At 54.0% G+C, this 50,392-nt stretch carries 45 protein-coding genes and 1 tRNA gene; 29 read left to right on the forward strand and 17 right to left on the reverse strand.

Features of this window, described 5'->3' with window-relative positions; all coding sequences use genetic code 11:
- The first annotated feature begins 217 nt into the window (after positions 1 to 217).
- Both PN477_RS18850 and PN477_RS18855 read left to right on the forward strand, forming a co-directional pair.
- Positions 218 to 727 (forward strand): CYTH domain-containing protein, encoded by a 510-nt coding sequence (locus PN477_RS18850; protein ID WP_272118463.1) that lies wholly within the window; start codon positions 218 to 220, stop codon positions 725 to 727.
- A 64-nt stretch (positions 728 to 791) separates the two neighbouring features.
- Positions 792 to 2,408, forward strand: a complete 1,617-nt coding sequence (locus PN477_RS18855; protein ID WP_272118464.1) for a mechanosensitive ion channel — start codon at positions 792 to 794, stop codon at positions 2,406 to 2,408.
- Between the two features lie 125 nt (positions 2,409 to 2,533).
- Here PN477_RS18855 and PN477_RS18860 read toward each other — a convergent pair whose 3' ends face one another.
- Positions 2,534 to 3,538 (reverse strand): Sll0314/Alr1548 family TPR repeat-containing protein, encoded by a 1,005-nt coding sequence (locus tag PN477_RS18860; protein ID WP_272118465.1) that lies wholly within the window; start codon positions 3,536 to 3,538, stop codon positions 2,534 to 2,536.
- Between the two features lie 155 nt (positions 3,539 to 3,693).
- On the opposite strand from PN477_RS18860, the gene PN477_RS18865 reads away from it, so the two are divergent.
- The 3 genes from PN477_RS18865 to PN477_RS18875 are packed head-to-tail and all read left to right on the forward strand — an operon-like array spanning position 3,694 to position 8,395.
- Entirely contained in the window at positions 3,694 to 4,341 is a 648-nt protein-coding gene (locus PN477_RS18865) for an ABC transporter ATP-binding protein (protein WP_272118466.1), read from the forward strand.
- On the forward strand, positions 4,341 to 5,228 hold the full coding sequence (gene rsmH / locus PN477_RS18870) for a 16S rRNA (cytosine(1402)-N(4))-methyltransferase RsmH (protein ID WP_272118467.1): 888 nt from the start codon (positions 4,341 to 4,343) through the stop codon (positions 5,226 to 5,228). The genes PN477_RS18865 and rsmH overlap by 1 nt, the downstream gene beginning before the upstream one ends.
- Before the next feature lie 26 nt (positions 5,229 to 5,254).
- On the forward strand, positions 5,255 to 8,395 hold the full coding sequence (locus PN477_RS18875) for a PAS domain-containing protein (protein ID WP_272118468.1): 3,141 nt from the start codon (positions 5,255 to 5,257) through the stop codon (positions 8,393 to 8,395).
- On the opposite strand, the gene PN477_RS18880 is transcribed toward PN477_RS18875, so the two are convergent.
- Both PN477_RS18880 and PN477_RS18885 read right to left on the reverse strand, forming a co-directional pair.
- Positions 8,392 to 9,654, reverse strand: a complete 1,263-nt coding sequence (locus tag PN477_RS18880) for a M16 family metallopeptidase (RefSeq protein ID WP_272118469.1) — start codon at positions 9,652 to 9,654, stop codon at positions 8,392 to 8,394. The two genes, PN477_RS18875 and PN477_RS18880, sit on opposite strands and share 4 nt — an antisense overlap.
- Before the next feature lie 42 nt (positions 9,655 to 9,696).
- Positions 9,697 to 10,971: a M16 family metallopeptidase gene (locus PN477_RS18885; protein ID WP_417158859.1), complete on the reverse strand. Its 1,275-nt coding sequence runs from the start codon at positions 10,969 to 10,971 to the stop codon at positions 9,697 to 9,699.
- 266 nt (positions 10,972 to 11,237) lie between these two features.
- On the opposite strand from PN477_RS18885, the gene PN477_RS18890 reads away from it, so the two are divergent.
- Both PN477_RS18890 and PN477_RS18895 read left to right on the forward strand, forming a co-directional pair.
- Positions 11,238 to 11,660 (forward strand): gamma-glutamylcyclotransferase family protein, encoded by a 423-nt coding sequence (locus PN477_RS18890; RefSeq protein WP_272118530.1) that lies wholly within the window; start codon positions 11,238 to 11,240, stop codon positions 11,658 to 11,660.
- 206 nt (positions 11,661 to 11,866) lie between these two features.
- Positions 11,867 to 12,595 (forward strand): amino acid ABC transporter ATP-binding protein, encoded by a 729-nt coding sequence (locus PN477_RS18895; RefSeq protein WP_072622804.1) that lies wholly within the window; start codon positions 11,867 to 11,869, stop codon positions 12,593 to 12,595.
- 72 nt (positions 12,596 to 12,667) lie between these two features.
- On the opposite strand, the gene PN477_RS18900 is transcribed toward PN477_RS18895, so the two are convergent.
- A complete protein-coding gene (locus PN477_RS18900; protein ID WP_272118471.1) occupies positions 12,668 to 13,597 on the reverse strand; it encodes an RluA family pseudouridine synthase in 930 nt (309 codons plus the stop codon).
- 72 nt (positions 13,598 to 13,669) lie between these two features.
- On the opposite strand from PN477_RS18900, the gene PN477_RS18905 reads away from it, so the two are divergent.
- From PN477_RS18905 to PN477_RS18945, 9 genes are all read left to right on the forward strand, one after another.
- Positions 13,670 to 14,020, forward strand: coding sequence for a hypothetical protein (locus PN477_RS18905; RefSeq protein WP_272118472.1), 351 nt, complete (start codon positions 13,670 to 13,672; stop codon positions 14,018 to 14,020).
- A gap of 56 nt (positions 14,021 to 14,076) precedes the next feature.
- A complete protein-coding gene (locus PN477_RS18910; RefSeq protein ID WP_272118473.1) occupies positions 14,077 to 14,751 on the forward strand; it encodes a Fe2+-dependent dioxygenase in 675 nt (224 codons plus the stop codon).
- Between the two features lie 35 nt (positions 14,752 to 14,786).
- Positions 14,787 to 15,326, forward strand: a complete 540-nt coding sequence (locus PN477_RS18915; protein ID WP_272147549.1) for a hypothetical protein — start codon at positions 14,787 to 14,789, stop codon at positions 15,324 to 15,326.
- 73 nt (positions 15,327 to 15,399) lie between these two features.
- Positions 15,400 to 16,629: an adenylate/guanylate cyclase domain-containing protein gene (locus tag PN477_RS18920; protein WP_272118475.1), complete on the forward strand. Its 1,230-nt coding sequence runs from the start codon at positions 15,400 to 15,402 to the stop codon at positions 16,627 to 16,629.
- A gap of 40 nt (positions 16,630 to 16,669) precedes the next feature.
- Positions 16,670 to 16,930 carry a hypothetical protein gene (locus PN477_RS18925; protein ID WP_272118476.1) on the forward strand — a complete coding sequence of 87 codons (261 nt, stop codon included), beginning with the start codon at positions 16,670 to 16,672 and terminating at the stop codon, positions 16,928 to 16,930.
- 187 nt (positions 16,931 to 17,117) lie between these two features.
- Positions 17,118 to 17,189: transfer RNA gene (locus PN477_RS18930), tRNA-Lys, on the forward strand.
- Positions 17,190 to 17,338: 149 nt separating this feature from the next.
- Positions 17,339 to 18,418 carry a class II fructose-bisphosphate aldolase gene (fba, locus tag PN477_RS18935; protein ID WP_272118477.1) on the forward strand — a complete coding sequence of 360 codons (1,080 nt, stop codon included), beginning with the start codon at positions 17,339 to 17,341 and terminating at the stop codon, positions 18,416 to 18,418.
- Positions 18,419 to 18,633: 215 nt separating this feature from the next.
- Entirely contained in the window at positions 18,634 to 19,965 is a 1,332-nt protein-coding gene (locus PN477_RS18940; RefSeq protein WP_272118478.1) for a histidine phosphatase family protein, read from the forward strand.
- An 80-nt stretch (positions 19,966 to 20,045) separates the two neighbouring features.
- The gene (locus PN477_RS18945) at positions 20,046 to 20,894 is read left to right on the forward strand and encodes a YaaW family protein (RefSeq protein WP_272118480.1); all 849 of its coding nucleotides are present in this window, start codon (positions 20,046 to 20,048) and stop codon (positions 20,892 to 20,894) included.
- Between the two features lie 20 nt (positions 20,895 to 20,914).
- Here PN477_RS18945 and PN477_RS18950 read toward each other — a convergent pair whose 3' ends face one another.
- Positions 20,915 to 24,148: a protein kinase domain-containing protein gene (locus tag PN477_RS18950; protein ID WP_272118482.1), complete on the reverse strand. Its 3,234-nt coding sequence runs from the start codon at positions 24,146 to 24,148 to the stop codon at positions 20,915 to 20,917.
- Positions 24,149 to 24,701: 553 nt separating this feature from the next.
- Here PN477_RS18950 and PN477_RS18955 point away from each other — a divergent pair.
- The 3 genes from PN477_RS18955 to hpsO all read left to right on the forward strand — a co-directional run bounded on the left by PN477_RS18955 (position 24,702) and on the right by hpsO (position 27,830).
- Positions 24,702 to 25,568 (forward strand): alpha/beta hydrolase, encoded by an 867-nt coding sequence (locus PN477_RS18955; protein WP_272147551.1) that lies wholly within the window; start codon positions 24,702 to 24,704, stop codon positions 25,566 to 25,568.
- 39 nt (positions 25,569 to 25,607) lie between these two features.
- Complete coding sequence (gene hpsN, locus PN477_RS18960) at positions 25,608 to 26,591, forward strand: hormogonium polysaccharide biosynthesis glycosyltransferase HpsN (RefSeq protein ID WP_272118486.1); 984 nt, start codon at positions 25,608 to 25,610, stop codon at positions 26,589 to 26,591.
- A gap of 66 nt (positions 26,592 to 26,657) precedes the next feature.
- Entirely contained in the window at positions 26,658 to 27,830 is a 1,173-nt protein-coding gene (gene hpsO, locus PN477_RS18965; protein ID WP_272118488.1) for a hormogonium polysaccharide biosynthesis glycosyltransferase HpsO, read from the forward strand.
- On the opposite strand, the gene PN477_RS18970 is transcribed toward hpsO, so the two are convergent.
- Positions 27,809 to 28,324, reverse strand: coding sequence for a GNAT family N-acetyltransferase (locus PN477_RS18970; protein ID WP_272118489.1), 516 nt, complete (start codon positions 28,322 to 28,324; stop codon positions 27,809 to 27,811). The genes hpsO and PN477_RS18970 overlap by 22 nt on opposite strands.
- 139 nt (positions 28,325 to 28,463) lie before the next feature.
- Between PN477_RS18970 and PN477_RS18975 the strand changes: the two genes are divergently transcribed.
- The 4 genes from PN477_RS18975 (at position 28,464) to PN477_RS18990 (ending at position 33,351) form a co-directional block, all read left to right on the forward strand.
- On the forward strand, positions 28,464 to 29,771 hold the full coding sequence (locus PN477_RS18975; RefSeq protein WP_272118491.1) for a Tudor-knot domain-containing protein: 1,308 nt from the start codon (positions 28,464 to 28,466) through the stop codon (positions 29,769 to 29,771).
- 305 nt (positions 29,772 to 30,076) lie between these two features.
- Positions 30,077 to 30,322, forward strand: coding sequence for an RNA recognition motif domain-containing protein (locus PN477_RS18980; RefSeq protein WP_272118492.1), 246 nt, complete (start codon positions 30,077 to 30,079; stop codon positions 30,320 to 30,322).
- 216 nt (positions 30,323 to 30,538) lie between these two features.
- Positions 30,539 to 32,560, forward strand: coding sequence for an acylase (locus PN477_RS18985; RefSeq protein ID WP_272118494.1), 2,022 nt, complete (start codon positions 30,539 to 30,541; stop codon positions 32,558 to 32,560).
- Positions 32,560 to 33,351 (forward strand): YdcF family protein, encoded by a 792-nt coding sequence (locus PN477_RS18990; protein WP_272118495.1) that lies wholly within the window; start codon positions 32,560 to 32,562, stop codon positions 33,349 to 33,351. The genes PN477_RS18985 and PN477_RS18990 overlap by 1 nt, the downstream gene beginning before the upstream one ends.
- 20 nt (positions 33,352 to 33,371) lie before the next feature.
- Here PN477_RS18990 and PN477_RS18995 read toward each other — a convergent pair whose 3' ends face one another.
- On the reverse strand, positions 33,372 to 35,042 hold the full coding sequence (locus PN477_RS18995; protein WP_417158858.1) for a transglutaminase domain-containing protein: 1,671 nt from the start codon (positions 35,040 to 35,042) through the stop codon (positions 33,372 to 33,374).
- Between the two features lie 313 nt (positions 35,043 to 35,355).
- Between PN477_RS18995 and PN477_RS19000 the strand changes: the two genes are divergently transcribed.
- Positions 35,356 to 36,195, forward strand: coding sequence for a DUF928 domain-containing protein (locus PN477_RS19000; protein ID WP_272147553.1), 840 nt, complete (start codon positions 35,356 to 35,358; stop codon positions 36,193 to 36,195).
- Between the two features lie 602 nt (positions 36,196 to 36,797).
- On the opposite strand, the gene PN477_RS19005 is transcribed toward PN477_RS19000, so the two are convergent.
- The 3 genes from PN477_RS19005 to PN477_RS19015 form a co-directional block, all read right to left on the reverse strand.
- Positions 36,798 to 38,027 carry an S-layer homology domain-containing protein gene (locus PN477_RS19005; protein WP_272147555.1) on the reverse strand — a complete coding sequence of 410 codons (1,230 nt, stop codon included), beginning with the start codon at positions 38,025 to 38,027 and terminating at the stop codon, positions 36,798 to 36,800.
- Entirely contained in the window at positions 38,011 to 38,580 is a 570-nt protein-coding gene (locus tag PN477_RS19010; RefSeq protein ID WP_272118504.1) for a hypothetical protein, read from the reverse strand. The genes PN477_RS19005 and PN477_RS19010 overlap by 17 nt, the downstream gene beginning before the upstream one ends.
- Before the next feature lie 385 nt (positions 38,581 to 38,965).
- Positions 38,966 to 39,292 (reverse strand): DUF3155 domain-containing protein, encoded by a 327-nt coding sequence (locus tag PN477_RS19015; protein WP_072619690.1) that lies wholly within the window; start codon positions 39,290 to 39,292, stop codon positions 38,966 to 38,968.
- A 322-nt stretch (positions 39,293 to 39,614) separates the two neighbouring features.
- On the opposite strand from PN477_RS19015, the gene PN477_RS19020 reads away from it, so the two are divergent.
- The 3 genes from PN477_RS19020 (at position 39,615) to gifA (PN477_RS19030) (ending at position 41,589) form a co-directional block, all read left to right on the forward strand.
- Positions 39,615 to 40,922, forward strand: coding sequence for a sensor histidine kinase (locus PN477_RS19020; protein WP_272118508.1), 1,308 nt, complete (start codon positions 39,615 to 39,617; stop codon positions 40,920 to 40,922).
- 173 nt (positions 40,923 to 41,095) lie between these two features.
- Entirely contained in the window at positions 41,096 to 41,296 is a 201-nt protein-coding gene (gifA, locus tag PN477_RS19025) for a glutamine synthetase inactivation factor IF7A (protein ID WP_072619688.1), read from the forward strand.
- 92 nt (positions 41,297 to 41,388) lie between these two features.
- A complete protein-coding gene (gene gifA, locus PN477_RS19030) occupies positions 41,389 to 41,589 on the forward strand; it encodes a glutamine synthetase inactivation factor IF7A (RefSeq protein ID WP_272118511.1) in 201 nt (66 codons plus the stop codon).
- A 181-nt stretch (positions 41,590 to 41,770) separates the two neighbouring features.
- Here gifA (PN477_RS19030) and PN477_RS19035 read toward each other — a convergent pair whose 3' ends face one another.
- The 3 genes from PN477_RS19035 to PN477_RS19045 all read right to left on the reverse strand — a co-directional run bounded on the left by PN477_RS19035 (position 41,771) and on the right by PN477_RS19045 (position 45,222).
- Positions 41,771 to 42,622 carry a pentapeptide repeat-containing protein gene (locus PN477_RS19035; protein ID WP_272118513.1) on the reverse strand — a complete coding sequence of 284 codons (852 nt, stop codon included), beginning with the start codon at positions 42,620 to 42,622 and terminating at the stop codon, positions 41,771 to 41,773.
- Positions 42,623 to 42,885: 263 nt separating this feature from the next.
- The gene (locus PN477_RS19040) at positions 42,886 to 44,172 is read right to left on the reverse strand and encodes an L-lactate MFS transporter (RefSeq protein WP_272118515.1); all 1,287 of its coding nucleotides are present in this window, start codon (positions 44,170 to 44,172) and stop codon (positions 42,886 to 42,888) included.
- 192 nt (positions 44,173 to 44,364) lie between these two features.
- Positions 44,365 to 45,222: an NAD(P)-dependent oxidoreductase gene (locus PN477_RS19045; protein ID WP_272118519.1), complete on the reverse strand. Its 858-nt coding sequence runs from the start codon at positions 45,220 to 45,222 to the stop codon at positions 44,365 to 44,367.
- Between the two features lie 319 nt (positions 45,223 to 45,541).
- Between PN477_RS19045 and PN477_RS19050 the strand changes: the two genes are divergently transcribed.
- A complete protein-coding gene (locus PN477_RS19050; protein WP_072619681.1) occupies positions 45,542 to 45,958 on the forward strand; it encodes a bacteriohemerythrin in 417 nt (138 codons plus the stop codon).
- Between the two features lie 484 nt (positions 45,959 to 46,442).
- Here PN477_RS19050 and cysH read toward each other — a convergent pair whose 3' ends face one another.
- The 4 genes from cysH to PN477_RS19070 all read right to left on the reverse strand — a co-directional run bounded on the left by cysH (position 46,443) and on the right by PN477_RS19070 (position 49,712).
- A complete protein-coding gene (cysH, locus tag PN477_RS19055; protein WP_272118521.1) occupies positions 46,443 to 47,198 on the reverse strand; it encodes a phosphoadenosine phosphosulfate reductase in 756 nt (251 codons plus the stop codon).
- 41 nt (positions 47,199 to 47,239) lie between these two features.
- The gene (locus tag PN477_RS19060; RefSeq protein ID WP_272118523.1) at positions 47,240 to 47,398 is read right to left on the reverse strand and encodes a hypothetical protein; all 159 of its coding nucleotides are present in this window, start codon (positions 47,396 to 47,398) and stop codon (positions 47,240 to 47,242) included.
- An 89-nt stretch (positions 47,399 to 47,487) separates the two neighbouring features.
- Positions 47,488 to 48,624 carry a citrate synthase gene (locus PN477_RS19065; RefSeq protein ID WP_272118525.1) on the reverse strand — a complete coding sequence of 379 codons (1,137 nt, stop codon included), beginning with the start codon at positions 48,622 to 48,624 and terminating at the stop codon, positions 47,488 to 47,490.
- A gap of 479 nt (positions 48,625 to 49,103) precedes the next feature.
- The gene (locus PN477_RS19070; RefSeq protein WP_272118526.1) at positions 49,104 to 49,712 is read right to left on the reverse strand and encodes a hypothetical protein; all 609 of its coding nucleotides are present in this window, start codon (positions 49,710 to 49,712) and stop codon (positions 49,104 to 49,106) included.
- Between the two features lie 164 nt (positions 49,713 to 49,876).
- On the opposite strand from PN477_RS19070, the gene PN477_RS19075 reads away from it, so the two are divergent.
- The gene (locus PN477_RS19075; protein ID WP_272118528.1) at positions 49,877 to 50,188 is read left to right on the forward strand and encodes an urease subunit beta; all 312 of its coding nucleotides are present in this window, start codon (positions 49,877 to 49,879) and stop codon (positions 50,186 to 50,188) included.
- The last annotated feature ends 204 nt before the right edge of the window (positions 50,189 to 50,392 follow it).

A 50,392-nucleotide genomic window follows, 5' to 3' on the forward strand; every position in this document is an offset into this window, starting at 1 on the left:
GCCTCGTCTGCGTTTGATCCCCCTAAATCCCCCTTAAAAAGGGGGACTTTTTTGCGTTCCCCCCTTTTTAAGGGGGGCTAGGGGGGATCGAGAGAAGGTGAACATCGTTAAGAGCAGTTTGTGTATAAGCAGTAGCCCCTTGGGAGAGGGGTTTGAGGTGAGGGGAATGAGTGAACACGCTGTAAAATACTCATTCTGTTTTTGAGAGTTTCGGCCCATGGCTACAGAAATTGAGCGCAAGTTTTTAGTCAGCACGGACGCATGGCGAGAAGGAGCCACAGGGCAACGGTATTGCCAGGGGTATATTTGTCGCGGCGATCGCACCGTCCGCGTCCGGATTGCCGGAGATCAGGCTTATCTCACCATCAAAGGCGGCTCAGTGGGGATCAGTCGTCTGGAATATGAATATCCGATTCCCCGCGCAGATGCCGAAGAACTACTCGCGCAACTGTGCGATCGCCCCTTGATCACCAAAATTCGCTACAAAATCCCCGACGCGGGCCTCATCTGGGAAGTGGATGAATTTCTCGGCGACAATCAAGGCTTAATTTTGGCGGAAGTCGAACTCGACACCCCAGAGCAAGCGATCGCCCTGCCGGCGTGGATTGGCCCAGAGGTATCAGAAGATCGACGCTATTACAACGCCTATTTGGTAGATCATCCCTATACCCAATGGGAGACGGATTCAACCAAAACCGGCGAAAACATGAGCAAATATCAACAATAGCTGCATTCCACCGGAATCAATGATGTAATGGCATCAGACTGACGCTTGAGTAAAAATATTGACTATGAAATCAATTCCGATTCACGACATCGCTCCATGGACGGCGATGCCGGCCCAAACGCCCATCGTCCTGCCCAACTGGGCGGATCAAATGTTTGCTGCCGTCGGAGAAAATATAGGAACATCTGTGCTGAACCTGGTGCGAGCGGTTCTGATTCTCCTCATTGGCTGGATCATCGCTGTTGCGTTGCGATCGCTGACCAAAAAACTCCTGGATAACACCCGAATTGATAACCAAATCGCGGCCTGGATTACCGGGCAAACCGACGGCGAAGGCCCCCCGATTGAAAAATGGGTCTCCGAAGCGGTTTACTGGATTGTGATTCTCTTTGCTGTTATTGCGGCCTTAGAAACGCTGGAATTGCAACAAGTGTCTCAACCGCTGCAATCCCTCCTCGAAGAAGTGACCCGCTTCTTACCTCAAGTGGGCGGCGCAGCAATTCTACTGTCAGCAGCCTGGATTTTGGCAACATTAGTCCGGTTGCTTGTGTTGCGAGCGTTGCGGACAGTGCAACTGGATGAGCGCCTTGGACAACAAACCGGCGCAGACAGTGAGTTTTCACTAGCAGAAACCATTGGCAATACGCTGTATTGGTTCATCTTCTTGCTCTTCTTGCCCTCGGTGCTCAGCACGTTGCAACTCGAAGGAACCCTCGTTCCGATCCAGGACATGCTGAATCAACTGCTGGCCATCTTGCCTAACGTATTTGCGGCGGTGTTGATTGCCTTTGTGGGCTGGTTGATTGCCCAAGTGGTGCGCCGTGTGGTGACGAATTTACTGGCCGCCACGGGAACCGATCGCCTCGGCAACAAGTTCGGCTTAGATGGTGACGAAGATTCGCGCAAATTGTCTTGGATTCTCGGCACGGTGGTGTATGTGTTGGTGCTCTTGCCGGTGACGATTTCGGCGTTGAATGCGTTGCAAATTAGTGCCATCTCTGAGCCTGCGATCGCCATGCTCGAAGACATCCTCGGCACATTGCCGCAAATCTTCACGGCGGCGGTGGTGTTGACCCTCGCCTATATTGGCGGCAGCTATATTTCTGAACTGGTCACCAGCTTGTTAACCGGCATGGGCTTTAACAACGTGATGGAATGGCTGGGGTTTGCCGCCACCTCTGCCCCTCCTGTCCAAGATGGAGCCGGAACCGAAGCCGAAGGGGTGAAAACACCCGTTCGCACGCCGTCGGAATTAATCGGCACGGTGGTCTTAATTGCGGTGATGTTGATCGCCACACTAACGGCGGTGGATATTCTCGCCATTGATGCCTTGACTGAGTTGGTGGGCGGTGTGATGTTAATTGCGGGCAAAGTGTTGGTGGGCGTTGTGGTCTTCGCCATTGGTTTGTATTTGTCCAACTTTGCCTTCACCTTGATTACCAGTTCCGGCGATCGCCAAGCGCGGATTGCGGGTCACGCAGCGCGGATTGCGATCATTATCTTTGTGTCGGCGATGGCGTTGCGGCAGATGGGGATTGCGCCGGATATTGTGAATTTGGCCTTTGGGTTGTTAGGGGGTGCGATCGCCGTGGCGGTTGCCCTCGCCTTCGGTCTCGGTGGCCGCGATATTGCCGCCGAACAAACCCGCAACTGGTTAGAAGATTTCAAACGTCATGACTAATCAATCATCCTGAATCACCATGAATGTGCAGTCCTCGCATTCCCTATAAAACCCCCCCGATCATGCGATCGGGGGGGTTTTAGCGTGAAATCCGCCGTAACCCACCGATTCCGATGTGCCGTGACTTAATTGCTGTAACTATTCAGCCAGGTTTGGGCAATGTTGCGCTCGCGCTCGATTTGACCCGGCAAACTTACCGGCAATTGTGCCCGTGCGGCGAGGGCTTGGTTGAAGAGATCTAAGGCCTCTTCGACCTGAGCCACATCACTAGGGGTGGGGTCTTGTTTGGCCACGCCCTGATTGACTTTGCCCAGTTCGTGGAGGATTTGGGCTTTGAGGTAAAGGAGTTCGGGGTTACCGGGGGTTGCGTTAAGGCTATTGTTGACATGATTGAGGGCTTGGCGGTAGGCGGTGCGGGCCTTGGTGGCATCTTCGGCTTTCCCGGCCTTGTAGCCAATGTCACGATAGGCGATCGCAATCCCCCGATCCACTAAATAACGCGGTCGAGCACTGGCCTCGAATTGCGCGATCGCATTTTCCGGGCTGGACATCGGCAAATTCACCGACAGCAGCAACTCAATATAGCCCTTGACCAAGTTCAACTCCGGATCATTCAAGTCCGCCTCGTCATCAATGCGTTCCGCTGCATTGATATAGCGAAAAACTTCCTGCACCGTCAACGCTGCCGAGACATAGTCCTTGTCGTTCTCCCAGGTATAGACCCCGTTGAGGAACGTCCCCGCTGCGAGGTAAAGATTGCCCCGAATTTGATCTTGGGGGGAGGCATTGGGGCGATCGAGAAGCGCTTGGGCCGCCGTCTTCGTTGCTTCGGCGTACTGTTGCATCGTTTCCAAATCACTATCCAAGTTATAGGCTAGCGAGGCACGAATCGCCGGAGCGAGGGGATCGCTCCCTTCCGTCCGCAAGGCCATTTGGATGTGGTGGAGGGCGGCGCGATAGTCTCCCTCGGCGAAAATTGCTTCAAACGCTGCTTCGGTATGATCGCCAATATTGCTAGGGTTGCGATCGCCCCGAAACGGATCACCCGCCCAAGCCGCCGTACTGCCTAAGCTCACCAGTAAAATTGAGGATGAAACTATTGCCAAACCACGTTGGCGTAAACGGTTCATGATCATCGGATTCCGTCCTAAATTGAATGAAGAAGTGTGGTGAAGTCAACAGCCCCTAGGGATCACAAAGCTGTTTGGGTTGGGTTCCCTGACGGTCGCCTGATCCGACAAGTTCCGAAAGTGATACCGTAGAACTGTGCCTTATCCTCGCCACCATGCTGCATTTGCGCGATTTGTCCTACCATCCCCCCGCTTCACCGAATCCGATTCTGCATCAGATTAATTTAGAACTGCCGCCCCAAAAATTAGGGCTGGTGGTGGGGCCGAGTGGGTCGGGAAAATCCACCTTGCTCGAAATTTTAGCCGGCCTGGCGGAACATACCAGCGGGGTGGTGCAATGGGGAACCCAAGTTCTTGATAGCTATGAATTGCAATATTTAGCGGGTCTAGTGTTCCAGTTTCCGGAGCGGCATTTTTGCGGCAACACCTTGTTTGAAGAGTTGCGCTTGGGTCATCCGGAGTTGATTAGTGAGCAGATTCACGCCGCCTTGCAGGAAGTGGGGCTAGACCATCTCTCCCTCAGCACCTCCCCCAACAACCTCAGCGGCGGGCAACAGCGGCGCTTGGCTTTGGCGGTGCAACTCATTCGCCAACCGAATATTTTGCTCTTGGATGAGCCGACGGCGGGGCTAGATTGGTCGATGCGGCAACAATTGGTGCGGTTGTTGCAGAAGTTAAAGGCCCATTGGACGCTGTTGGTGGTGACCCATGATGCGGGGGATATGGCGGCGATCGCAGACCACAGTTGGCACATTGCCCAGGGTCGCCTCGAACCGATTACCCTCGCGCCGGCGGCAGTGTAATGACGGACGATCGCAACGAGTTACCGGATCTCGCCTTTCACCATATCTCGGTTTTAAGTCGGGAGGTGCTCGCGGGGCTGAATGTGCGTCCTGGGGGGCATTATTTGGATGCGACGGTGGGCGGTGGGGGCCATAGTGGGCTGATTTTGGCGGCGGCGGCTGAGGTGCAATTGACGGCGATTGATCGGGATGAGGCTGCGATCGCCGCCGCCCAAGCCCACCTCCCCGCATCGGTGCAGTTTTGGCAGGGCAATTTTGCCGACTACCCCGGCCAGCCTGGGCAATTTGACGGCATTTTGGCGGATTTGGGGGTGAGTTCGCCGCAATTGGATCGCCCAGAACGGGGCTTTAGTTTCCAGCACGCGGCCCCCTTGGATATGCGCATGGATCAACGCCAAACCCTGACCGCAGCGGAGATCATTAACCATCGCTCGGAAGTGGAGTTAGTGCGGATTTTTTCTGAATATGGCGAAGAGCGATTTTCTAAACGGATTGCGCGGGCGATCGTGGCCCGTCGTCCCCTGCAAACCACCACAGATCTAGTGGACGTGATTATGAATGCGATTCCGCCTCAATGTCGCCATGGTCGCATCCATCCCGCTACCCGTGTTTTTCAAGCGCTGCGGATTGCGGTGAATACCGAATTAGACTCCCTCGCGCTGTTTTTAGATCGGGCAACCCATTGGTTAAAACCGGAGGGACGAATCGCGATCATCAGTTTTCATAGCCTCGAAGATCGGATCGTCAAATATGCGTTTCGGGGGTCAGAACTGTTGCAAATTGTGACCAAAAAGCCGATCGTGGCCCAAGCCGATGAAAAACAGGAAAACCGGCGATCGCGCTCCGCCAAGTTACGTTTAGCCCAACGGGTAATCACGTTAAAATAAAGGCCACCTCCGCTATCCTCAATCGTATGTCTCCAGACGTTCACAGCGATGCCCAACGCATCGCTGCCCTTGAAGCCGAAAACGCCGCCCTCCGCGAGCAACTCGCCACCCAAACCCAAGCCCTTGCCTGGCAACGACTCACCGAAGACCTCCGATCGACGATTGAAGAGCGCACCCGCGAGCTAGAAGCCAGCCAGTTACAACTTCAACGAGTAGCGGCGAATTTACCGGGGGTCATCTATCAATTTCGGATGGATGCCGACGGAACCTATCGTTTCCCCTACGTTTCCGAAGGGTGTCGGGATCTGTATGAACTCGAACCTGAATCCTTTATCACGGCGTTTAGTTATGTCCATCCTGACGATTTACCAGGGTTACAAACGCTGATTGCCACCACCGCCCAAACCCTAGAACGGGCCCAATATGAACACCGGATCATCACCCCTTCGGGGCAACTCAAATGGGTTGAACTCCTCTCCAAACCGGATCGCACCGCCGAGGGTGCGATCGTTTGGGATGGCTTAATTGTGGAAATCACAGCCCGTAAACAGGCCGAAATCGCCCTCGCGGACAGTGAACAGCGGTTTCAAAACGTCTGTGAACAGACGGGACAACTGATCTATGACTACAACATTGCCACCGGGAACATTCGTTGGATGGGAGCGATGGAGGCGATGACGGGTCATCCGCCCGATGCGTTTAACACCTTTAATGCTCAGGATTGGGCGCAGTGGATTCACCCCGACGATCGCGAAAAAACCCTCAGCCTGTTGGATGACTGTATGGCGGCGGGTCGTCCCTACAATATGGATTATCGGCTGCGGCGGCGGGATGGCAGTTATATCTATGTGGAAGATCGGGGGATTTTCTTCAGGGATGAAACGGGTCAAGCCCATCGGATGTTGGGAACGATGGCCGATATTGACGATCGCAAAGTCGCAGAAGAAGAACTGCGAGCATCCCGCGCTGAATTGCTGGCGTTGTTTAGCGCGATTCAAGATGTGATCATCGTTATGGATCGGGACGGTCGCCACCTCAAAATTGCCCCTAGTAGTGCGCCGCTGCTGTATCAACCGGCTGAGACCTCCCTTGGTAAAACCCTCCATGAGATTTTTCCGGTGGATCTGGCGGACTTCTTCTTGGCGTATATCCAACAAGCGGTTGATACGCAAGCATTGGTGCGCATGGATTATAGTTTGCCGTTGGGCGATCGCATCGTCTATTTTGACTCGATCATTGCCCCCCAGCAAGAAAATACAGTGGTCATTGTGGCGCGGGACATCACCAGCCTCAAGGAAGTGGAAGCCGCCCTCCGTGAAAAAGACGCTCTCCTGCAAACCACCCTGGAAGCCGGAAAACTTGGCTGTTGGCGCTGGAACCGCTACACCAACGATGTATTTTGGTCGAGTGCCGTTGAGAGTGTCTTTGGCCTAGAGGTGGGACTCTTGGGCCGCACCTTTGAAGACTATGTTGCCCTCATCCATCCCGACGATCTGGACGCAACCCTCATAGCGGTGGAGCAAGCCCTCGCCACAGAAACCGACTACAGCATTGAGCATCGCGTCCTCACACCGACGGGAGGGGTCGAATGGATTCGCGCCAACGGGAGTATCTGGCGAGATGCAGAGGGCCACGGCATCGGCCTGTTGGGGTCGATCTTGAATATCACTGAGATGAAAAACGCCGAGATCGCGCTCCGGGAATCCGCCGCCCAGATTCAACAACAGGCTTACCGTGAACAACTCCTGAACCAACTCACTCAACAAATTCGCCACTCGTTAACCCTCAATCTTGATCACATTCTGAACACTACCGTTCAGGAAATCCAGGCATTTCTCAACATCGATCGTTGTCATTTTGCTTGGTATCTGGAAATTGACGAGGGTCACTATTGGGAGGTGGTGACTGAAGTGGTGATACCGGGCTTACCGAGTTTGGTGGGGCGGCATCCTGTGGCGGCGTTTGGCAGTCTTTCGGATTTGATTTTGCAGCGGCGCATTGTTCGGTTAGATGATACGAGCGCTGTTGATGATCCGAGGGTGCGGTCGATGTTGCAGGGCTTGGGAAATCGTTCGATGTTGGTTTTGCCGGTGTGGGATGAGGTGGGCGATCGCTACGGGGTGTTTGCCTGTACCCAGAGTCAAGCGGTGCGACCGTGGCTAGATGATGAGGTGGAATTACTCGAAGCGGTGGTGGGACAGCTAGCGATCGCCCTCACCCAAGCCAGCCTCCTCGCCCAAAGCCAAACCAAAGCCGCCGAAGCCGCCGCCGCCCTCGCAGAATTGCAACGGACTCAACTGCGGCTCGTGCAAAGTGAAAAAATGTCGAGCCTGGGGCAACTGGTGGCCGGGGTCGCCCACGAAATCAACAATCCGGTTAACTTTATCCATGGCAACCTAGCCCATGCGGATGAATACAGCGCCGGCCTGATTCAACTGGTCAATGCTTATCAGCATCACTATCCCGATCCCCAGCCTGAGATTGCCGACTTGATCGACGACCTGGATCTGGAGTTTCTGAAAACGGATTTTCAAAACCTGCTCCAATCGATGCGGGTGGGAACCGAGCGCATCCGTGCCATTGTCCAATCCTTGCGCACCTTTTCCCGGTTGGATGAGTCGGAAATTAAGGATGTCAATATTCACGACGGCATTGATAGCACCTTGATGATTTTGCAAACTCGACTGCGAGCAAGTGAGGCCCGACCCGCGATCGCCGTCATCAAAGACTACGGCGCATTGCCCCTGATTAACTGCTACGCCGGCCAGTTAAATCAGGTCTTTATGAACCTGCTCGTCAATGCCATAGATGCCCTTGAGGAACGCGATCAGGGCCGTTCCTATGCCGCCATTCAAGCCGACCCTAGCGAGATTCGCATCGTCACCCGCCCCGAAGCGGACGGCATCACGATCGCCATCATCGACAACGGTTCCGGCATCACCCCCGAAGCCCAAGACCGTCTCTTTGACCCCTTCTTTACCACCAAGGCGATCGGCAAAGGGACAGGGTTAGGATTATCGATCAGCTACCAAATCATCACCGAAAATCATCAAGGTCAATTGACCTGCACCAGCCAACCGGGTCAAACCTGTTTTTGGATTAAACTGCCCCTCCGACAATCCCCCCCGCAGCCCGGTAATCCCTCAACAGGATTCGGCAGCGCTTAGAAAATAACGGTGCTGACGTGGGTTGCCGGGCCGAGAATCGACAGATAGGGCGTGGTGAAATAGCGTTGGGCAATGGTTTGCAAGTCCTCTAGGGTGACGGCATTGACGGCATCTTGAAACTGTTGGTCAAAGTCCACGCCGAGATCAATGATTTGATACCAGCCGAAAAGCTGGGCAATTTCGGCGTTGGTTTGTTTGCCGAGGGCGTATTGACCCAGGAGTTTATTTTTCGAGGCTTGGAGGTCTTCGGGATCGAGCACCACCTCGCAGAGGCGTTTCAGTTCTCGGTGGAGGCAATCAACGGCGATTTGGGTGTTTTCGGGGGCCGTGCCCATGTAGGCGACAAATTGGGATTGGTGGTAGCGGGTGGGGTAAAAAGCAGAAACATCGTAGGCGAGGCCTTGCTTTTCCCGCAGTTCCACAAAGAGACGACTGGATAAGCCGCTGCCGAGATAGGTGTTGATTACCTTGAGGGGCACGTAGTCGGTGGTGTTGTGGACGGAAGGGGCAGCATAGCCGAGCATGACGATGGATTGCTGGGTGTCTTGGGGGATGATGTGGCAGCCGGGTTGGGGGGTGAGGGTGGGAATGGGGGGGAGGGGAAGGGCAGCGGCTGGGGCTGTCCAATCGCCAAAGATTGCGTCTACGAGGGCGATCGCATCCTGCCGCACGATCCGCCCACAGAGGCTAATCACCAGATTGTCCGGGCGGAAATAGGTGTGATGGTAGGCGTGAAGATCGGCAGGGGTGAGGGCTTGGATGGTTTCCGGTGTGCCGAGCATGGAGCCGCCGTAGGGATGACCGGCATACATGGCGGTGCGCAGTTGTTGAAAGGCGAGGCTAAAGGGGCGTTCCTGTTGGGCGCGGATGTTTTGGAGCGTCAGTTGGCGTTCCAGTTGGACTTCGGCGGTGGGGAAACTGGGCGATCGCAACAAGTCCGCCGCCAACCGCAGCAGGTTGGGAAAGTCCGCCGTCACGGTCTTCAAGCTGAGGACAAAATAATCCGCTGACACATCCGTCCCCATATTGGCCCCGGTGGACTCCACCTGGTCGGCAATATCCGCCGAAGAGAAGGTGGTGGTTCCCTTCGTCATCACCGCCGAGAGAAGATGGGAAATCCCCCGTTGTCCCGGAGTTTCCCACCGTCCCCCCGCCCGTAAAAAACACCGCGCTGCGACAATATCCGCCGCATTATTTTCCACTGCGATTACGGTAATCCCGTTGGCTAAACGGGTTTGAGTTAAGGGTTGGGCCGACATAGGGAACTAAAAGCGTGGGGTAGGATCACCAACTGGGGACGTTTAGAGCGATCGCATCACCGTCACCGCATAGCAATCCGGCTTGAGATAGTCTTGGGCGATCTGCTGGAGAATGTCCGGGGTCATCCGTTGGATTCTTTCAGCATAGGTTACTGCGAGTTCCGCTTGGGCGATCGTGTTGTAGTAGCCATAGAGGCCCGCCAGTTGGGCCGGTGTTTCCGTCGAAAAGGCATAGTCATTACAGAGCAACCGTTTAATCCGGTTCAATTCTGCCCGGCTCATCGGTGTGGTTTGGAGGTGATGGAGGTGGTCTTGGATCATCGCTTCAACGTCCGGCAACTGTGCATCATCGAGCCAGGCATTAATCGTCAAGATACTCGCATTCTTTTGCAGGGAAAATTCACTCCCCACATCCCACACACATTGCGCCTCCTCGCGCAGATCCCGAACGAGGCGCGACGATCGCCCCCCCGCCAACAGCACCGACAACATATCCAAGCCAATCCCCACATCCATCAAGTCCACCCCCGGAGCCGTCCAAGCAAGCAGGAGGCGGGCCTGTTCGAGGCGCGGTAATCGGAGTTCGGTGCGGGTAATTTTTTCGAGATGGGGCAGCGGCTGGGTGGTTAAAGGGGGACATTCCGATCGCACCGCAAAGGAACCAAAGGCCTCGCTGATCAGGGCGATCGCAGTTTCCCGTTCTACCCCACCGACGATCACCACCGTCATGTTTTCCGGTTGGTAATGGGTGCGGTGAAAACAGCGCATTTGCTGGGGCGATCGCTCCCGCACCTGGGCTTCCGTGCCTAAAATCGAACGGCCATAGGGGGAATCCCCGTACACCGTTTCACAGAGGGCTTGAAACCCCAGCCAATCCGGATCATCCTGGCAGCCCCGGATCTCCTCAATCACCACATCCATTTCGCGCCCAAATTCCGTATCGTCAATCACCGCGTGGAGGAGGATATCCGCAAAATAGGGCAGGGTTTGGGGGAGGTATTGCGCCGCCGTGGTGATGAAAAAATGGGCATAATCGTGGCTCGTGGCGGCATTGGTGGCCCCACCGCTGGCTTCAATGATCCAGTCAAATTCCCCCGGCGCAACCTGATCACTGCCTTTGAACACCATATGCTCTAGAAAGTGGGCCATCCCATGCCAGGAGTCCGGCTCGGTGGTGGCCCCGGCTTTGACCCAAACATCCACCGCCACGACTGGGGTAGCGGGCAAGTGCTGATGAATAATGGTCAGACCATTGGGCAGCCGAATCACGTCGGCGGGAAACGCGGAATGGGTTTGCGGTGCAGAGAGTTGTTGCAAAAGAGTCAATAACTAAAAAATAGCCACACTTTAACGCCGTATTAACCTCACTATCTTAACCGGGGTGCTGTGGTGGATTTGATGAATCTGATACAAAATCTAGAATTATCCAACTTTTCCCACGTCGCCCTACAGAACAAGGGGCTTTAAGCCCCTTGCCGTCCCCTAGTATTACTGAGGATTTAGGTCAATATTATGGATCAGCAGTCGGTCACTGTGGGAGAGATACGTCTCTAAATTGTGAAACTTGTTCAATTGAGGTGGCAATGATTCAAGTCTTTGTCTACGGCACACTGAAGCCCGGCGAGGCCAATTATCGGGACTATTGTGGCGATCGCCCCCACCGGGCCCAACCCGCCTACACCTGGGGGCGGCTCTATCACCTCCCGGCCTATGGCTATCCCGCCATGACCCACGGCATAGAGCGGATTATGGGGGTGTTGTTAACATTTGAGGCGGCTGATATTTTGGCGATTTTAGATCCCTTGGAGACCTATGAGGAGGGGCGATCGCCGGAGCACAACGAATACGATCGCCAACAGATTGAAGTGTTCACCCCTGGGGGCCAGTCCCTCGGCCGGGTGTGGGGCTATGTGATGCGCCCCGCCCTAGTGGAGCAACACGGCGGTATCTGGGTGGCTTCGGGCCAATGGTCAGGGGTGGACTATCCTAAGGCAGGAGGATTTTAGAGCGTGGCCCACAACGCATTCGGGTGGATATTTGATGCGATCGCCCCCAGAATGTCAGCAATTATTCAGTTGTAATGTAAATTGTCAACTAAAATCCCCTTAAGCTGCCCAATGTTTCTACAGGAGATTCCATGACTGGCAACCCTTCGGTAAACCCAACCTCTGACACCGCCCCCGCTGCTGAACTGAAAAAACCTGCTGAGGCGATGATTGTCGCCACCGATGTGCAGAAATGGTACGCCAGCAATCAATTTCACGTCCTGCGCGGGGTGAGTTTGACCGTGCGTAAAGGTGAAGTGGTGGTGATTATGGGGCCATCGGGTTCCGGAAAATCCACCTTCATCCGCACCTTTAACGCCCTCGAACCCTATCAAAAAGGGACGATTATGGTGGATGGGATTGAACTGTCCCACGATTTAAAAAATATTGATGCGATTCGCCGTGAAGTGGGGATGGTGTTCCAACAGTTCAACCTGTTCCCCCATTTGAGCGTGTTGCAAAATGTCACCCTCGCGCCGATCTGGGTGCGTCGTCGCAAGAAAGTGGAAGCCGAAGCCCACGCCATGCAACTCCTGGAAAAGGTGGGAATTTTAGAACAGGCGCGAAAATATCCGGGGCAATTGTCCGGGGGTCAGCAGCAACGGGTGGCGATCGCTCGCGCCCTGGCGATGCAACCCCGGATCATGCTCTTTGATGAACCCACCTCCGCCCTTGACCCGGAAATGGTGCGGGAAGTGCTCGACACGATGCGATCGCTGGCTGACGACGGTATGACCATGGTTTGTGTGACCCACGAAGTCGGCTTTGCGCGGGAAGTGGCCGATCGCGTCGTCTTGATGGCTGATGGTGAACTCGTCGAGGAAGCTCCCCCCGATGTTTTCTTCAACAACCCTCAACACGATCGCACCAAGCAATTCCTCTCGCAAATCCTCTAGGCTCCCCAGTTTTGGGCATGGTGACCAAATCCCTACAGACCGATCCACTCGTAGGGGCATGGTCACCATGCCCTAAGCTCGCCGTCGGAGTACATTCAATAGGGTTTCAAACTGGGCGGGCCGAGGCGCGATCGCTTCAATCGGCTCCCCCGAAATGGGATGCACCAAGCCCAAGCGATAAGCGTGCAGAGCCTGTCCGGTTAAATTCACCCCCATGGCCCGCCCTGGCCCGTAGAGGGGATCGCCCAGGAGCGGATGACCGATGTGGGTAAGGTGAACGCGGATTTGGTGGGTGCGGCCCGTGGTGAGTTGAAACCTCAGCAGGGTATAGTTGCCCAACCGCTCCAACACTTGCCAATGGGTGACGGCCGATCGCCCCCGTTCGAGATCCGCGATCGCCATTTTTTTCAACCCCGCCGGATGCCGACCAATGGGCGCGTCTACCGTGCCATGCTCCGCTTGGGGTGCGCCGTAGACGATGCCGTGATAGAGGCGTTGGGCGGTTTTGGTTTTGATTTGCTGCTGAAGATGTTGGAGGGCGTGATCGGTTTTCGCCACGACGATCGCGCCGCTAGTGTCTTTATCCAACCGATGGACAATGCCCGGCCGTTCAATCCCGCCAATCCCGGCTAAGTCTTGGCAATGGTGGAGCAGGGCATGGACAAGCGTGCCGCGATCGTGGCCGGGGGCGGGATGCACCACCATCCCAGCGGGCTTGTTGATGATAATCAAGACCTCATCTTCGTAGAGGATGTCGAGGGGGATGGCTTCGGGGGTGAGGGTGAGGGGTTCGGTGGGGGGAATCGTGACGGTGAGGCGATCGCCCACATTGAGGGCCGTTTTTTTATTCAAACAGGGCTGGTCGTTGCAGGATACATGGCCCTGCTCGATCAGTTTTTGGAGGCGCGATCGCGACAGATCCGGAATCTGATCCGCCAGCCACCGATCCAGGCGGGGTGCGGGCTGGTCAACCGTGAGGCTCAGCGGGGGAGAGAGTGACATTAGCGACCTTTCCGAGTTCTTTACTTTTATCGGGCATCTTGAATCATAACGACCTAACAACCATTAATGACCATGAATCACCCAACCTCAAAAGCCGTTAGTCTCTTTTTGTCCCTCGGTTTGGCCACCAGCCTCGCCGCCTGTGGCACTACACCGCCCCCCGCCGAAGATGGTGGCGAAGAAGGCGGCGCATTGCCCCAAGAGTCGTCACCCCATGCCCTGGTTGAACCGACCCAAACGGCGACCTTGGTGGCGAACGAATCCACCACCCCTAGCCTCGATGCGGCGAAGGATGATGAAAAGGGCGAATCTGGCGAAGGCTACGAGTCCGATGATGATGACTACGATGATGAAGCGGGCGAAGGCTACGAGTCCGATGATGATGACTACGATGATGAAGCGGGCGAAGGCTACGAATCCTAAACCGGATGGGGCAGGGTCTGAATGGAATGTTTTGAGCTGGATGGTATTGATTGGTGATGATTTTAACGATTGAAAATGTTCTCACTCCGGATGAGTTGGAAACCGTGCAACGCACCTTAATGACGGCATCCTTTGTTGATGGGAAAATCACAGCGGGGCGCTATGCCAAGTTAGTGAAGACCAACGAACAAATCGACGGCAAAACAGACGAGGCGCAAACCTTGCGATCGCTCGTTAAACCCGCCATCCAACGCCATCCCCTCTTTCAAGCCGCCATTCGCCCCCACACGATCCGCCCGCTGCTGTTCAGCCGCTATGAACCGGGGATGAGTTACGGAACCCATACCGATAATGCCCTGATGGGGAAGGGGCGCGATCGCACCCGTTCTGATGTATCCCTCACCCTCTTTCTCAGCGACCCCGACAGCTATACCGGCGGCGAACTCTGCCTTGACACCGCCTTCGGTGAGCAGCAGATTAAACTTGCCGCCGGTTCGATGGTGGTGTATCCCTCCACGATGCTGCACCATGTCGCCGCCGTCACCACCGGGATACGCCTCGCCGCCGTCACTTGGGTCCAAAGTCTCGTCCGCGATCCCCAAGAGCGTGAAATCCTCTTTGAACTAGACACCGTGCGCCGCGCTACCTTTGAAAAATACGGCAAAACCGTTGAGTTTGACCTCCTCAGCAAAACCCTCTCGAATCTCCTCCGGAAATGGGTCGAACTTTAACCCCCCTGCCCCCTATTCCCTCACTGCAAAATCCGATGAACATTCGCAAATTCCACCGCACGATCGCCCCCATCTTTTTCCTTCCCCTCTTCGCCACCGCCCTGACTGGCGTGATCTATCGCGTTGGGCGGGCCTGGTTTAATCTGCCGCACCAAGACTGGCTCATGATCATTCACCAAGGGGAGTTTTTAGGCAAGCCCCTCGTGCCGGTCTATGTGCTGCTGCTGGGAGTGGGACTGCTGGGCTTGATTGTCACCGGGGGGATGATGGCGAAGCAACTGTGGGGACGACCGGCGAAACAGACCGATCGCCGCTGGCATCGGATCGTGGGTGCGATCGCCCTTCTCCCCCTGATCCTCAGCGCCACCACCGGCATCATCTACCGCCTCGCCCGCACCTGGTTCGGCCTGGACTATGAGCAAGTGGGCATTTTCCTCAGCATCCACGAAGGCCGCTACTTTGGGACGATTCTGCACCCGATCTATGTCCTGTTGGTGGGAGTGGGGTTAATCATTTTGTTAATCACAGGCATCCGGATGACGGGAATCCTTCGGCAGCGGCGACGTTCTACCTAAATTGTCCACTCGCTAAACTCACCCGATCAGGATGCAGCTACCGTGAAATGAGAAGCAATCCCCATCGGTAATCATGCGCAGGATCAACTCTCCAAAAATTCACGATCACCTCACGGTCAAGCTCGAAGGCACACGTTTTCAGGCTTTTATTCGTGAATTGCTCACCAATAGCGGCCATTTTTTGGTGCTCAAGGGGTTAGCGGAATTGATTGTCGATGGGTGGCGGGTGTACCTCACCCATCCGCCGGAATACCTGCTCATCTTCGCCGTATCGATTCAAGCGTGGTATTTGTCCCGACCGACGGCCCAGCGGTTTTGGGGAAATTTGATCGGGGTGGGGGTCTATACGGTGCTGGATGTGCCCCTGGATGGTTGGGGATTTTTTACGGATTTTAGTCATTTGGTGTTTTGGGGGGCTTCGTTGGCGATCGCCCTCTCCCAATATCTCCGCACCCAAGTCTGGCCCCAGTCTGATGGTCTGCTCATTCCCCTCGAAAGTGTGGTGCGGACGTTGATGATCCAGGCGTTTTATCTGGTCGTTCAGGTGGAGCCAGAGGGTCAGGTGACCTGGGACGATCTCCAGATGATGGTGAATAGCCATAGCCATCGCTATTTTCTGGGGAGTGTGGTGTTGATTGGGCTGTTTTTGGGGTTGCGAAATTTGCAGGTGAGTCGGCAGCAGCGACAGTTACGGGAAACAGCGCGATCACTCCAACAGTTTGCCGAATGGGGCATCGGAGCCTATGCCGTCAATCAAGCCGTGAACAATCCCGACGCTGTCGCCCTCACCCTCCAAAACCGCACAATTATTTTCATGGATATTCGCGGCTTTACCCGCTGGTGTGAACAGCACGAACCCGATGCGATCGCCCATGTCCTCAACGCCTACTACTACGCCGTTGAACCCGCCGCCGCTGCCCACGACCCGATCCGCGTCAGCTTCACCGGGGATGAAATCATGGCGATCTACGCCACCCCCGCCCAAGGTATCGCCGCCGCCCAAGCCATGCGCAATCAGTCCCACGCCTGCCTCGCGCCCCACGGTCTCGGCGCAGGCTGTGCTGTCCATTGTGGCCCGGTGATGGAGGGGTTTTTCGGCAGCCAAGATCTGCGCACCTATACCGTGATTGGCGACACTGTTAACACCGCCAAACGCCTCGAATCCGCCACCCCCGCCGGTCAGATCACCCTCTCCGATGCCGTCTATCACACCGCCCCCGATCTCGCCGTCCAGCCCCTGACCCCGATCACCGTCAAAGGCAAACAAGACCCCCTGACCATCTGGCAATTGATGGCAACCTAATGCCTACAATGGACGAGTAACGTTCATGTTTGCGATCGCCATGTCCCGAATCAATCCCTACACCCTCCAAATGCAGATCACCCGCATGTTTGAGCAAAATCAAGCCTTTTTCGTGGAAACCAAAGTCCACGACTGGCTCCGGGAACGCAAGGAAGACCCCGCCGACTATGATGTGATTTTCCATCAACACCCCGCCCCGCCCGGCTCCGACCAAGTGATCGCCGTGGAAATCGAACTGCGCCGCAAAGACGGCCAACCGACGGATGCATGGCTCCAAGACGAAGCCAACCGCCACGCCTAGCCCCTGCGCCTAACTTTAGGGTTCCAACCGTGATAAAGGTCAACTGACTGCCTCCAAGACCATCCCATAAACCCCTGATGCTTATGTCTCACCCCGCCATAAAATTTAGGCGGTAGGATTGACAGGCGAAAAACCCTTTGCTACGATAAGGAACCGTGCGCAAATAAAGAAATTATTCCAAGCACAGGGGTCGCTAGCTCAATGGTAGAGTACTCGGCTTTTAACCGATTTGTTCTGGGTTCGAGTCCCAGGCGACCCATAAACATCTGTGAATCGCAACTCAAATTAACAAAAGTTCTTAGGAGTCTGATAGACTAACTTAAGATTCTGATCACGATTGAACTGCGATCCATCCAAATGATGGTACGCGAACTGACAACATTAAAGAAAACGATAGGAGGATGATTTATGGCGCTCGTACCCATGCGGCTACTGTTGGATCACGCCGCTGAAAACGGCTATGGCATTCCTGCATACAACGTCAACAACATGGAACAGATCTTGTCGATCATGCAGGCTGCGGATGAGACCAACAGCCCGGTGATTCTTCAAGCGTCCCGTGGTGCTCGCTCCTACGCAGGCGAAAACTTCTTGCGTCACCTCGTCTTGGCTGCGGTCGAAACCTATCCTCATATTCCCGTGGTCATGCACCAAGACCATGGCAACAGCCCAGCCACTTGCTATTCAGCAATTCGCAACGGCTTCACCAGCGTCATGATGGATGGTTCTTTGGAAGCGGATGCGAAAACCCCCGCCAGCTTTGAATACAATGCCAGCGTCACCGCTGAAGTGGTGAAAGTGGCTCACTCCGTTGGGGCCAGTGTGGAAGGTGAACTCGGCTGCCTCGGTTCCTTGGAAACTGGAGCCGGTGAAGCGGAAGATGGTCATGGTTTTGAAGGAACCTTGAGCAAAGATCAGTTGCTGACTGATCCCGATGAAGCTGTGGCATTTGTGGAGCAAACCCAAGTGGATGCGCTCGCGGTGGCGATCGGCACCAGCCATGGGGCTTACAAGTTCACCCGCAAACCGACGGGCGAAGTGTTGGCCATTAGCCGCATTGAAGAAATTCACAACCGCCTGCCCAACACCCACTTGGTGATGCACGGATCGTCTTCCGTTCCCCAAGAATGGTTGGACATGATCAACCAGTACGGCGGTAACATTCCTGAAACCTATGGCGTTCCCGTTGAGGAAATCCAAAAGGGAATCAAGAGCGGTGTGCGCAAAGTGAACATCGATACCGATAACCGTTTGGCAATTACGGCGGCGATTCGTGAAGCGGCGATGAAAGATCCGTCCAACTTTGACCCCCGCCACTTCATGAAGCCCTCGATCAAGTACATGAAGCAAGTGTGCTCCGATCGCTACCAACAATTTGGTGCAGCGGGCAACGCCACCAAGATTAAGCAAATCCCCTTGGATGAATTTGCGAAGAAATACGCATCGGGTGAACTCAGTGCCAAAACCAAAGGCGCAGTGGCTGTTTAATTAGCTGTTTAATTAAACGTTAATTAAAATGCCTGGTGCGATCGCACCTTCTACCCCGAAGGGCGATCAATGCAACAAAGCGGAGACTCTGTGATCGAGTCTCCGCTTGTTTTTTGGAAAAAAATCGATTCTTTTCCCTCTCAAACCCGCAGAGGGACACGCCAGATTCTAAAATAGCGAAGGATACGATCGCAAAAGAATCAGGAGAAGGCGGCGTGACAACGCGAGTAATCATCGTGCGACATGGGCAAAGTACCTACAACGCCCAGAAACGCATTCAGGGCCGGTGTGATGAATCTGTTTTGACGGAGCGGGGGCAACAGGAAGCGGCGAAAGTTGCAGCGGCATTGCAAGGCATTCAATTAACAGCGGTTTACCATAGCCCCTTAAAACGGGCCACCCAAACGGCGCAAATCATCACCCAAACCCTTGAATTAGATAATCCACCGATCGCATCTTCCCAGTTGCTCGAAGTGGATTTGCCCCTCTGGGAAGGGATGAAGCGGGACGAGGTGCGCGAGCAATTCCCGACGGAATATCACCAATGGCATGAGCAGCCGGATCAATTTTCGATGCAAGTGGAGGGAAACACTCATTACCCGGTGCGATCGCTCTACCACCAAGCCCAAGAATTTTGGCAAAGTTTCCTCCCCCACCATGACGGTCAAACGGTGCTGATCGTCGCCCATAACGGCATTAACCGCTGTCTTTTGATGAGTGCGTTGGGCATGGATGCCAGCCGTTACCAATCCTTGCAGCAGTCCAATTGTTGTATCAACGTTTTAAACTTCACCGGGGGATGGGGTGATCCGGTGCAAGCTGAATCCCTCAATCAGGTGTCTCACATGGGGGTGGTGTTGCCCTCGCCGCGACCGCCCCATAATCAACTGCGGATGTTGTTGGTGCGCCATGGTGAGACCGATTGGAACCGGGAAGGGCGTTTCCAAGGGATTAAAGATATTCCCTTGAACGATCGCGGCCGGGAACAGGCCGGCAAAGCTGCCGCTTATTTACAATCCGTGCAGATTGACAAGGCGGTGAGCAGCCCAATGTTGCGCCCCAAAGAAACCGCTGAAATCATCCTCCAACACCATCCCCAGGTCACCCTCGAAACAAACCCGGAACTCTGCGAAATTGGTCACGGGCTGTGGGAAGGGAAGTTAGAGACGGAAATTGAGGCGGCCTATCCGGGGTTGCTGGCTCAGTGGAAAGTTGCGCCGGAGACGGTGCAAATGCCGGAAGGGGAAAACCTGCAACAGGTATGGGATCGGGCCGTGGCGGCCTGGGATGCGATCGCCACCCGCTTCAGCAGCGGTGAGCCGAAAACCGTCCTTGTGGTGGCCCATGATGCGGTGAACAAGGTGATTCTTTGTGCTCTGCTGGGTTTGGAACCTAAGGATATTTGGGCCATTAAGCAGGGAAATGGCGCGGTTACGGTGATTGACTATCCCCACGGGGCCGACAGTCAGCCCATCCTCCAAACTCTGAACCTGACCACCTATTTAAGTGCGGGGATTTTGGATCAAACGGCGGCCGGAGCCTTGTAGCACCATGGCAGGGCTAGAACGGGAGCGAAAGCGTTACATTGAGGGGAAAGATTGGAGCTTCAGTGACGGAGGATAACGGTTTGGATGAACTGCGTGCGGCCCTGGATCTCGCGACGGATGAGGAATTAGGGCAACTGACCCATATTTTGTTTTGTCGGCGGTTTAATCCTCTGGACTATTTTCAGACCCCGGCGGTGGCTGAGGTGCAGCAATGCGATCGCACCACCCAACTGGCATTACTGCAACAGCGGTTTTTCTTCCTGGCCGCCGATGGCATGACGGTGCTCCGGGGTCGCAGCCACGCGATCAGTTATCACCAAGTCCTGATCCAAGTCTGCCGCTATTTAAAAATCCCCCACACGGCTTCCCTGTCCGTGCTGGATCTGGAGGCGGAAATCTTTCTGCACCTCATGGGCCAAGCCTGGCAGAAACTCCCCACCGCCGAACAAAATTCCCTGACGGTGAAGATTCAGCGATCGCTCACCCGCACCGACTTTGCGGAACCCCTCCCGGCCCAACTGCAACACAACCCGATGCAGTTTTTACTCAAAGGGGGCGGTGTCGTGGCGATTAGTGCCGTGGTGCGGTCTTTGGTGTTGAACCATATCGCCCGCCAATTTACCCTCCATTTTGCCCAGTACCAAGCCACCCAGGCCATCCTCCGCCGGGGCGGTGCGATCGCCGCTGGCCAACTCCAGCATCAGATCGCCCTCCAAGCCGCCCGCCGAGGCATGGTCACCACCGCCGCCCGCCATGGGGCCGCCCGGACTCTCTTCGCCGCCCTGGGGCCGATTCTCTGGGCTACCTTTTTGGCGGATCTTGGCTGGCGAGCCATTGCGACGAATTACGGGCGGATCATTCCGATTATTTTTGCGATCGCGCAAATCCGCCTCACCCGTGCCGCCATCTGGGAACCCGTCCTGTCGTAGCCTGATCCCGCCCACCCCGACTAATCTCGCGCCAACGCTGGAAACTGTTCGCGATCGCGCAGACTGTCAAAATCAGGATTGGTTTTGGCTTGTTCTGCGTAGCTGGTTTGCAGCGCGATCGCCCGTGTTAGGTTTTCAATGGCGCGATCGGGTTGATTGCTGCGGGCATAGGCCGTGGCTCGGTTGTACCAAGCTGAGGCGTAATTGGGTCGGATGCGGATGGCTTGGTCATAGGCGGCGATCGCCTTGGCATAGTCTTCCTGTTGTTGGAAGGTTGTGCCGAGATTGTTATGGGCGGGATGGTATTCCGGTCGGAGGTTAATCACCTGCTCAAACGTGGCGATCGCCTGAGCACTCTTGCCCAAGGCCTGCTGGGCTAAACCCAGATTATTGATCGCCGGGTAATAATCCTCTTTGGTATCGATCGCCTCTTGATAGGCGGCGATCGCTTCTTCGTAGCGCTGCAATTGAAACAGCGCATTTCCCTTGCTGTACCAGGCGAGGGTATTGTCATCGCGCAGCGCCAAAACTTGATTATAGGCTGCGATCGCCTCCTCATACCGCTCCAAATTGTAGAGCGCACTGCCCCGCCCATACCAAGGCTCCGGGCGATCCGGCTCTAAGGGAATCGCCTCATCATAGGCGGCAAGAGCGTCTTCGTATTGTTGTAACTCAAAAAACTGGTTACCCCGCTCCAGCCAAGTTTGAGCGGTGGCGTTCTCTAATTCACTCCGCGTGGCCAGATAATCCCGATACAGAGCAACGGGAATCGCCCATTCGCGATCCGCCTCCGCCGTTGCCTCTGCAATCTTGCCCTGATGAATCCCCAATAATTTACCCTGCCGATTCACCACCGGACTACCCGACAGAATCTCTAACGGCGACTCATACCCCAACAGATAAACCCCCGGCAAGGATGAATAGCGCACGTTGGCGATCGCCACGGTTTCGAGGGGAGCGGTCATAAATTTATCTAGGGTTTCCGGGGTGGTGGCTTGCAGATACACCGAATCGTCCGAGCGCAGATCATCAGGCTCACCTAAGGCCAATTGCGGATAGGGGCATTGGGGATTGTTTTGCTGGAGTTTCAAGAGCACCATGGCACTTTTTGGCAAGGCTTCCACGATGTTCACGGGTTTGGGGGGGGATTGGCGCAGGGAGACGGTCACATTTTCGCCGCCAGCGATCGCCGCCTCCGTCGTCAAAATCGTGCAGGCATAGGGTTCCCCCTCCACCACGACCCCCACCCATTGTTGAGCCTTGTCCGGTGCTTGAATCACCACCGTACTCGCTTGCACCGTGGCACTCACTTGCTCCAACGAGGCTTGAAACAGTCCGAGCGATCGCGCCCCGACCACCGCCATCCCCGCCACCCCCAGCACGCCCGCGCCACCTGCGATCAGTTGCACCGTGCGGCGGGACAGGGCGAAACGACCACGTTTGACGGTGGCGGCCGTGGGGGGGCGATCGCGCAGGGTCGCCGCGTTGAGGTCGAGATGCTTAAACGCCGCCAGGGCCGGAATCGCCGACTCAAAACGCTGGCGAAAGTCATAACAAACCATCCGATCCAAAAACGCCTTGAAACCCGGCGTGAGCTTCACCAAATGATGCCATTGCAATTCGCCGCTTTTCGGATCATCGGGAAGATGTTCCGGGTCGATGCCCGTTAAGGCTTGGAGCGCGATCATCCCCACGGCGTAGATATCACTGCTCAATTTCGGCCGGCCTTGGGTTTGCTCACTCGGTGCGTATCCTGTGGTGCCAATGGCCACCGTCACTTTGGTTTTGCCATCGAGGGAGGTTTGCTTACTGATCTGCTTCACAGCCCCAAAGTCAATCAAGACGAGCTTGCGATCGCTCACCCGCCGGCGAATATTCGCCGGTTTCAAATCCCGGTGAATAATCCCTTGGGCATGGATCACACTCAACACCTCTAGCATTTCATACACAAGCTGCCGCACCGCTGCTTCCGGGAGTTTCTTCCCCGGCGGCAATTCCGTTTCCAGATCATGGCCGTCAATAAATTCTTCGACTAAATAAAACTCTTGATCTTCTTCAAAATGAGCCAAAAGCTGCGGAATCTGAGCATGTTGCCCCAAACGACTCAGCACATCCGCTTCCCGTTTAAACAGGTGTTTCGCAATTTTGTAGGTTTTATCGGTGTGCTCTTTAAGTTTGAGCTTTTTGACAATGCAAGTGGGTTGACCGGGAAATTGCTCATCAATGGCAATATAGGTTTCGCCAAATCCCCCCCGGCTGAGGGGACGCACCACCCGATAGCGATGGGCTAAATACAGCGCGGTGGGGCTGGGTTCTTGCGGTTGAGCCGTGAACAGCGGCGGACTCTGATCCGCTTCGCCATCCCACTCCGTCACAATCCGGGAATGCTCAATCTCACTGTCTAGGGTTGCATTGGTAATGATGGCCAAGTTCTGATCGGGAGGGCCGTCAAGGTCGGGGTCACACTCGCTGTATCGTTGGCCTGAACCGGCAACGGCCGAGGGGGCGGTGTTTGAGGTGGCCATGTCGAGCCAGTCATGGAGTTCTGTAGCGGAGGAAAAATACTGGGTAATGATGAGGTTGATCAGATGGGCGAGGCGATCGCTAACCACGGTCGTTTTGCGCCAATCTTGGGTGAGATTCACCGGCTCAATCCCCGTCAGGGCATGGAGAATCGTCACCCCTAAACAGTAAAGATCGCCCCCCACCGTCGGCGGCACGATCGCATCGGGTGGTAAATAGCCAACCGCCGCGATCGCCGCCTGGCCCGCCGGAATCCGCTCACGGGCATAGGTTGCCCCAAAATGAGTCAGCCACCAACGCCCCGCCTCGGCACTGTAGAAAAAACTGTGGGGCTGAAGATTGCCGTGGATGATATTGCGATCGTGGATCGTGGTGAGCGTCGGTAAAATATCCTGGAGCAGTTGTACCATATCCTGCTCGGACATCTGTCGCCCTGCTTGCAAGTGCTGATTCAGGCCATACCCATCGCCGCCCCCATAGACCCAGCAGAGGTCGCCCCCATCTACACACACATCTGCTAGGGGTTGCAGTGCCGTGTCGCGCTGGAGTTCCAGTAATGTGGTTTGGGTTGTTTGAACCTGGGGCGACAGAGACAGGGCGATCGCCTCGGTTCCGTTGACGCGATGCAGCCACAGCGACCCCTCTGCCCCTTGGTGAAGATCCTCCACCCGAAAGGTCTGGCTGAGGGCATCCTGAGCCAGGCATTCAACAATTTGATATCGTCCTTGCACACAGTCTATGCTCATCCTGCCAACCCCTATTCCCCCTCAACCCTGTGCCCAGACCTTAACAACACGACTGATTGAATCCCCTGGCTTTGCAATGACTAACGACAATCTCCCCGGTTGTGTGACCGTTGCGATCGCGGTCATGTTCCAATCTTGGGGGGACACTTTACACATTGTCACATCTGGGTCAGGCAGTTCTACTTGTTATTGTAGGAAATTTTTGGGGTTAACTCTGCTGAATGCCTGGGCGCGATCGCCGTCCCGTTGCGATCGCCATCCCCGATTAGCCTGAGGCTCAACCCATCAACACAATCCACGATGGTAGCGAGGTCTCGCCCACGAGCAACAGGGTCACGAAAAGCCCACAACCACCAAAATTCTGCCCTGGCCAAGGCTCTAAAACCTTCCTCATCTATTAGGGTAAGAAGATGGGGGGTAAAACCCCTCGTTTACCACCCCTGATCGGGGACTGTGCTGCAATTGCGATCGCCACAGTCTCGACCGCCCCTGATGCCTTCATCCGGCACAATACAATCACACGATCCACACACCATCCATGCTCATGACTGTTGCCCTCGGATTTAGCACCATACTTGGCGTTTATCTGCTCCTCTGTCTGGCGTTACGACAATGGCAAGCCCGCCTGACGTTTCTCCCCTCGCGCCGGATTAAATTCACCCCCGATCAGTACCACATGCCCTACGAGGAGGTGTGGATTCCGGTGGATAGGGATGGCCAAACGCAATTAAACGGCTGGTGGATTCCGGTACAGGGAGCCACCCAAGCGGTCTTGTTGCTCCATGGCAATGGGTTTAACATTGGCGCGAATTTACCCCAGGCCCAGGTGTTTTATCGGTTGGGCTATAGCGTGTTGCTGATCGATTATCAGGGGTATGGCAAGAGTACCGGCAGATTTCCCACGGAAACCCAGGTGTATGGCGATGCGCAGGTGGGGTTGGACTATTTGCGATCGCAGCGTGGGTTTAGCCTCGATCACATTATTGTGTTTGGGCATTCCTTAGGGGGTGCGATCGCCATTCATCTCGCCAGCCAAAACCCTCGCCTCGCCGCCTTAATCATTCAAGGCTCCTTCACCAATATTCGGGACATGGCCGAGCATGACGGCTTTGCCGCAGTGTTGCCTATTGATTGGATTTTGCGCCAATCCTTTGATTCGATGGCGTTGCTGCCGTCCCTCAGAATGCCGATCTTCTTTGTCCATGGGGAGCGCGATCGCCGCGTCCCCGCCTGGATGAGCCAAGCTCTCTACGACAGGGCCACCACCGATCACAAAGGCCTGTACTTCCTGCCCGAAGGCGATCACAACCATGTCCCGGAAATTGGCGGCCAGGCCTATCAAGATGCGATCGCGCAATTCCTCGCCACCATCTCCCACACCGCCCCAGCCACAGCCCCATCCTAAAATAACCCTTGATACCCTCTGCACCGTGGAGCAATCACCGTGGCACTTCCTTCTATTTCCGTAATCATCCCCACCTACGGGCGCGAAGACCCCCTCAAAGACTCCATCGAGGATGTTCTCCAACAAGACTATCCGGGGGATGTGGAAATCATCATCGTTGACCAAACCGCCCACCACACCCCCGCCGTGGAGCAGTATCTTACCCAGCAAGCCGCCGCCGAAACAATCCAATGGTGGCGCGTCCAATGGGCGAGTTTACCCGGAGCGCGGAACTATGGCGTGCGACGGGCCACGGGGGAAATTGTCCTGTTTATTGATGACGATGTGCAGTTACCACCGGGCTACCTCGTCGCCCATGGGAAAAACTACGATCGCGCCGAGATTGGAGCCGTCGCCGGTCGCGTCTTTGACCGGATGAAACTCGCCGATGCCAAACCCGGCTTAGAAATTGAAGACCTCCCCCCCCAAGCCAGCGATCCGGGGATTGCCTGGTATCACCTCGATCTCGTCCATACGGTGAAACCCCAGCCGATTATCTCAGCGCGGGGGTGCAATATGTCCTACCGCCGCGAGGTGTTTACCACCTACGGGGTTTGGTTTGATGAGCGGTTTCGGGGTTCGGCGGTGCGGGAAGAGTCGGATTTTTGCCTGCGGTTGCGGCGCACGGGCTATCAGATTTGGTACGACCCCGCCGCGCATTTGGTGCATTTGGGCGAAGAAACCGGAGGTTGTCATGACATCAGCACGCGATCGCTCAGTTATCAAATCACCTTCTACCACAATCATTTTCTCATGGCCCAAAAAAACCTCACCCTGGGCCAACAACTCCGCCTCTACGCCAAACTCTTTGACTGTCACGTCCTTGGCCATCCCCCTTGTTATAAAAGTGGTTCCCCGATCAAAGTCCTCTCGCGGGGCGTGTTCTACACCATCGGGTTTTTTGATGCGCTCAAATCCCGCCTTATGACCCTGTGGAATGATGGCCAAATCCAGACCCAAACTGACGAAATTCTCCAACCCTAACCCCGGTGTGAGGTTGCGATCGCTCACCCACACCCCCTTGAAATCCATAATCAGCCCTTAACCCTGATGCGAATTCTGATTGCTAGCCACTCCTATATTGTGGATCTCAACTGCGAAAAACTGCGCCAATTGGCCCAGCTTCAACCGGACATTGAAGTAACGGTCATTGTGCCCCAACGGTGGCGACCCGGCGGGGTGCAAAATCGGATCATTGAAGCCCCGTTGTGGCAGGACAATCGTTTTCGTCGGATTCCCCTGCCGAGCGTGAGTGAAAATAACCAAGGTCTCCTCACCTTTGGCTGGCCAATCATTCCACTCTTGCGCCATTTTAAACCCCATATTATCCACGTTGAACAGGGGGCAAAATCCCTCGGCTACGCGCAACTCATTTTATTGAATAAACTGCTGGGATTGCGGGCGAAACATTGCTTTTTTACCTGGTGGAATTTGCCCTATCATAATAAATTTCCGATCAATCTTTTAGAAACATTTAATTTGCGCCATACTCACGGGTTAATTGCCGGTAATCAGGACGGGGTGACTATTTTACGGGAGCATGGCTATCGCAATGCGGCGACGGTGATTCCACAGTTGGGCGTGGATGAGGTGTTATTTAAACCGGAACCCCAGCCCGAACTCCGGGCCGAGTTGCAGATTCCGGCGGAGCATTGTGTGATTGGGTTTGTGGGGCGGTTTGTGCCGGAAAAGGGGATTATGACGTTGTTGGCGGCGTTGGCGTTGCTGGGCGATCGCCCCTGGACATTGCTCCTGCTCGGACGGGGAGAGTTGCAAGGGGACATTGAAGCCCAGGCCGCAGCGGCGGGATTGCGCGATCGCCTCCGGATCGTGGCATCCGTGCCCCATACCGATGTGCCCCGCTACATCAACGCGATGGATGTGCTGGTGTTGCCGTCGGAAACCAGTGAGCAGTTTAAAACCCTGACCTCGGTGGGCTGGAAGGAGCAGTTTGGCCATGTGTTGATTGAGGCAATGGCCTGTCGTGTGCCGGTGGTGGGGTCAGATTCGGGGGAAATTCCCCATGTGATTGGCGCGGCGGGGTTAGTGTTTCCGGAAGGGGATGCGGCGGCGTTGAGCGATCGCCTCGCGACCTTGATCGATTCCCCCGCTGAACGGGAACAATGGGCCGAACTCGGCTATCAGCGAGCCATGGAGCGGTACACCAATCTTGCCCTGGCGCGGCAACAATTGCAGTTTTATCAATCCTTGCTTGCGTCTTGAGTTCGTAAGGCTTTCACGAGCCGAAAATCATCCATCACAAAGCCGCCCCCGATATCCGTGACGATCGCATCCTCCACCGTAAACCCCAATTTTTGATAGATCGCGAGGGTTTGCTCGTTGTGTTTATTGACGGTTAAGGTGATGCGATCGCAACCCTGTTCCTGGGCGATCCGTTCAATTTCCGCCATCATCTGCCGTCCGTACCCCTGACCCCGCTGCCCCGCCAGGACATAAAACTTACTCAAAAACAACGATTCACCGTGGGGCTGGACGGCAAAATAACCGATCTCCCCTGCGGCTCCCGTCACGAGGCGATAGTAATATCCCGCTTGGATCTGGGCTGCGATCGCCCTGGGGGATTGGAATCGCTCCAGCATATAGTCCACCTGAGCCATGCCGATGATGGCGGTGTAGTGGTGTCGCCAAATGCGATCGGCCAGGGCTGCGATCGCGGCACAGTCCGCTTCGGTATGAACGGGGTGAAAGGTGAGCATTCTAGAGTCTAAGCCGCATCTGTAAAGTTTATTAGCCAAAATATAACGATTCACAACGCGAGCGCTGCAAAACGCCGATATTCCACAGATTGTTAGAGAAATACTGAACCATCATCCACACGTACCGCAGGGGAATCCCATGGCTGACAGCATTATTCAATGGGTTGAGACCTTACCCGCCGACAACATCACCGTCAAAGTTCTCAAGGCGATCGACTTTATCACGCCCGGCCAATGGGAAAATGTGACGGACTTTGATGCCATGATCGCCACTGTCACGGGGGAAAGCAATCCGCGCACCATCGCCCGCATCCGCGATCGCGCCCAACGCCTTTCCCTCGATCCCCAACAGCCCTATCAACGCACCCTCACCCTCTACAAAACCATCGATAAAGCTGACGGGGCCCTCGCTGCGGCTGCCTTAGCGAATAAGGTGGGAGAAAAAATCAGCTTTCTGGGTTTCCTCAACGCCATCACCCCCAAACCCGACACCGTCCAAAGCATTGATCTCCTTCTCAAAGTCGCCATCGAACTGATCGCCTACTGCCAACTGAACGGCCTACAGCCCAATCCGGTGCAATTTGCCCAATCCTTAGGCGAAAACTATCAAGATGCCGCCCTGATGCGGATGAAAGCACTGGTTTGTATTGATGCTCTCCTACCCTTGGGCACTGATTTTCTCACCAAAATCCATCAGGTAATCCAAGGAACCGACACCAGCGGCATCACCCAAAGCCCGGTATTTTTAGCCGTGAATCAATACCTCCCCGGCAATAACCCTCAGGATAAGGTGGGATTTCTCAGCCAGAGTTTTACGGCGGTGGAAGGGTGGATGTCGGGGTTTGTGGCGAAAACGGGAATTACGCCCGAAAGCATCGCCCAAAGTTTAGGGAATTTTATCCAAATGGCCGATGGCAAACTCGATGTGATTGCGGCGCTGTTGGATCAAACCACAAACTATTACGAACATACGGGGATTCAAACCGTGGCGCGGGCGGTGATCCTTGCTGCCCACGCGCAGATTCAGGCCGAACCGGAGGAGGAAGCGATCGCCGCAATGCAAGCCCCCGAATCAGCCGCATCTGAGGGCGATTATCGGGTGGGTCAGGCGGTGGAGGTGTGGGATGAGGACGAGGAAGAATGGTTTGAGGCAAAAATCATTAAAGAACGCCTCAAGAAAAATGTGACGCAATATAAAGTTCACTACGTGGGCTATGACGAAGATGAGGATGAATGGGTGGATGGGGATGAGTTGCGATCGCCCGTGGCTGGCCCCCTCGACGATAACGGATATGGCATCGGTCAAACGGTGAAAGTGTGGGACGATGACGAAGAAGAATGGTACACCGCTGTAATTCGCCAAGGCCGTGAGGAAGAGTATTTTGTGCATTATGTGGGCTACGGTTCCTCGGAGGATGAATGGGTTGATCTAGATGAAATAGCCTAGGGCGATCGCGATGCCCATGGGGGTAAGGTCTTGGCCCAGCGTTGACGAGATCATTGCCCTTATTTTTGGAGTACCGTATACCTCTAAAAATTCCTGATGAACTCAGCCATTTTATCGATCAATTGTGGAATTTTCGTCAGGAGCGATCGCCCCGAAAAAGCGGTGCTACAATGGGCAGGTGAGTATAAGAGAATCGGTAAATTCAGCTTGCTTTCAACTTGACAGGTTTTCCCTCGGCTTTTGATAAGCGTCGCTCCGCAATCTTGGCTCTCTACATTCCACTTGATCTAGGAGATAGTTTCTCAATGTCCATTTATGTTGGTAATCTTGCCTACCAAGCAACAAAGGAAGGGATTACCGAAGTCTTTAGTGACTATGGCACGGTAACGCGAGTACATCTTCCCACTGATCGGGAAACGGGCCGGATACGAGGGTTTGCCTTCGTTGAAATGAAGGATGAATCGGAAGAAGCCAAAGCAATTGCTGAGCTTGATGGCGCAGAGTGGATGGGTCGTCCGTTAAAAGTCAATCCTGCCCGACCCCGTACCTAGACTGATGTACCAATGCTCCCTAGGGGGGTAGGGTTAATGGTTAACGGTGATCCTCCTAGCGATCGCAAAAAATGCACAGGATACACCTCTTTTTTGGGGCGGTGCTGCCTGTGCATTTTCATCATGTTGAGACGTTAAATGATGCTGTCTCGTTTGCGAATACACTGGCTCGGACTGTTGTTCCTAGGCGGCTTGATCCTTAGTTTTGGGCTACGAATGAATGCTCCTGTTTTCAGCACCTCTTCCCCAGAAATTCTGTGGGATACCTGGGGTGTCCCGCATATCTACAGTCAAACCCGGACAGAATTGGGCCATGGCTTTGGGTATGCCCAAATGCAGAGCCACGGTAATTTAATCCTGAGACTATACGGCCAAGCGCGGGGCCGGGGGGCGGAATATTGGGGCGAAGACTATCTCGCGGGCGATCGCCTCACCCACAGGATGGGCATTCCACGACGCGCCCAGGCCTGGGAAGCGGCCCAAACCCCCGCAATGCGCGAGTATTTAACGGCGTTTGTGGCGGGGATGAATGCCTACGCGACGGAACACCCCGACGCGATTTCGCCCCAATTTCGCCCCCTGTTGCCGGTGACGGTGACCGATGTGCTGGCCCACCTCAACCGGGCGATTCATTTTCATTTTGTGGTGGGGCCATCGGTGGCGGGGTCGAATGGCTGGGCGATCGCACCCTCGCGCTCAGAATCGGGCCATAGTTTGCTCTTGTCCAATACCCATCTCCCTTGGGGCGGGCTGTTTTTGTGGTACGAAGCGGATCTACACCTGCCGGATCTGAACCTGTACGGGGCGGCGTTGGTGGGGATGCCGATGTTGGCGGTGGGGTTTAATGATCATCTGGGGTGGACGGCCACCGTCAACACCTATAAAGGCTGGACAGATTATGATCTTTCCCTTACAGCAGGGGGCTACCGTTGGGATGATGCGATCCAGCCCTTTGATACCGAGGACATCATTCTGAAGGTGAAACAGGCCGATGGGACGCTCCGGGATGAACCGTTGACCGTGGAGCGATCGCGCCATGGCCCGATCATTCAGAAAACCGAGAACAGGGCTACGGCGCTACGGGTGGCAGGTTTGGAAAAGGCGCGGATGCTGGATCAACTGTGGGCGATGGGGACGGCCCGCGATCGCGCCGAATTTGAAGCCGCCCTCACCCAGCAACAACTGCCGATGTTTAATTTTTTGACGGCAGACCGCAACGGCGAGATTTTCTATATTTTTAACGGTCTAGTCCCCGTCCGGGCGGGGGGGAATTGGCGCGACCATCAACAGCCACAACCGGGCAACACCGCCGCGACTCTCTGGACGGACTACCATCCCTACGCTGACCTGCCGAAGGTGGCCAACCCGGCCAATGGTTGGCTCCAAAACACCAATGATCCCCCCTGGACGACGACCATCCCCGCCACCCTGGCCCCGGCAGATTTCCCGGCCTACATGGCCCCGCCGAATCTGACGGGGGCCTTGAATCTCTTGCGGACACAGCGATCGCTCCACCTGATCCAATCCCAAGACCGCTGGAGTTTGGCGGAACTGGTTCAGGCTAAATTTTCGACTCGGATCGAATTGGGCGATCGCCTCGTCGATGCCCTGATTGCCGCCATTCCAACCGACCCCGATCCCCTCCTCCAAGCCGCCGCCACCGTGCTCCAAGGCTGGGATCATCACGCCAACGCCGACAGTCGCGGCATGGCCCTCTTTGCCCAATGGTGGGCGGCCATGCCCCCGGATGCCTTCGCCGTCCCCTGGGATGCGGCGCAACCCTTAACCACCCCGGCAGGCTTGGCAGACCCAGCCACCGCCCTGGCGACGCTCCGGGATGTTGCCCAAGCCATGCAATCCCATTGGGGGCGGCTGGATGTACCCTGGGGAGAGTTTATGCAGCTTCGGGTGGGGGATCGGGTGCAGCCGGGCCGTGGGGCAGCGGGAGCCGTGGGGAGTTTTGCGGTGATTGATAGCATTCCGGGGTCGCAGCCGGGTGAGCCGTGGCGGGCGGTGGGGGGTGATAGTTTCATTGCGGCGGTGGAATTCAGTGACCCGGTGCGGGCGTTGGTGTTGAACCCCTACGGCAATGCAACCCAGCCGAATTCTCCCCATCGTGGCGATCAGTTGGCCCACTATCGTCACGGGAAATTGCGGGAGGCTTGGCGCGATCGCACCACCATCGAAGCCCACCTCGCCAGCCGTACAATTCTTGATTCACTCTCTCCAATGCCCTGATGTTTCTCTTTCTCTCGAAATTACTGCCGGTTTTCGTCTATCCCTTGGGGTTGGCCTGTGTCCTGATGGTGGTGTCGTTGGTGCTGGCCTGGTGGCGATCGCGCTGGACGATGCTCCCGATTGCGATCGCCCTCGGAACCCTTGTCATTGCCACCAATCCGGGAGTCAACACCGCCCTGCTCAAGTCTTTGGAATGGCAATACATTCCGGAAGGACGATTACCCAAAGCCGAAGCGATCGTCATCTTGGGGGGCGCGTTGAAGTTTCAAGAAGCCCCTCGCCCCACCTTGGAAGTGACGGAGCGGGGCGATCGTATCCTCTACGCCGCCACCCTCTACCACGACGATCGCGCCCCCCTGATCATCGCCAGCGGCGGGCGCATCGGGTGGCATGGCGAAGAACCCCCCGAATCCGAAGACATGGCCACCCTCCTTAGCCGCTTGGACATCCCCAAAACCGCCATCATCGAAGAACCCCGCTCCCTCAACACCTACCAAAACGCCCTCTACACCAAAGCCATCCTCGACAAAAAAGGGCTAAAACGGATTCTCCTCGTCACCTCCGCCTTTCACATGCCCCGCTCCGTGGCCATCTTTGAAAAGCTCGGCATGGACGTGATCCCCGCCCCCACGGACTTTTACATCACCGATGGCAGTGTGACCGGGACAGAACGCACCCTCGTGGGGAATCTTCTCGATCTTGTGCCGGAAACGGGCCGACTCGCCTCCACCACCGAAGCGATTAAGGAATACATCGGAATTTTGATCTATCGCTTGCGGGGCTGGGCTTAGACGTGAGGCAATGGAAACGATTACGGGGGCGGGGGTTGGAGTTCTTCGAGGATGGTAAACCGGACATGGTTAATCGCCAAATCGCCGATGGAAAGCTGCTCTTTCGTCGTCGCAATGTCGTTGATATAGAGTTTCTCAAAGGGAACACCTTTGCCCATTTCGGCGTGATACCAGGCTAAACCCATGAAAAAGCGCGTGGGATAGGGGCCGCCTTCCACCACGTCATCGGGGTTTGATTCCATCGGTAGCCAGCCGTAGCCCGGTAGATAGAACTCCATCCACACATGGTTAAAGTCCGGTTCGAGGAGTTGACCCCGTTCGAGGGCTTTGGCGGGGCATTTATAACGGCCGACGGTGCGGCAGGCGATGCCGTTGAGGCGGGCGAGGGCGAGCAACACCCCTAGATATTCACCACAGGAGCCAACTCCCCGCGCTAGGGCTACGTCGGGGGTATCGATATGGGGTTTGATGCCGTAGGAGAGGCGATCGTAAACATAGTTGCGGATGTTGTACATTTTCCGCAGCAGGTTCGTTTCGTTGCCGATCGCTTCCTTGGCGGCCCGTTGAATAATCTCCTTATCCATGGCCAGATTGTCGTTGTCCACCAAATACCGGGTTTGGAATGCTTCGGAGAGTTCGGGCACGTTTTCGCCATCTTGGGGGCCGAATTGGTATTTGATGCCCCAGACTTCAAGGGTGGCTTTCCAGCCGAAAATATAGCGTTCGCTGGATTTGAGGGTGTCAAATTTAAATACCGCGAGGCGTTGGCCATCGAGTTCCCGTTCTTCAAAGGGCAGGCCGACGGCTTCGACTGAGCGAATTTTTTGGCGGGGCGTTTCGGCGGGGAGGGCCATGCGCCATTCTAAATCCTGCACTTCCACGGGGTCGAGGGGGGATAATTCCTCGACGTAGGACATTTCGACGAGATAGCCGTTGGAGAGGGCGAGGTTTTGATCGGGATAGTAGGCGAAGTAGAGGGGATGGATGAAGGTGCGATCGCGGTATTGCAGTTCGTGGTTGGGGTTGGCGTTGGGGTTGTCGCGTAGATAGGGTTCCTCTTGGGCGTAGGCCACGTAGAGGACATCCTCGTTAAACGCCAGGCCGGACGGGGCATCAAAGGGGGTCAAGACATTGAATTTCATTTCCCCCGTGGCCCGGTCTAAGCAATAGACACTTTGTTCGATATTGTCCGTGAGCCAGAGTTCTTCGCCATGGACGGTGATGTTTTCGAGACCAATGCCGGGGGCGTAAAAGCGAGTAATTTCGCGGCGCGTTTCCCGACTAAAAATGAGGATGTGGCCCGTGCGCTGACAGGTGACGTAGATTGTCGATTCCCACACGGCAATGCCGTTGAGGGGGTAATACAGACTCAAGAAGCGATGGGGATGGAAGCGATCGGCATCTTCTAAGGAACAAAAATAGATATCTTCCCCTCTGGTAAACCAAAGGGTGTCTTGGGCGATCGCCAATCCCGTTGCACCCACAAAATCTTGCCAACTGTGGGGATTAATAATCCGAGTGTTGTGGGTGTGGGCTTGAATCTCCAAGAGATACCCTGTTGTGGAATCCAAGGCGTATAGCACATCTTTGTGAAAGGCAATGCCATGGATGGACGCTGCTGCAAGAGGATGAATCGTCTGAGAAGACGGAGCAGACGCTGCCAAAGTAGAAAGGGACGAATCGGGAATCATGCTCAGTGGGCGTGAAGAAACAGCAGTAGATTCACTGTCAGAAAGTGACGTTGACGGTAAACCCCCAAGTTAGCAGATACTCCCACGCTCTCACTGCTTAAAGTGAACTTTCTCTCGTTGGACGTTTATTCTCCAGTTCAGTTACAACAAGACTAGAGAACGATCAGGGTGCCATGAGCGTAGGATTCATAAGTCCACTTTATTTTTTCTGTCTGATTCCGATACTTTATAGGGACAAACATAGGTCATGCCGTATTTAAACCGTACATCGCGCCGAATTTCACGGGCTATTCTCGGAGGCAGTGTTGCCCTGATGACCCTACTCGCTCCGGTGGTTGTTGCCTCCGAGGGTGCGATCGCCCAAAACTTACCCAGCCTAGAACAATGGCAAGAAGCCGGGTTCACCCCCGCCGTCGATACCTCTCCCCAACGCAGTGATGTCGGCGGCACACGCGGTGGCCCCACCGAAACCGCTACCCCTGCCACAGAGGCCACCGATCTGATGGCCCTTGTTCCCAATTACAATCGCTTTGGTGTGACGGTACTTGATAATCCGCACCTCTTGGTCTATCTACCGAAGGCCAGCACCAATCGGATTGTGCGCCTTGAAATCGAAGCCGTCACCGTTGCAGACTCCGAAAATGGTGGCACCACCCAACATCAATTTGTTCATGCCCAAGAATGGGAAGTGGGTCAAAACGGCGGCATTATGGATTTGAGTTTGCCCTCCTCCATTCCCCATGCGGAGCATCCCCAGGCCCAGCGATCGCTCCTCCAAGCCAACACAGACTATCGTTGGGTCGTCTTGGTCTATGACAACACCGACGCGATTACCGGCAAAGTAGAGGGCTACATTCGCCAAATTGAAGTAGACCAAGTCCCATGGCGCAATGCAGACCCTAACACTCCAGTCATTGCCGACTACCTCAGCAGCCTATCCCCCCATGACCAAGGCACATTCCTATTTCAGAATTTTGTGTGGTACGACGCAGTGAAGGCCCTAGCCAACGCCTACCAAGATGATCCAGTCGCCACCGAAGCCGATTGGAAACAAGTCTTGAAATTGACCGGCTTAACGGATGCCCAAATCAACACCGTACTCACACAAATGTCCCAAAATCGCGACTTCATCCAAGGAGATGCTCTCCTGTGATTTAAAAATCTCCCGGCTTCAGGACGGGGGATTTTTGGTTCAATCAACTACCCTGATTCAACGCAGCGAAAAAATGGTCTAAGAGGCTGTTTGAAACGTTAAACTCAGATCCACAGCATGAGCCTCACTCAATGGCAACAAGGGGCTTAAGCCCCTTGCCTCTCTACTCAAGACACTTTTTGAACAACCTCTAAATCCTGCCCAACCCATACGATCAAGCACCATCAATGCACCGCATTGATCACGAAGAAAACCCTCTAGGGTCAGCTAGAGGGTGATAGTCCATCAGTCAGGGTAATATCGAGGACAGGCAGTGTAATCGGTTGGATTGGGTTACATCGTCTGTCTCGCTCCCTATTGATTTAGACTAGGGTAAAGTTGTGAAAAAGCCGTGAAAGATGGGCCGGATTGACGCAAAAAGGCTGTTTTTTTTTGCATTGTCTGATTTCTGGACTTAACGGGGCTAAATTCTCACTGAACTCTATAGCGATCCTAAATCAATCGGAGATCTGATCTCCTCATCAACAAGGGGCTTAAGCCCCTTGCCTGTTCGTGAATCAAATAGGATTGCTATAAATTCTAATTGGAGTGGATCATTTCTACTATGGGGGTGGTGAAGTTGAGGATGTGGCGGCATCGGGACGGGCGATCGCTTCTGAGGCGGTGATACTCTCCCCCTGAAACCCGAAAGACCACAAAGCGGCGGCGGCTTCACCCTGGGTGACTGTTTTTTTCGGTTGTAGTAATTTTGTATAGCCAAAGGCGCGGCGTAAATTGGCGCGATCGCCATTGTCATAATCGGCCAACAGCGCCGGAAACACCGCAGGATTGATTTGGTCGCTGTCTTGAAAACCCCAGGTTTGCTGCACATTTTGGAGGGATGCGGTGGGTAACGTTGTGCGCTGATCGAGGGGGACTTTCCACAGCAGCAGCGTTTCACGGCTTAAGGGGGCATCGGGTTGAAACAGGGTAACATCGCTACCGCTGAGGCGCGAGGGAATCATTCCCGCTTCGGCGAGACCTTGAATGATGGCAAAATCCGGGTCGCTGGTGGGCACATCGGCGAAAATGGGCTGGCTGCTGGGGGTGGCGGGGCGGATTTGTTTCGTGGGGCGATCGCGGTAGATGCGGTTATGGGTGGTCAATAGCCAGCGGGCAAAGGTGCGGCGGGGAATGGTGGCATCGGGTTGAAACGAGGTGGGAATCGCGCCTAATTGGATCAAATCCTCCCCAAAGTTCGGGAGGGTGGCATTGGCAACCGGTTCCTCTGGGCTGGGTGGCGATGGACTCTCGGAAGGTGCGATCGCCGCCGTGCGATAGTCCAACCGGAATCGATTCGCCTCCGGAAACGTCAGGGTAATTTGGGTATCCCCCTGGGCCATAGTCAGCCCTGCGGTATCCGCTTGAAAGGCTTCGGTCACTGTCCAACCCTTATTTTGGAGAAACTGACGGTAAAAGCGAGCAATCTGCGCCGGATTCGCTGCCACTTCCCACAGGGTTTCTCCTGTGCCAACACCGAGGCGATAACTGGCCGTTAAGAGTTCGGCTTGGGGGTAGCGGGGCACATCATCCGGGAAGCTTTGGGGCAGCTTCACCGTGTCATCTACGATGTCATCCGCCGGGGGTGGGCTGTCGGCGGGGGTGGGGCTGGGATTGGGGGTTGGCGTAGCGGCGGGACTGGGCGCAACGGCAGGAGCTTCGGCCTGATCGAGCAGTTGAGGGTCAGGGGCAAACCACTGTTGAGCGGTGCGATCGCCACTACAACCCGCCACCCACAACAGCATTAACCACCCACTCCATCGAGACACCGTTCGCTTAGAGATCCGTACCAAGGGTGTCGTTTGTCGCAGGAGTGTAGATTTCGCGGGGGAAGTCTTCCGCATCAAGACAGGACGAAATCGCATTTTCCGGTTCGAGGGGCAGTTCTGCACTCAGTCCCACCACACAGGCAGAGTAACGTAGGGGCAACAAACTCCGCCGACAATGATCGAGGGCAGACAACGCTACCTGCTCCACATTCCCCACCCGTGACGCTTGGGGTTCAATCACATAGGTATTGATATCCACCACGCATTCCGCCAGTTCCACCGGTCGCCGCACCCGGAAACAGGCAAACAGGGCATTTTGAGCGGGAATGGTGGTAAAGGCATCAATCCCCGCCACACAGCCGGAAAAGTCAGTGGGTTCGAGCGCCATCGCACAAGCGACCTTGGTCTGCTCATCAACAACCCCGACGCTGCTTAGCTCAAAGGCACATTGTTGAAATTCACGGGGCTGGTATTCGCGCCGATATCGCGATGCCTCACTGGCGGTGGCACTAAAGGTTGTGAGCGGCAACGCAACAATGGTACTCAGTGCTAGTACTCGTTGAATAAAACCTCGCATAGTGACGCAATTGCTCGTAACTAGGGTGGATAATTTCACAATACTCAGTCCAGTAAAGCATATCTTGCCGAAGACCGGGAATCCAGGCGTTGTCTTGCCTAGAGAAATTGTCAGATCACGGAGGGGGGATTTGTATGATCGATTACAGAACCAGAAATGAGGTGCGTTAACCTTGAAGGCGACGGGGAATCAGTTTGAGAGCGATCGCAGTCTATCCCAATCCAGAATACGGCAAAACACATTAGATTCAGCCTCTTTCCCACCGCGAAACCATTACCGAATCACACCTTAGAAAATTTTAAGTCCCACTTTACCAAGGCATGATAAAGTGGGAAAGCTTCATTCACAAAGCTACAGTATTGGGTAAAAGCGTTTCGTACAGTGATTACTGACTCAATGCTGTGCTAGTGGGGCCCTTTGCTTGGGTATTGTGGGGTGCAACCGTTCGCAAACTCGGAAACAGAAAGTGATTTTCTTCGACGTACTGTGCGCCGAACAGTCCTTTTTCTGCCCAGAAGTATCGATCGGTGGTGTGCTCATTCCGGCGGACGACGAGAACAGCGGGAGGTGTAATGCCCTGGGAGGCAATAAACTTACGTGCTGCTGTCACTGGTTTATCTTCGCCACTTTCTAGATTATACTGGGGTACTAACTCTAGAATTTTACGTCCTTCTTGGCGGCGACGGCTTTTCCGTTTACGTTTCCTTGCCAATCTAAGTACCTCCTGACCTCAATTGTGTACTGTAGTTATAGCTACAAAATTCGAGCACAGCATACCAAATCTAAACCCAAAAATCAATAGTGCTGATGTCTTTTTTTGATTAAGCCTTTTTTCCCTGGGTCATGGCACTAGACGTTGCCCATGATGTGGAGTGCTTGATTCAGTTTTCTCGATATTTTGCAGCGCTCACTATTAAAGAATCTAGCATAGTCCCCTAAGATTGTTATTCTTCTTTAACATTTTGTAGAAATGTCGCTTAGTTTACTAGGAAGGACAGGTTCACCCTGGTCGCATCCCGAATTCTCCGGTGTCTATGCTTATTCCGGCTAGTCCAGAATTTATTCAATTGTGCCAAGCCCAAGTGACGCTTTTGGCTCAGAGCCTGCGTGCAACTTGGTGCGCTGTGTATTTAACGGAAAATTGGATTGATGGGCTGCAACCTCAACTGCATCCGGTGGCCGAATATCCCAGTGCTGCGTCTGCCTCAACGCCATCAGCACCCTTGGCGATCGCCCCCTCTGCTCCCGCTCCTCCCCCCTCTAACGTTGCCCCGACCCCGGAACCGAGCACCCAGCCGCCACCGGTCACCGAGCCGGATCTATCCCGCTCTACGCCTTGGCAAGATTCTGTGTTGTGGGGCAGACGGCAGGTTATTTTTCCCTTGCTGCATCAGGGTTTGGTGATGGGATTGCTGGTGGCCCGACGGGAAACCCAGGCTTGGCAAACGTCGGAACTGGGGCAGTTTAAGCAGGGTGCTCAAGCCCTGGCCATTGCCTGTTTTCTCGATCAACAACATGGCCAAGCGCAACAAAAACTGACCCATCATTATCACCAACTCCAGCAGCAGCGCGATCGCCTGGATGATCTCCTCCATCAACTGCGCAATCCGATGACAGCCCTGCGCACCTTTAGTAAGTTGCTCTTAAAACGTCTTTTGCCGGAGGATCGCAACTATCCCGTGGCGGAAAATATGCTCCGGGAGAGTGATCATATTCAAGCGTTGCTGCGTCAGTTTGATCAATGGCTCGCGGCGTGGGAATCGCCGCCCCCGGTGTTAACGGGGAGTCCTGAGCCTTATTTGTTACCCAGTCATCGGGCAGGCGCATCGGAGCAAAATTCATCCCACTCGGTTTCGCCCCCCACGACGCTGCACTATGAAGCCGTGCCGCTGTCGTCGTTTTTGGTGCCGTTGGTCGAGTCCGCGCAGGCGATCGCCGCTGAACGTCAGATCACGATTGAGGTTGATCCACCGAATCTGTGGCCCGCCGTCTGGGTGGATGCGGCAGCATTGCGGGAAGTGGTGGGAAATCTGTTGGACAATGCGGTGAAATATACGCCCGATGGGGGACGGGTACGGGTGAGGATGCAGGGGAATGCTGAACAATGTGGGATTGCGATCGCAGATACCGGGGTGGGGATTCCCCCGGCGGATCACAACCGCATTTTTGATCGCCGCTATCGGGGAATTCAAGCCCAGGGCGAGATTCCCGGTACAGGGCTAGGGTTAGCGATCGCCAAAGAACTCACCGAACAAATGCAAGGCCACATCGAACTGCAAAGCCCCATTTACAGCGATCCCGACGCACCCGGCACCTGTTTTACCCTGTGGCTGCCGCTGTGATCCACCCTAATGGCGAATCTTGAAATCTAAACTGAAAATCATATTTTTTGTGAATAAATGTTAATTTGCGGAATTTTGTAGCCATTGTTACAGAATTACCTGGTAAATTAAAAGGGTGAGGACTAAGCAATCGCTCACAAACGCTATTCTTCTCAGTCATTCGGAGGTTTCCCATGAATACCCAAAATCAAGCCCGTGCAATGATGATGCGCCACACCCATAACATCCGCAATCGCCAGCAATCCATGCTCGATCGCACCGCTTCTGAAATGGGTCTCGATCTGGACAGCAATCAATACACCAACGCCATCCAAGGTAAACCCAGTTCCGCTTCGCGCCTCAGCTATGACCGCAGCAACTCAGCCATGAGTTAGTCGCGATCGCTCTCCATCCCAGAGAGCGCATCTTGACCCCCACCCGACATCTTTTTCTCACTCACCCTATTTTCTGATTGGAGATTTATCCTATGAATACCCAAAATCAAGCCCGTGCGATGATGATGCGTCACTCTCATAACATCCGCAATCGCCAGCAATCCATGCTCGGTCGCACCGCTTCCGAAATGGGTCTCGATCTTGACCCCAATCAATACACCAACACGATTCAAGGCAAGCCCAGTTCAGCGTCCAGCCTCAATTATGACCGCAGCAACTCAGCCATGAGCTAATCTCCTTCCTGCGCTTCAGCGTCAGCATTCCGATCTTTTCCGGTGGCTGCGCGATTGACCATCTTTGACTGAAGCGACCTGAAATTAATTCAACCTTCCTTCCCTTAAATTTTCTCCCTAAACCCAGACGTTCTTGGTGAGCGGCTGGGATCTTTATTGGGCGTTATCGATTTGAGATTCCTTAATCCCAGCGGTGTTGTCGAGCTTCAGAGACAATTTCTTGGGCTTCTTCTAGGGGAATATCGTAACGATCGCTGAGAATTTTGGGAATGCGATCGCAAGCCGCATTAGAATTCAAAGCGTATTGCTGGGAATAATACGGCAACGCCGCGTGACATAAAAACGGTGACGGTTTTGCCTTGAGTTGTAGCGGTTCAAGGTTGAGAACCTCGCGTAAATTGACAAAAAATAATAACGCCCCCCCCAGATCAGCATCGCCCAGATTAGCACCCTTAAGAAAAGTACAGTTGAGGTCAGCATCGCGGAGGTTGGCATAGCGGAGATCAGAATCCCGAAGATTGGTATATCTAAGATCAGCCCCCTTTAAACTGGCATATTTCAGCAATGCACCATTGAGGTTCGCGCCGCTGAGGTTAGCCTGGATCAAATTCGCACCACTCAAGTCAGCCCCACTCAAGTCAGCACCACTCAGGTTCGCGCTACTCAGATCAGCGCCGCTCAAGTCAGCCCCACTCAGGTTCGCATCACAAAAGTTCGCCCCGTTGAGATCAGCCCCTCGAAAGTCGGCAGTCCCGGCATGGCGATCAGGCCGGCGAAAACATCTCACCAAAAAAGCTACGCCGATAACCGTCACGATGACTTCAAAACTGCCGATGGGAAAATTACGACGTGATTCAGTCGAATTGCCCGTCTCGTTCTGGATGCGGTTGCTGTCATCCGGTTGAAGCGCCAGAGCCGGGAGCAGAGAAAGCCATCCCACCAGCGTCAGTAAAACTGGCGTGGCGATCGCACCAAGCCCCCATTTTGGGGTGAACTTGTCTGGTTGTCGCCACTGTTTCAATCGCACCCGCATCACTAAAACTCCTTCAGCATTAATCTTAGTCTGGCTTCCCAAATTCAGAAAGGCACTCAGGTTTATGCTGACTTAAGACCCTGGTTTACGTCAATACTTTAAGGATTACAATTAAAATCATCATATTCACTTAACTCCCTACTGATATTTCTGCGATCGCCCCTCAAAAAAATATTCATCACGTTGCTGAAATTGATTAACAAATGTCCTAGACAAGGCGACGATCAGCATTTAATCCGGGTCATCCGATGGCCCCTTGTGGATCATTTTTGGTCTGATTTTGATTCTAAAATTGAGTAATTGGCAGCACTTTTTTCGGGTTTGAGAAAAAGGCTAGCGATGACAATGCCAATAATGGCTAACAGTGCCATGGGATAAAACACATAGTTATAGGTTCCAAACAAATCCCGAATGCGGCCAGTGACCACTGTGCCAATTAATGCACCAATGCCATAGGCTGTGAAAACAATGCCGTAGTTTTGAGCATAGTGGTCAGGGTTAAAAAAGCGCAGGGTAATAGTGGGAGCCATGGCTAACCAACCCCCTAAGCAAAACCAAAAGAGACAAAAAGCAATGAGAAATGTGGCGACCTGACCCGTGCGAGCATTAATCATTAAAATGCAAGCGATTAAAATCAAGATGTAAGAAAAAATTGCGATGTGGTGAGGCTTGAAGTGATCGCTTAACCACCCGAAAAGCGGACGACTGACACCATTAAAGACAGCAAAGAGTGAGACGCTAGCGGCTGCAATTGTCGGGTTGATCTCAATAATCTCTTCTCCCACTGGACTGGATATCCCAATGGCACTTAATCCGATAATTGTGCCAATCGCATAACAAACCCAGAGTCCATAAAACGAGTGACTTTTGAATAAACTGGCAGGATAGTGTGAGGCTAAGATCGGTTGTGTTGAGGCGATCGCATGGGCAGGATGCCAACCCTTAGGGGGTAACTTCAAGGTGAAGGCGATCGCCACAATGATGGCGATAAATGCCATACCGAGAACCCGCAAGGTCGGGCGGACAGTGTAGGCACTAATGAGGTAATTGGCCAGCGGTGCAGTGATGAAGGGGGACAGACCAAAGCCAACGATGGTCAACCCCATGGCTAATCCTTTTTTGTCAGGAAACCAACGCGCCACCACCACCATCGGCACGCCATAGGTAATCCCCACGCCAATACCCGCGATCGCACCATAGGTGAACACTAACCCCCAAATCTGGGTCGAAAAACTGGACAGAATATAACCTAAACCGACAATAATCCCACCAATTGCCGTTGTGCGTCGTGTGCCAATCCGAGGAATATAAAACCCTGCGATCGGCATTGTTGCCGCGTAGAAAACCAGGGCAACGGTATAGGGTAAGAGGCTTTGGGTTGTGCTAATCCCTAGCTCATTTTGTAAAGGAGTTCTAAAAATACTCCACGAGTAGACAGTGCCTAAGCACAGTAAAATAATGATTCCCAACAGAATCAAAAACCATCTGCCCTGCTCGGCAGGCTGACCAAAGAGGGTTATTTGGGGTTGAGAAAGCGGGGGACGCTCCATAGTTTTCCTCGAAAAATTAGAATCTTATCAAGGATGAGTCAAAAAAGCACATTATTATTCACAAAATTTTCAGAATTTGGGGTGGTACGGTAGCCATCAAAGCGGTGAAGATCTTCAGAATTCGCATCAAAGCGGAAAGCATCTTTGGTTTGGCTGCATTCCCATCGGTTTTGCTCGGTTGAGGGTTCGGGGTTAATCGGGGGCGATCGCGGTGAACAGGGCTGAATAATCATCCTCTTGATGGCCAGATGCGATCGCAGTTTTCAGCACAGTAATGACCCCCTGCACAAGATCATTTTGATACCCAGGGGTCGCGTCTTGAAATAATGCCATGTCTTTTAAAAGATGTTTGGTCGGAAAATTCGGATTGGTAAAATCCTCGTCAACCATCCGCTGTAATTTCTTATCAAAGGTAGGGGCATACAGCGCACTCTCGCGCAAGATATTCATGAAAATATCGACATCTAACCCTTCAGTTTGGACAAATTTCAAGCTCAGAGCAAACGCCGTAGTTAACGAGCCAATCAATTGATTGAGGGCTAATTTTAAGGCTGCCGCTGCGCCAATTTTGCCCACATGAATCGGCTTTTCCCCCAAGACCTTAAAGAGCGTCGTGTAGTTCATGTATTGCTGGGGCATGTCGCAGCCCACCATCACGAGCAATGTCCCAGCTTTCACTTGGGGAATGCTGCCCAACACTGTTGCTTCTAAATAGTCACCGCCAGCGGCGCGAATTTTAGCGGCTAAATCCCGACTTTCTTGGGGGGCGATCGTGCCCATTTGAATGAAGGTCTGACCCGCTATCTGTTTGGTAACGTCGTCTTGCCACAATACTGCATCAATGGCGGCGCGATCGCTCAGCATCAAAATCACCACCTCCGCCGCCTGCAACACCTCCGCCGCCTGGGTGGTGGTTGTGCCGCCTGCGGTTGCGATCGCCTCTAACTTACTCACAGTACGATTGTACGCTGTCACCTGATGCCCCGCTGCAATGAATCGCAGTGCCATCGGTTCACCCATCAACCCCGTTCCCAAAAGCCCAATCTTCATCGCCTGATCCTCTTCCCATGCACAATCACTCGGATTCTACCGTGAGACGACCCCACCGCCTCGATGATTATCGACCGGCGGACTGTGCTCCAGTCGGGGGAGTCCGGGACAAAAACCATTAAGAAACACGAACTTTTCCATAAGAATAGTGATAATTCCCAAGTTTTTCACAAGCTTGCGGACACAATAAGCCTATATAGCAATCCTAAATCAATTGGAGATCTTATCTCCTCATCAACAAGGGGCTTAAGCCCCTTGCCCGTTCATGAATCAAATAGGATTGCTATAGTCACGTCCTTTGAGATTCGGAGTTATAAACATGCCACTAATCTGGGATGATTCTTTAAAGATTGGTATTCCTGAAATTGATCAGCAGCATAAACAACTCATCGACCAAATGAACTTGTTGGTTGAAGCGATGAAGAACAATAAAGGTCAAGACGAAATTCAAAAAATTATTAATTTCTTAGATCTCTACGTGAGACAGCATTTTGGCTTTGAGGAACAGTGTATGCACCGCTACAAATGCCCGATCGCTCAGACGAATGATCAAGCTCATCAGCAGTTCATTGCGAACTACGAGGAGATTAAGACAGAATTTGCCAACCGTGGCCCTAGCTTTGTACTGGTGTTGCAAATTAATCAAAATCTTCTCGACTGGTTTATTAACCATATTCGCAAAATTGATACCCAGTTAAAGCCATGTATGCCAGCATCCACCCAAACCTTTGCTTAATGGCTCTTTTCACGTCGTGCAGCAGGGGGGTTGATGATGGAGTCCTCTCTTTGGACTTGCTGATCCATAAATCAAATTGCGAGTCTGGCTCTGGCAAGAGTGAGTCAGAGGCTCACACTACTGTCGTAACACAGCTAAAATAAGGCTTTGTTGTAGGGTGGGTTAGGCGGCTTAAACTCCCGCCATCACTGCAATCTAGCAATTCGCCGTAACCCACCGATTAACGTGTGCCACGACACTACGCACACGACCACGACAGTCATCCTCTGTTGTGCGAGCGTCTCGCTTGCTACCCTGATCATCCAGAAGATATGCAAGCTATAGCAATCAACAAGGGCATTAGGACAGGCAAGGGGCTTAAGCCCCTTGTTCTAGAGTCTCTGAATGTCCTAACCGCTCTGGCTAGTGCTATATATAGGTCAACATTGGCGCGTTAAGTATGAGCAGTTGTTCTCTGACCCGCACAGAATGTTAAAAACTCTATTTACAAGCTACTAGAGTCAAGGCTCTCAGCTTCACCGGCGGTTTGGGGTAAATGGAGGCCGCATTCTTGTTTCATGCCCTGAAAGCGGGTGTCGCGCTCGTGGGTATCGTCATCCATCAAGGGCCGACTCGAATGCCAATCGCCTACGGTGGTATAGCCTAGATCAAAAAATGGATGATAGGGCAAATTATGGCGCATCAAATAGTCATAAATGTCTTTGGCGTTCCAGTTCAAAATCGGCAGAATTTTGTGTAAATCCCCTTGGCGGTTGACAAAGTTGAGGGTGCGGCGGTGTTGGGTTTGGTTGCTGCGGAGTCCGGCGAGCCAAGCGGTGGCTTTGAGGTCTTGGATTGCCCGTTGCATGGGTTCTACTTTGCGAATCTGGTCGTAGCGGTTGAGGGCTTCGAGGTCTTTTTGCTCCCAGAGTTTGCCGTAGAGGGCTTCCATGCGGGCGGGGGAGAGGGTGGATTGGTACACCTTGAGGTTGAGACGGAGGCGCTGCTGGAGGTCTTCGGCAAAGCGATAGGTTTCTGGGGGCAGATAGCCGGTGTCAATCCAGATGACGGGAATGTTGGGAATGATGGAGGTGACGAGGTGGAGCATGACGGCGGCTTGAATCCCGAAGCTGGTGCTCATGACGGCACCGCTGCCAAAGGTTTGTCCACTCCAGGTCACGATGTCTTGGGCTGTGGCTCGCTCAAATTGGGAGTTCAGCGCGTCTAGGTTGAGGTTGGGAGAGGGGGCGGTGACGGTCATAAGCAAGTCTGAGATAGCACAATAAACGGTCGGGCTGGGGGCTAGGCAGCGGGGGATAAAACGGTGAGCATGGCTGTAAGCTTGGGTTTGTGGGAGCGATCGCAACCCTGTCGCCCCACCGAACCATGACAAGACTGCGGCATGATCAGGGCGATCGCCCACGGGGTTAATCCGAATTCACAAGTTTTCTCAGTGTACACCGATTATCCAACCCGAAAAGTGGGGAACAGGGTGGTAACATCCGACCCAGTGACCCCTTCAATCCCTGGCAAAAGACCCTCTGTGGGCCCTAACGGTCTTGGATCATCAAGTACGGTTGATTGTGTTCGCCTTTGTAGATTTGCGTCGGGCGGAAAATCCGGTTCGCGTCCAATTGTTCGCGCCAATGGGCTAACCAACCGGCGACCCGTGCGATCGCAAAAATCGGCGTAAACAAATCCGTGGGAATTCTTAATTTGCGATACACCAACCCGGAATAGAAGTCCACATTGGCATAGATCCCCTTCTGACCGAGGCGCGATTCCACCTCTTTTTCCAGTTCGATCGCAATGTCATAGAACGGATCATGACCCATCTGTTCAAACAGCCGTTCCGCCAGGGCTTGCAAAATCGTTGCCCGGGGGTCTTTGACCTTATAAACCCGATGTCCAAACCCCATGATCCGTTTTTTCTGCGTGACGCAATCATCCACATAGGCTTTGATATTGTCCACCGAGCCAATTTCTTGCAGCATCTCGATCACCTCCTCATTCGCGCCACCGTGGAGTGGCCCGGCTAAGGTTCCCACCGCTGATGCCACCACCGCATAGGGGTCGGTCATCGTTGAAGCCGTCACCATAGCCGAAAACGTCGAAGCGTTGATGGTATGTTCGGCATGGAGCAAGAGACAGACATCAAAAACGCGAGCGGCGATCGTATCCGGAACCCGCTCCGTCAGCATATAGAGAAAGTTGGTGGAATAGTCCAGGTCATCATTGGGCTGGATCGGGTCGTTCCCTTTGCGCATCAGTTGAAACGCTGCCACCATCGTGGGGATTTTCGCCAACAACCGCACCACCGCTTCCCGAATGTACTGGGGATCATTCAAGGCCCGCCGTGAGTAGAAGAGTCCCAGGGCTGCTGCTGAGGTTTGCAGTGCATCCATCGGATGCCCAGACTCTGGAAAACATTTCATCATGTCTCGAATCCGATACTTAATCCGACGATGAAACCGAATTTCCGTTTCAAAGGCATTCAGTTCATCCGCCGTGGGAAGCTTACCCCAGATCAAGAGATAGGCCGTTTCTAAAAAGGTGCTTTTTTGGGCCAGGGCTTCAATCGGAATCCCACGATATTCTAAGATTCCTTGTTTGCCATCGACGTAGCTAATGGCAGATTGGGCCGCTGGCACGTTCTCTAGGCCAGGGATATATTCACAAGCGGTCATAGCGTTTCCCTATAAACGAGCAAAAATCTTCTGACGTTAACTTACCCTATAACTGAGACTCTGTGGTGAATGGGTGGATTAATTTCAAGATTCCGACCCGGTGTTTCGGTAAAGTGTGGTGAGTGATACAAAACTGCAATTTAGTTGATCCTGGTGCAAGAATTCCCTGTGATTCTGTTGGTATGAATGCAGTGTTTGAAGGTCTTGGGGTGAGGATAAATGCTCTGACGATGGGGCTATTTGAGTGATAGTGATCCTCTGTGGGGCTGCCATGAATGGGTGAGGAGCGATCGCACTTTTTGAAGCATCAAAATTGGATCGTTTTAGGTTCAAAGTCGTTTTTAAATCACCCGGTCAGTGAGGGTGTCAATGGAGATCAAGATGATGAGTCACGGCGCTTAACGACGGAATGCCCTATTTTCTGGTCATTAATAATGCTGACTTTTCCCCCGGCGCAGATGGGTTTCAGGATGCATTATTTATGAATGGGGGGTGTTGTTTTTGACGCGATCGCTGGTGGCCTCTAGGAAGTTGGTGACGACTTGGAGTAATTTATGTACGCCGTCACTGCCCCCAGCAATGATGCCACCGGTGAGCAAAACATCCACCAGTTCTATACACAGTTGCTGAAAGGGTTGCACGGCTTCGAGATCCACGAGGAGGGCGAGCGATCGCACCCCACTCGCACTGATTAAAAGGCCGAGGATCAGGGCTGACCAGAGGGCGATCCGGGTGGTTTCGGCGCGGTAGTGCGATCGCTTTTTTTGGAGGGTTTGCACCTGAATCATCGCCGCGTTGAGGGCATCAGGATCGGGGGAATCCGATTGTTGGCAAGCGGTGAGGGCGGCTTGGGCTTCGTTGAGGGCAACGGTTAAGGCTAATTCATCGGGATCGCGCCAAGTGGTGACAAAAATTTCTAGGGAGCGTTCCAGGAGTAAGGAGATTATGAACAGCAGTGATAACACTTGGCTGATTTCGTCGAGGCCAAAGGGTGTGACGGCCAAAGGGGTGAGGGGGAGCCAGGTGGGGGTCGCCACAATGAAGGCAATGCCCAAGCCAAATAGAATCCACTGCGATCGCTTCACCATGCCAACACCCTTAAACGTGAAATGCCCTTCATTTTACGCTGAATCCCATCACGCTAGCGGCCGGATTCGCACAGTTCACAACATCCAATTCGCTACACTGAAAAGCAAACAATTTTGATCCATCGGGTCAGATCAACCCATTTATACCGAGGCAGGAGAGCAGCATGATTCCGGGTGAACTTTTGATCGAAGCGGGCGATATCGTTTTAAATGAAGGCCGCGAAACGCGATCGCTCAGTGTCGCCAATCAAGGCGATCGCCCCATTCAAGTCGGCTCCCATTTTCATTTTTACGAGGTGAACGCTGCCCTGAACTTTGATCGCGAAGCGGCCTGGGGGATGCGGCTCAATATTCCAGCGGGGACGGCGGTTCGCTTTGAGCCGGGGGATGAAAAGGCGGTGGAATTGGTGGCCTTGGTGGGCGATCGGGAAGTGTATGGCTTGAATGGTCGGGTGAATGGAACGCTCAACCGCTAGACCGTTAGCGATTTTGAGTTCATCGCACAGTAAGCCCTCACCCCCAGCCCCTCTCCCCGGTGGAGGGCTACTGCTTATACACAAACTGCTCTTAACGATGTTCACCTTCTCTCGATCCCCCCTAGCCCCCCTTAAAAAGGGGGGAACGAAAAAAAGTCCCCCTTTTTAAGGGGGATTTAGGGGGATCAAACGCAGACGAGGCCA

This window comes from Spirulina subsalsa CS-330, from assembly GCF_028330765.1.
Classification (GTDB): Bacteria; Cyanobacteriota; Cyanobacteriia; order Cyanobacteriales; family Spirulinaceae; genus Spirulina; species Spirulina subsalsa_A.

What these genes read in the sequence shown, in the direction of transcription:
- PN477_RS18850 (WP_272118463.1), top strand. Translation starts at nt 218, where the DNA reads ATGGCTACAGAAATTGAGCGCAAGTTTTTAGTCAGCACGGACGCATGG.
- PN477_RS18855 (WP_272118464.1), top strand. Translation starts at nt 792, where the DNA reads ATGAAATCAATTCCGATTCACGACATCGCTCCATGGACGGCGATGCCG.
- PN477_RS18860 (WP_272118465.1), bottom strand. Translation starts at nt 3,538, where the DNA reads ATGAACCGTTTACGCCAACGTGGTTTGGCAATAGTTTCATCCTCAATT.
- PN477_RS18865 (WP_272118466.1), top strand. Translation starts at nt 3,694, where the DNA reads ATGCTGCATTTGCGCGATTTGTCCTACCATCCCCCCGCTTCACCGAAT.
- rsmH (WP_272118467.1), top strand. Translation starts at nt 4,341, where the DNA reads ATGACGGACGATCGCAACGAGTTACCGGATCTCGCCTTTCACCATATC.
- PN477_RS18875 (WP_272118468.1), top strand. Translation starts at nt 5,255, where the DNA reads ATGTCTCCAGACGTTCACAGCGATGCCCAACGCATCGCTGCCCTTGAA.
- PN477_RS18880 (WP_272118469.1), bottom strand. Translation starts at nt 9,654, where the DNA reads ATGTCGGCCCAACCCTTAACTCAAACCCGTTTAGCCAACGGGATTACC.
- PN477_RS18890 (WP_272118530.1), top strand. Translation starts at nt 11,238, where the DNA reads ATGATTCAAGTCTTTGTCTACGGCACACTGAAGCCCGGCGAGGCCAAT.
- PN477_RS18895 (WP_072622804.1), top strand. Translation starts at nt 11,867, where the DNA reads ATGATTGTCGCCACCGATGTGCAGAAATGGTACGCCAGCAATCAATTT.
- PN477_RS18900 (WP_272118471.1), bottom strand. Translation starts at nt 13,597, where the DNA reads ATGTCACTCTCTCCCCCGCTGAGCCTCACGGTTGACCAGCCCGCACCC.
- PN477_RS18905 (WP_272118472.1), top strand. Translation starts at nt 13,670, where the DNA reads ATGAATCACCCAACCTCAAAAGCCGTTAGTCTCTTTTTGTCCCTCGGT.
- PN477_RS18910 (WP_272118473.1), top strand. Translation starts at nt 14,077, where the DNA reads ATGATTTTAACGATTGAAAATGTTCTCACTCCGGATGAGTTGGAAACC.
- PN477_RS18915 (WP_272147549.1), top strand. Translation starts at nt 14,787, where the DNA reads ATGAACATTCGCAAATTCCACCGCACGATCGCCCCCATCTTTTTCCTT.
- PN477_RS18920 (WP_272118475.1), top strand. Translation starts at nt 15,400, where the DNA reads ATGCGCAGGATCAACTCTCCAAAAATTCACGATCACCTCACGGTCAAG.
- PN477_RS18925 (WP_272118476.1), top strand. Translation starts at nt 16,670, where the DNA reads ATGTCCCGAATCAATCCCTACACCCTCCAAATGCAGATCACCCGCATG.
- fba (WP_272118477.1), top strand. Translation starts at nt 17,339, where the DNA reads ATGGCGCTCGTACCCATGCGGCTACTGTTGGATCACGCCGCTGAAAAC.
- PN477_RS18955 (WP_272147551.1), top strand. Translation starts at nt 24,702, where the DNA reads ATGCTCATGACTGTTGCCCTCGGATTTAGCACCATACTTGGCGTTTAT.
- hpsO (WP_272118488.1), top strand. Translation starts at nt 26,658, where the DNA reads ATGCGAATTCTGATTGCTAGCCACTCCTATATTGTGGATCTCAACTGC.
- PN477_RS18970 (WP_272118489.1), bottom strand. Translation starts at nt 28,324, where the DNA reads ATGCTCACCTTTCACCCCGTTCATACCGAAGCGGACTGTGCCGCGATC.
- PN477_RS18975 (WP_272118491.1), top strand. Translation starts at nt 28,464, where the DNA reads ATGGCTGACAGCATTATTCAATGGGTTGAGACCTTACCCGCCGACAAC.
- PN477_RS18980 (WP_272118492.1), top strand. Translation starts at nt 30,077, where the DNA reads ATGTCCATTTATGTTGGTAATCTTGCCTACCAAGCAACAAAGGAAGGG.
- PN477_RS18985 (WP_272118494.1), top strand. Translation starts at nt 30,539, where the DNA reads ATGAATGCTCCTGTTTTCAGCACCTCTTCCCCAGAAATTCTGTGGGAT.
- PN477_RS18990 (WP_272118495.1), top strand. Translation starts at nt 32,560, where the DNA reads ATGTTTCTCTTTCTCTCGAAATTACTGCCGGTTTTCGTCTATCCCTTG.
- PN477_RS18995 (WP_417158858.1), bottom strand. Translation starts at nt 35,042, where the DNA reads ATGATTCCCGATTCGTCCCTTTCTACTTTGGCAGCGTCTGCTCCGTCT.
- PN477_RS19000 (WP_272147553.1), top strand. Translation starts at nt 35,356, where the DNA reads ATGACCCTACTCGCTCCGGTGGTTGTTGCCTCCGAGGGTGCGATCGCC.
- PN477_RS19010 (WP_272118504.1), bottom strand. Translation starts at nt 38,580, where the DNA reads ATGCGAGGTTTTATTCAACGAGTACTAGCACTGAGTACCATTGTTGCG.
- PN477_RS19020 (WP_272118508.1), top strand. Translation starts at nt 39,615, where the DNA reads ATGCTTATTCCGGCTAGTCCAGAATTTATTCAATTGTGCCAAGCCCAA.
- gifA (WP_072619688.1), top strand. Translation starts at nt 41,096, where the DNA reads ATGAATACCCAAAATCAAGCCCGTGCAATGATGATGCGCCACACCCAT.
- gifA (WP_272118511.1), top strand. Translation starts at nt 41,389, where the DNA reads ATGAATACCCAAAATCAAGCCCGTGCGATGATGATGCGTCACTCTCAT.
- PN477_RS19035 (WP_272118513.1), bottom strand. Translation starts at nt 42,622, where the DNA reads ATGCGGGTGCGATTGAAACAGTGGCGACAACCAGACAAGTTCACCCCA.
- PN477_RS19040 (WP_272118515.1), bottom strand. Translation starts at nt 44,172, where the DNA reads ATGGAGCGTCCCCCGCTTTCTCAACCCCAAATAACCCTCTTTGGTCAG.
- PN477_RS19045 (WP_272118519.1), bottom strand. Translation starts at nt 45,222, where the DNA reads ATGAAGATTGGGCTTTTGGGAACGGGGTTGATGGGTGAACCGATGGCA.
- PN477_RS19050 (WP_072619681.1), top strand. Translation starts at nt 45,542, where the DNA reads ATGCCACTAATCTGGGATGATTCTTTAAAGATTGGTATTCCTGAAATT.
- cysH (WP_272118521.1), bottom strand. Translation starts at nt 47,198, where the DNA reads ATGACCGTCACCGCCCCCTCTCCCAACCTCAACCTAGACGCGCTGAAC.
- PN477_RS19065 (WP_272118525.1), bottom strand. Translation starts at nt 48,624, where the DNA reads ATGACCGCTTGTGAATATATCCCTGGCCTAGAGAACGTGCCAGCGGCC.
- PN477_RS19070 (WP_272118526.1), bottom strand. Translation starts at nt 49,712, where the DNA reads ATGGTGAAGCGATCGCAGTGGATTCTATTTGGCTTGGGCATTGCCTTC.
- PN477_RS19075 (WP_272118528.1), top strand. Translation starts at nt 49,877, where the DNA reads ATGATTCCGGGTGAACTTTTGATCGAAGCGGGCGATATCGTTTTAAAT.